The 57,671-nt window shown below is 47.0% G+C and carries 52 protein-coding genes (2 of these 52 only partly in view); 40 read left to right on the top strand and 12 right to left on the bottom strand.

The genetic code is table 11. The annotated features are described in order from the left end of the window. The 3 genes from NYE36_RS20110 to NYE36_RS20100 all read right to left on the bottom strand — a co-directional run. Window positions 1–516: the start of a sugar porter family MFS transporter gene (locus tag NYE36_RS20110; protein WP_265450985.1), read on the bottom strand. The gene continues 873 nt to the left of window position 1, outside the view; only the first 516 of its 1,389 coding nucleotides appear in the window; it begins with the start codon at window positions 514–516; the stop codon falls past the left edge of the window. 120 nt (window positions 517–636) lie between these two features. After that, window positions 637–1,569 carry an aldo/keto reductase gene (locus tag NYE36_RS20105; RefSeq protein ID WP_007407843.1) on the bottom strand — a complete coding sequence of 311 codons (933 nt, stop codon included), beginning with the start codon at window positions 1,567–1,569 and terminating at the stop codon, window positions 637–639. Window positions 1,570–1,646: 77 nt separating this feature from the next. Continuing rightward, entirely contained in the window at window positions 1,647–2,402 is a 756-nt protein-coding gene (locus NYE36_RS20100; protein ID WP_007614879.1) for a DeoR/GlpR family DNA-binding transcription regulator, read from the bottom strand. Between the two features lie 444 nt (window positions 2,403–2,846). Here NYE36_RS20100 and iolA point away from each other — a divergent pair, with 444 nt between their 5' ends. The 15 genes from iolA to NYE36_RS20025 all read left to right on the top strand — a co-directional run bounded on the left by iolA (window position 2,847) and on the right by NYE36_RS20025 (window position 19,017). Further along, a complete protein-coding gene (gene iolA / locus NYE36_RS20095; protein WP_265450984.1) occupies window positions 2,847–4,310 on the top strand; it encodes a methylmalonate-semialdehyde dehydrogenase in 1,464 nt (487 codons plus the stop codon). A gap of 73 nt (window positions 4,311–4,383) precedes the next feature. Next, entirely contained in the window at window positions 4,384–5,199 is an 816-nt protein-coding gene (gene iolB, locus NYE36_RS20090) for a 5-deoxy-glucuronate isomerase (protein ID WP_015240909.1), read from the top strand. Window positions 5,200–5,222: 23 nt separating this feature from the next. Continuing rightward, window positions 5,223–6,215 carry a 5-dehydro-2-deoxygluconokinase gene (iolC, locus tag NYE36_RS20085; protein WP_265450983.1) on the top strand — a complete coding sequence of 331 codons (993 nt, stop codon included), beginning with the start codon at window positions 5,223–5,225 and terminating at the stop codon, window positions 6,213–6,215. Window positions 6,216–6,239: 24 nt separating this feature from the next. Further along, window positions 6,240–8,153: a 3D-(3,5/4)-trihydroxycyclohexane-1,2-dione acylhydrolase (decyclizing) gene (gene iolD, locus NYE36_RS20080; RefSeq protein WP_095352506.1), complete on the top strand. Its 1,914-nt coding sequence runs from the start codon at window positions 6,240–6,242 to the stop codon at window positions 8,151–8,153. 15 nt (window positions 8,154–8,168) lie between these two features. Continuing rightward, the gene (iolE, locus tag NYE36_RS20075; protein WP_015240906.1) at window positions 8,169–9,065 is read left to right on the top strand and encodes a myo-inosose-2 dehydratase; all 897 of its coding nucleotides are present in this window, start codon (window positions 8,169–8,171) and stop codon (window positions 9,063–9,065) included. Between the two features lie 12 nt (window positions 9,066–9,077). Continuing rightward, window positions 9,078–10,373, top strand: a complete 1,296-nt coding sequence (locus NYE36_RS20070) for an MFS transporter (RefSeq protein WP_265450982.1) — start codon at window positions 9,078–9,080, stop codon at window positions 10,371–10,373. 22 nt (window positions 10,374–10,395) lie between these two features. Then, entirely contained in the window at window positions 10,396–11,430 is a 1,035-nt protein-coding gene (locus tag NYE36_RS20065) for a Gfo/Idh/MocA family oxidoreductase (RefSeq protein ID WP_015418570.1), read from the top strand. Between the two features lie 19 nt (window positions 11,431–11,449). Next, window positions 11,450–12,319 (top strand): sugar phosphate isomerase/epimerase, encoded by an 870-nt coding sequence (locus NYE36_RS20060; protein ID WP_032867913.1) that lies wholly within the window; start codon window positions 11,450–11,452, stop codon window positions 12,317–12,319. A gap of 88 nt (window positions 12,320–12,407) precedes the next feature. Beyond that, window positions 12,408–13,250, top strand: a complete 843-nt coding sequence (iolI, locus tag NYE36_RS20055; protein WP_007407832.1) for a 2-keto-myo-inositol isomerase — start codon at window positions 12,408–12,410, stop codon at window positions 13,248–13,250. A 2-nt stretch (window positions 13,251–13,252) separates the two neighbouring features. After that, complete coding sequence (gene iolJ / locus NYE36_RS20050) at window positions 13,253–14,125, top strand: 6-phospho-5-dehydro-2-deoxy-D-gluconate aldolase (protein WP_265450981.1); 873 nt, start codon at window positions 13,253–13,255, stop codon at window positions 14,123–14,125. A gap of 106 nt (window positions 14,126–14,231) precedes the next feature. Next, entirely contained in the window at window positions 14,232–14,921 is a 690-nt protein-coding gene (gene yxdJ, locus NYE36_RS20045) for a two-component system response regulator YxdJ (protein WP_044802357.1), read from the top strand. Next, window positions 14,918–15,895 carry a two-component system sensor histidine kinase YxdK gene (yxdK, locus tag NYE36_RS20040; RefSeq protein ID WP_144664761.1) on the top strand — a complete coding sequence of 326 codons (978 nt, stop codon included), beginning with the start codon at window positions 14,918–14,920 and terminating at the stop codon, window positions 15,893–15,895. The genes yxdJ and yxdK overlap by 4 nt, the downstream gene beginning before the upstream one ends. A gap of 144 nt (window positions 15,896–16,039) precedes the next feature. Next, complete coding sequence (gene yxdL / locus NYE36_RS20035) at window positions 16,040–16,813, top strand: ABC transporter ATP-binding protein YxdL (RefSeq protein WP_007614823.1); 774 nt, start codon at window positions 16,040–16,042, stop codon at window positions 16,811–16,813. Continuing rightward, window positions 16,788–18,656, top strand: coding sequence for an ABC transporter permease YxdM (yxdM, locus tag NYE36_RS20030; protein WP_265450979.1), 1,869 nt, complete (start codon window positions 16,788–16,790; stop codon window positions 18,654–18,656). The genes yxdL and yxdM overlap by 26 nt, the downstream gene beginning before the upstream one ends. Before the next feature lie 13 nt (window positions 18,657–18,669). Then, window positions 18,670–19,017, top strand: coding sequence for a YxeA family protein (locus tag NYE36_RS20025; protein WP_094032042.1), 348 nt, complete (start codon window positions 18,670–18,672; stop codon window positions 19,015–19,017). A gap of 40 nt (window positions 19,018–19,057) precedes the next feature. On the opposite strand, the gene NYE36_RS20020 is transcribed toward NYE36_RS20025, so the two are convergent. Continuing rightward, window positions 19,058–20,020: an iron-hydroxamate ABC transporter substrate-binding protein gene (locus tag NYE36_RS20020; protein WP_253600609.1), complete on the bottom strand. Its 963-nt coding sequence runs from the start codon at window positions 20,018–20,020 to the stop codon at window positions 19,058–19,060. Window positions 20,021–20,149: 129 nt separating this feature from the next. Here NYE36_RS20020 and NYE36_RS20015 point away from each other — a divergent pair, with 129 nt between their 5' ends. After that, window positions 20,150–20,542 (top strand): hypothetical protein, encoded by a 393-nt coding sequence (locus tag NYE36_RS20015; RefSeq protein WP_007407824.1) that lies wholly within the window; start codon window positions 20,150–20,152, stop codon window positions 20,540–20,542. Window positions 20,543–20,592: 50 nt separating this feature from the next. On the opposite strand, the gene NYE36_RS20010 is transcribed toward NYE36_RS20015, so the two are convergent. Continuing rightward, a complete protein-coding gene (locus NYE36_RS20010; RefSeq protein WP_265451009.1) occupies window positions 20,593–20,955 on the bottom strand; it encodes a hypothetical protein in 363 nt (120 codons plus the stop codon). A 160-nt stretch (window positions 20,956–21,115) separates the two neighbouring features. Beyond that, window positions 21,116–21,502 carry a hypothetical protein gene (locus NYE36_RS20005; RefSeq protein WP_007407822.1) on the bottom strand — a complete coding sequence of 129 codons (387 nt, stop codon included), beginning with the start codon at window positions 21,500–21,502 and terminating at the stop codon, window positions 21,116–21,118. A gap of 110 nt (window positions 21,503–21,612) precedes the next feature. On the opposite strand from NYE36_RS20005, the gene NYE36_RS20000 reads away from it, so the two are divergent. The 7 genes from NYE36_RS20000 to NYE36_RS19970 all read left to right on the top strand — a co-directional run bounded on the left by NYE36_RS20000 (window position 21,613) and on the right by NYE36_RS19970 (window position 27,801). After that, window positions 21,613–22,032, top strand: a complete 420-nt coding sequence (locus NYE36_RS20000; protein WP_007407821.1) for a DUF3255 family protein — start codon at window positions 21,613–21,615, stop codon at window positions 22,030–22,032. Beyond that, window positions 22,022–22,546, top strand: coding sequence for a hypothetical protein (locus NYE36_RS19995; protein ID WP_012118825.1), 525 nt, complete (start codon window positions 22,022–22,024; stop codon window positions 22,544–22,546). Before NYE36_RS20000 ends, NYE36_RS19995 begins: the two co-directional genes overlap by 11 nt. 68 nt (window positions 22,547–22,614) lie before the next feature. Beyond that, window positions 22,615–23,427, top strand: coding sequence for a sugar-phosphatase (yidA, locus tag NYE36_RS19990; RefSeq protein ID WP_015240895.1), 813 nt, complete (start codon window positions 22,615–22,617; stop codon window positions 23,425–23,427). Window positions 23,428–23,497: 70 nt separating this feature from the next. After that, the gene (locus tag NYE36_RS19985; RefSeq protein ID WP_007407818.1) at window positions 23,498–24,439 is read left to right on the top strand and encodes a sugar-binding transcriptional regulator; all 942 of its coding nucleotides are present in this window, start codon (window positions 23,498–23,500) and stop codon (window positions 24,437–24,439) included. 90 nt (window positions 24,440–24,529) lie between these two features. After that, window positions 24,530–25,198, top strand: coding sequence for a deoxyribose-phosphate aldolase (gene deoC, locus NYE36_RS19980; RefSeq protein ID WP_004393277.1), 669 nt, complete (start codon window positions 24,530–24,532; stop codon window positions 25,196–25,198). A 92-nt stretch (window positions 25,199–25,290) separates the two neighbouring features. Continuing rightward, window positions 25,291–26,472, top strand: a complete 1,182-nt coding sequence (locus NYE36_RS19975; protein WP_004393280.1) for a NupC/NupG family nucleoside CNT transporter — start codon at window positions 25,291–25,293, stop codon at window positions 26,470–26,472. A 27-nt stretch (window positions 26,473–26,499) separates the two neighbouring features. After that, window positions 26,500–27,801: a pyrimidine-nucleoside phosphorylase gene (locus tag NYE36_RS19970; protein ID WP_007407816.1), complete on the top strand. Its 1,302-nt coding sequence runs from the start codon at window positions 26,500–26,502 to the stop codon at window positions 27,799–27,801. A 39-nt stretch (window positions 27,802–27,840) separates the two neighbouring features. On the opposite strand, the gene NYE36_RS19965 is transcribed toward NYE36_RS19970, so the two are convergent. The 6 genes from NYE36_RS19965 to hutP all read right to left on the bottom strand — a co-directional run bounded on the left by NYE36_RS19965 (window position 27,841) and on the right by hutP (window position 35,298). Beyond that, window positions 27,841–29,259 (bottom strand): amino acid permease, encoded by a 1,419-nt coding sequence (locus NYE36_RS19965; RefSeq protein ID WP_265450977.1) that lies wholly within the window; start codon window positions 29,257–29,259, stop codon window positions 27,841–27,843. Window positions 29,260–29,329: 70 nt separating this feature from the next. Beyond that, window positions 29,330–30,280: a formimidoylglutamase gene (gene hutG / locus NYE36_RS19960; RefSeq protein WP_156240522.1), complete on the bottom strand. Its 951-nt coding sequence runs from the start codon at window positions 30,278–30,280 to the stop codon at window positions 29,330–29,332. Then, on the bottom strand, window positions 30,273–31,538 hold the full coding sequence (gene hutI / locus NYE36_RS19955) for an imidazolonepropionase (RefSeq protein WP_265450976.1): 1,266 nt from the start codon (window positions 31,536–31,538) through the stop codon (window positions 30,273–30,275). Before hutI ends, hutG begins: the two co-directional genes overlap by 8 nt. Window position 31,539: 1 nt before the next feature. Beyond that, window positions 31,540–33,204 (bottom strand): urocanate hydratase, encoded by a 1,665-nt coding sequence (hutU, locus tag NYE36_RS19950; protein ID WP_265450975.1) that lies wholly within the window; start codon window positions 33,202–33,204, stop codon window positions 31,540–31,542. Beyond that, window positions 33,201–34,739 (bottom strand): histidine ammonia-lyase, encoded by a 1,539-nt coding sequence (gene hutH, locus NYE36_RS19945; RefSeq protein ID WP_064108000.1) that lies wholly within the window; start codon window positions 34,737–34,739, stop codon window positions 33,201–33,203. The genes hutU and hutH overlap by 4 nt, the downstream gene beginning before the upstream one ends. A gap of 112 nt (window positions 34,740–34,851) precedes the next feature. Then, a complete protein-coding gene (hutP, locus tag NYE36_RS19940) occupies window positions 34,852–35,298 on the bottom strand; it encodes a hut operon transcriptional regulator HutP (RefSeq protein ID WP_004393292.1) in 447 nt (148 codons plus the stop codon). Window positions 35,299–35,539: 241 nt separating this feature from the next. Here hutP and NYE36_RS19935 point away from each other — a divergent pair, with 241 nt between their 5' ends. The 17 genes from NYE36_RS19935 to NYE36_RS19855 form a co-directional block, all read left to right on the top strand. After that, the gene (locus NYE36_RS19935) at window positions 35,540–36,946 is read left to right on the top strand and encodes a glycoside hydrolase family 43 protein (RefSeq protein ID WP_113766441.1); all 1,407 of its coding nucleotides are present in this window, start codon (window positions 35,540–35,542) and stop codon (window positions 36,944–36,946) included. A gap of 205 nt (window positions 36,947–37,151) precedes the next feature. Beyond that, window positions 37,152–37,901 (top strand): FRG domain-containing protein, encoded by a 750-nt coding sequence (locus tag NYE36_RS19930; RefSeq protein ID WP_015418548.1) that lies wholly within the window; start codon window positions 37,152–37,154, stop codon window positions 37,899–37,901. A gap of 1 nt (window position 37,902) precedes the next feature. Further along, a complete protein-coding gene (locus NYE36_RS19925; protein ID WP_015418547.1) occupies window positions 37,903–39,075 on the top strand; it encodes a DUF262 domain-containing protein in 1,173 nt (390 codons plus the stop codon). Between the two features lie 461 nt (window positions 39,076–39,536). Continuing rightward, window positions 39,537–41,372 carry a beta-glucoside-specific PTS transporter subunit IIABC gene (locus NYE36_RS19920; RefSeq protein ID WP_015418546.1) on the top strand — a complete coding sequence of 612 codons (1,836 nt, stop codon included), beginning with the start codon at window positions 39,537–39,539 and terminating at the stop codon, window positions 41,370–41,372. Window positions 41,373–41,390: 18 nt separating this feature from the next. Next, the gene (locus tag NYE36_RS19915; RefSeq protein ID WP_064115237.1) at window positions 41,391–42,788 is read left to right on the top strand and encodes a 6-phospho-beta-glucosidase; all 1,398 of its coding nucleotides are present in this window, start codon (window positions 41,391–41,393) and stop codon (window positions 42,786–42,788) included. Window positions 42,789–42,869: 81 nt separating this feature from the next. Continuing rightward, on the top strand, window positions 42,870–43,316 hold the full coding sequence (locus NYE36_RS19910; RefSeq protein WP_007407802.1) for a universal stress protein: 447 nt from the start codon (window positions 42,870–42,872) through the stop codon (window positions 43,314–43,316). A 147-nt stretch (window positions 43,317–43,463) separates the two neighbouring features. Then, complete coding sequence (locus NYE36_RS19905; protein WP_021494691.1) at window positions 43,464–44,375, top strand: DMT family transporter; 912 nt, start codon at window positions 43,464–43,466, stop codon at window positions 44,373–44,375. Window positions 44,376–44,516: 141 nt separating this feature from the next. Beyond that, on the top strand, window positions 44,517–45,581 hold the full coding sequence (locus NYE36_RS19900) for a pectin lyase (protein WP_020958055.1): 1,065 nt from the start codon (window positions 44,517–44,519) through the stop codon (window positions 45,579–45,581). 161 nt (window positions 45,582–45,742) lie between these two features. Then, the gene (locus NYE36_RS19895; protein ID WP_265450974.1) at window positions 45,743–52,780 is read left to right on the top strand and encodes a DNRLRE domain-containing protein; all 7,038 of its coding nucleotides are present in this window, start codon (window positions 45,743–45,745) and stop codon (window positions 52,778–52,780) included. 5 nt (window positions 52,781–52,785) lie between these two features. Next, window positions 52,786–53,478 (top strand): hypothetical protein, encoded by a 693-nt coding sequence (locus tag NYE36_RS19890; protein ID WP_052941795.1) that lies wholly within the window; start codon window positions 52,786–52,788, stop codon window positions 53,476–53,478. A gap of 103 nt (window positions 53,479–53,581) precedes the next feature. Next, complete coding sequence (locus NYE36_RS19885; RefSeq protein WP_094032031.1) at window positions 53,582–54,256, top strand: hypothetical protein; 675 nt, start codon at window positions 53,582–53,584, stop codon at window positions 54,254–54,256. A 102-nt stretch (window positions 54,257–54,358) separates the two neighbouring features. Continuing rightward, a complete protein-coding gene (locus tag NYE36_RS19880; protein ID WP_108725236.1) occupies window positions 54,359–55,117 on the top strand; it encodes an Imm26 family immunity protein in 759 nt (252 codons plus the stop codon). A gap of 98 nt (window positions 55,118–55,215) precedes the next feature. Then, a complete protein-coding gene (locus NYE36_RS19875) occupies window positions 55,216–55,662 on the top strand; it encodes a hypothetical protein (RefSeq protein WP_047936315.1) in 447 nt (148 codons plus the stop codon). 226 nt (window positions 55,663–55,888) lie between these two features. Further along, window positions 55,889–56,335, top strand: coding sequence for a hypothetical protein (locus NYE36_RS19870; RefSeq protein WP_032869333.1), 447 nt, complete (start codon window positions 55,889–55,891; stop codon window positions 56,333–56,335). 207 nt (window positions 56,336–56,542) lie between these two features. Then, the gene (locus NYE36_RS19865) at window positions 56,543–56,953 is read left to right on the top strand and encodes a hypothetical protein (protein ID WP_032869335.1); all 411 of its coding nucleotides are present in this window, start codon (window positions 56,543–56,545) and stop codon (window positions 56,951–56,953) included. Window positions 56,954–56,956: 3 nt separating this feature from the next. Further along, the gene (locus NYE36_RS19860) at window positions 56,957–57,364 is read left to right on the top strand and encodes a hypothetical protein (RefSeq protein WP_032869337.1); all 408 of its coding nucleotides are present in this window, start codon (window positions 56,957–56,959) and stop codon (window positions 57,362–57,364) included. 67 nt (window positions 57,365–57,431) lie between these two features. Further along, a protein-coding gene (locus tag NYE36_RS19855) for a hypothetical protein (protein WP_063093836.1) crosses the window boundary here: on the top strand, window positions 57,432–57,671 show its start. 240 nt of this gene lie beyond the right edge of the window; the window shows 240 of its 480 coding nt (coding positions 1–240); the start codon lies at window positions 57,432–57,434; its stop codon lies beyond the right edge, outside the window.

Genomic DNA, 57,671 nt, shown 5'->3' with positions numbered 1-57,671 from the left:
CGGTACTGCGGCGAGACCGACCATCCAGCGCCAAGCTTCAAACGGGGTGAATATGTAATTCACGATATATGCGAGTAAGATTCCGGTTACAATCATTAAGTTATTCAATGTGCCGAGCGTTCCGCGTATTTTCGTCGGCGCCATCTCAGATAGATAAACGGGAACCAGCGCCGTTGAGCCGCCGACGGCTAACCCGAGAATGACACGGGAGATAATCAGCATGGTGACGGTTTGCGAAGCCGCACAGGCAAGCGCACCGATAATAAAAATGAGTGAAAGGACGAAAACCACTTTTCTCCGGCCCCATCGGTCAGAGCATGTCCCGCTTAATGCGGACCCGAAAATCGCACCGAGCAGCAGCATGCTGACGACCAATCCCTCGGTCAGCGTGTTTAAAGGAATATCATTGTTAATAAATAACAAAGCCCCTGAAATCACACCGGTGTCATAGCCGTAAAGCAGCCCGCCTAATGCTCCGAAAAAGTAAATCAGGTATTTTTTGGTGTTTTTCTTCACAGATGATCCTCCTCATCTTTTGGAACGCATAATAGTTTATTTAGATAACTATTTCATTCCCCGAAGAGAAAAATATAAACATAAAAAAAACACGCCCCTTTTAAGAGGCGTGTTTTTTTCTTAGGAAAACAGCTTGTCGATAAACGCGATTTCTTCAGCAGATAGCGTAATGGAGGCTGCTTTCATGTTGTCTTTTAATTGATCCGCGCGTTTGGCGCCCGGAATCAGGATATCGATTTCAGGTCTCGCCAAGTACCAGGCAAGCACGATATGCGCCGTATCAGCATTGTGCTTTTCGGCAATCGGTTTGAGCTGGTTGACTTTTTTGATGTTTTCTTTAAACTGCTCCCCTTGGAAATGCGCCTGATCATTGCGCAGGTCGCCTTCAGGGAAGGTGGTGTTCTCGTCGTATTTGCCGGCCAGCAGTCCGGATACGAGCGGGAAGTACGGAATGAATGAGATGCCGTGTTCTGTCGTATAAGGGAAGAAAGTCTTTTCCGCCTCACGGTTCAGCAGGTTGTATTCTCCTTGAATCACGTCGACTAAGCCGTCTTTATTGGCTTCTTTCAGCTGTTCCAAAGAGAAATTGGATACGCCGATGGAACGGATTTTTCCTTCTTTTTTCAGCTCATTCAATGCTTGAACGGCTTCGTCCTTCGGCGTGTGCTCATCCGGGAAATGGATGTAGAATAAATCGATGTAATCAGTCTGCAGGCGTTTCAGGCTGTCTTCGACCGATTGTTTCAAAAAGGCCGGTGAATTGTCGAAAACAAAGTCATCGCCTTCTTTTCTGTGAGCGGCTTTTGTGGCGATGAAGACATCCTCGCGGTTACATTCTTTCAGCACCTCGCCGATTAATTCTTCAGAACGTCCCACACCGTAAATATAGGCGGTATCTAACATGGTAACGCCGCTTTTAATCGCTTCCCGAACCAATTCTTTTCCCGTTTCTTCATTCAGATTCGGATAGAGATTGTGTCCGCCGACCGCATTTGTTCCCAAACCGATCGGAAATACCTTTAGGTCAGTTTTGCCGATTGTTACTTTGCTCATGTTTTCGCCCCCTGAAAAAATTGGATATCATAGCGGCTGCCGGAAAAATACGGCAGCGTTCTCTATTAACTATAACGCTATGCCAAGTGAATGTCGATTTGATGCTCTTGGCAATACTTCGTATATTCCTCATCGAGCTGCTGAGAAGTGACAATGCTGTGAAGCCGGTCGAAAGGCGCGTATGTCAAAAGCGTGGATTTGCCGAATTTGGAATGATCCGCGAGCAGATACACTTCGTTCGCCTTTTCGGAAATTCTCTTTTTCACCTCGTATTCCAGTAAGTCGGAATTCGTCAGGCCGTGGGTGATCGTTGTCCCGGTAGCGGACATGAACGCCTTGTTAATGTTGTATTTATTGAGTGTGCTCGGATCATCAATGCCGACAAACGACCTTGTCTTCCGTTTGTAGTTATTGCCGATGATGATCAGGTCGATATTTTTCATGGATGAAGCGGCGTTAATAATATCAAGGCTGTTCGTCAAAACCGTTACATTCTTATCAGGATCAAGCGTCTCCAGCATCGATTTGGTCGTCGTGCCGGAATCAATAAATACAAGATCGTGATCCTCGATAAACCGTGACGCATAGCGGGCGATTTTGATTTTTTCATCCTGATGTTGAATGGTGCGGTTTTCAAAAGGGACGAGCACAGATTTTTCGGCTGACGTCACGCCGCCGTATACCTTTTTGATAACCCCTTTTTCCGCAAGCTTATTAATATCGCGTCTGACCGTGTTTTTAGAGACGTTGAATACCTCGCACAGCTCATCCAGCGAAGTGGCTCCGTGTTTGAGAATGTATTCTTCCATCTCCTGAATCCGCATCAGTTTCATAAAAAAACTCCTTCTAGAATTCTTAAAGTAATTAAAATATATAATAAACACCAGAAGTTAATCAATAGTTACTTAACAAATGATAAAAAAGAGGGATCATCCCCTCCGATTCGACACGGTTCTCCAAGTTCCTGTTTTCCCGATCAAAAAAAGTACGATAAAAATAATGAAAAAATTTTGATTTTTTAGATTGACTTGAAGATGTGTTGGGCTTACAATGTAACCAAGAAATGACCAAAACATAACCTGCAAAATCAAAATTGAAGGATGTAACCGTTTGCTTTTTCCGGTACATGACCAACTTTTATATGGAAAGATTGGGAGTCACCATCATTTTAGCATTTGTAAGCGTTTAATTCATGTCTTTTATATGTAAAAGATGAATATATTCATCCGTTATTATCCAGCTGAACAGGATGTTTACTATTTAAGGAGGCAATGAGAATGGCAGAGATCAGAAAACTGAAAAACTACATCAATGGTGAATGGGTTGAAAGTAAGACAGATCAATATGAAGACGTTGTCAATCCGGCTACAAAAGAAGTGATGTGCCAGGTTCCGATTTCTACGCGGGAGGATGTGGAATACGCCGTCCGCTCAGCGTCAGAGGCATTTCAAACATGGTCAAAGACGGCAGTGCCGCGCCGTGCGAGAATTCTATTTAACTATCAGCAGCTTCTCCAGCAGAACAAAGAAGAGCTTGCCCGTCTGATTACTTTGGAAAACGGTAAAAACACGACGGAGGCACTCGGTGAAGTGGGACGCGGAATTGAAAACGTCGAATTCGCAGCGGGCGCGCCGTCACTCATGATGGGCGATTCACTTGCCTCTATTGCGACGGATGTAGAGGCGGCGAACTACCGCTATCCGATCGGGGTGGTCGGAGGTATCGCACCGTTCAACTTCCCGATGATGGTCCCGTGCTGGATGTTCCCGATGGCGATTTCGTTAGGAAATACGTTCATTCTGAAGCCGTCTGAGCGCACGCCGCTGTTAACGGAAAAACTGGCAGAGCTGTTTGAACAGGCCGGTCTGCCGAAGGGCGTCTTCAATGTCGTGCACGGCGCGCATGACGTCGTAAACGGCGTTCTTGAACATCCGGAGATTAAAGCCATCTCATTCGTCGGTTCAAAACCTGTCGGCGAGTATGTTTTCAAAAAAGGCAGCGAACATTTGAAACGCGTGCAAGCGTTAACGGGCGCGAAAAACCATACGATCGTGTTAAATGACGCCCACCTTGAAGATACGGTGACAAACATTATCGGTGCGGCATTCGGTTCGGCAGGAGAGCGCTGCATGGCATGCGCGGTTGTGACGGTTGAAGAGGGAATCGCCGATGAGTTTATGGCGAAATTACAGGAAAAAGCAGCGGACATCAAGATCGGAAACGGACTGGATGACGGCGTGTTCTTAGGCCCGGTCATCCGCGAGGACAACAAAAAACGCACGCACAGCTATATTGAAAAAGGCATCGAAGAAGGAGCGAGACTTCTTTGTGACGGGCGTGAAAACGCAACGGAAGACGGCTATTTCGTCGGACCGACGATTTTTGACAACGTGACGTCGGATATGACGATCTGGAAAGATGAAATCTTTGCGCCCGTTCTGTCGGTCATCCGCGTGAAAAACTTAAAAGAAGCGGTGGACATCGCCAACCAGTCTGAATTTGCGAACGGCGCGTGTCTGTTCACTTCAAATGCGAACGCGATCCGCTACTTCCGTGAGAATATTGACGCGGGAATGCTCGGCATCAACCTTGGCGTCCCGGCGCCGATGGCATTCTTCCCGTTCTCTGGCTGGAAGTCTTCTTTCTTCGGCACATTGCACGCAAACGGAAAAGACAGCGTCGACTTCTATACACGTAAAAAAGTCGTGACGGCACGATACCCGTCTCCTGACTTCAATTGATCTGACAGCCGGCCCGGACGGCTTTGTGATTCCGTCCGGGTTTTCTTTTACCATCCATTAAGGAGGAATAAACATGAGTCATTTGCTGCGCAAACCGCAGGCCGATGAGATTTCTCAAGGCGTGAACATCATACATGACGTCACTTCAGCCAATTCAGACCTCAAATACGTCGGATTTAAAGTCGTTGACCTCACTCCCGGTTCCACATATACAGAGGATTTGAAAAAGACGGAGTGCTGCATCGTTGCGGTAACGGGAAAAATCACCGTCACTGATTATGATCAGACATTTGAAAGCATCGGCACCCGTGAAAGCGTATTTGAAAGAAAACCGACGGACAGCGTTTATGTGTCCAATGACCGCTCTTTTGAAATCACAGCGGTCAGCGGGGCGAGGGTCGCGCTGTGCTATTCTCCGTCCGAACACCAGCTTCCGACAAAGCTGATTAAAGCGGAAGACAACGGTGTGGAACATCGCGGCAAGCTGGCAAACAAACGAACCGTTCATAATATTCTCCCCGATTCAGATCCATCGGCAAACAGCCTTCTCGTTGTTGAAGTATACACGGACAGCGGCAACTGGTCGAGCTATCCGCCTCATAAACATGACCAAGACAATCTGCCGGCTGAATCCTTTTTAGAAGAAACCTATTACCATGAAACAGACCCGCCGCAGGGTTTTGTCTTCCAGCGTGTGTACACGGACGACCGCTCGATTGACGAGACGATGACCGCAGAAAATGAAAACGTTGTCATCGTGCCGGCGGGCTATCACCCGGTTGGTGTTCCGGACGGGTATACCTCTTACTACCTGAATGTAATGGCGGGACCGACACGAAAATGGAAGTTTCATAATGATCCGGCCCATGAATGGATCCTGGAACGCTAACAAGTGAGGAGTGGCAGATAACGATGAAATATACATTTAATGAAGAAAAAGAGTTTGATATTGTCGCGATCGGACGCGCGTGTATTGATTTGAACGCTGCGGAATACAACCGGCCGATGGAAGAAACGATGACGTTTTCTAAATATGTCGGCGGCTCCCCGGCAAATATTGCGATCGGCAGCGCCAAGCTCGGATTAAAAGCCGGTTTTATCGGCAAAATCCCGGACGATCAGCACGGCAGATTCATCGTTTCTTATATGCAGGGAAAGGGCGTTGATACGTCACAAATGACCGTTGACAGAGAAGGGCGCAAAGCCGGGCTCGCTTTTACCGAAATTCTCAGTCCCGAAGAGTGCAGCATTCTGATGTACCGGGATGACGTGGCGGATTTGTATCTTGAGCCGTCCGAAGTCAATGAAGGCTACATCGCAAACGCGAAAATGCTGCTCGTATCAGGCACGGCGCTTGCGAAAAGCCCGTCGCGCGAAGCCGTCTTAAAAGCGGTGCATATCGCAAAAAAACATGACGTAAAAGTCGTGTTTGAGCTCGACTACCGTCCGTATACATGGCAATCGGCAGAAGAAACAGCCGTGTACTACACGCTGGTGGCGGAACAATCCGATATCATCATCGGTACGCGTGACGAATTTGACGTAATGGAAAACCGCAGCGGCGGAAATAACGATGAAACGGTCCGCCATTTGTTTGCGCATTCCGCCGATCTTGTCGTCATTAAGCACGGCGTTGACGGATCATACGCATACAGCAGATCGGGAGAAGTTTTCCGGGCGCATGCCTATAAAACAAAGGTGCTGAAGACCTTCGGAGCGGGTGATTCCTATGCGTCAGCCTTCATCTACGGACTTGTCAGCGGCCGGGATATTGAAACGGCTTTAAAATACGGGAGCGCTTCCGCTTCCATCGTCGTCAGCAAACACAGCTCCTCAGAAGCAATGCCGGCTGCCGGTGAAATCATCGAACTGATTGAAGCGCAGCACAGTCTTAACGGTAAATAGAACGTATAAAAGGTGGGATCGTTTGTGGGTAAGACAATTCGCTTAACGACAGCACAAGCGCTGATTCAATTCTTGAACCGGCAGTACATTCATGTTGACGGAAAAGAAGAGCCGTTCGTTGAGGGCATCTTCACGATTTTCGGTCACGGAAATGTGTTGGGGATCGGGCAGGCGCTTGAGCAGGACGCCGGGCACCTGAAAGTCTATCAAGGCAAAAACGAACAAGGCATGGCGCATGCCGCGATGGCATACAGCAAGCAGATGCTGAGAAGAAAAATTTACGCGGTATCGACATCGGTTGGTCCGGGTGCCGCTAACTTGACGGCTGCCGCGGGTACGGCGCTGGCCAATAATATCCCGGTGCTGCTGCTTCCGGCCGATACCTTTGCGACGAGGCAGCCTGACCCGGTGCTTCAGCAGGTGGAGCAGGAATACAGTGCCGCCGTCACGACAAACGATGCGTTAAAGCCCGTGTCCCGCTATTGGGACCGCATTACCCGACCCGAGCAGCTGATGAGCAGCTTAATCCGGGCATTTGAAGTGATGACAGATCCGGCAAAAGCGGGTCCGGCGACAATCTGCATATCTCAGGATGTAGAGGGAGAAGCATTTGATTTTGATGAAAGCTTCTTTGAAAAACGCGTTCATTACATTGACCGGATGCAGCCGAGCGAGCGTGAACTGAAAGGCGCCGCGGAAAGAATTAAGGAGAGCAGCCGTCCCGTCATTTTAGTGGGCGGCGGCGCGAAGTACTCCGGCGCGCGTGAGGAATTAATCGCGCTTTCTGAAACATACGGCATTCCGCTTGTCGAAACGCAGGCCGGCAAGTCAACGGTTGAAGCCGATTTCGCCAACAATCTGGGCGGCATGGGCATCACGGGCACCCTCGCCGCAAACAAAGCCGCCCGCCAGGCTGATCTGATCATCGGTGTCGGCACACGGTACACGGACTTTGCGACATCCTCGAAAACGGCGTTTGATTTTGACAAAGCAAAATTTTTGAATATCAATGTCAGCCGCATGCAGGCTTACAAGCTTGACGCGTTTCAGGTCGTAGCCGATGCGAAAGTGACGCTCGGCAGGCTGCACGGCTTATTAGATGGATATAAAAGTGCATTCGGCACGGCGATTAAAGACTGGAAAGATGAATGGCTTGCTGAACGGGACCGGCTCGGCAAGGTCACTTTTACACGTGACGCGTTCAAACCGGAAATTAAAAACCATTTCTCACAGGATGTGTTAAACGAGTATGCCGACGCGCTCGGGACTGAGCTGCCGCAGACAACGGCGCTGTTGACCATCAATGACACGATTCCTGAAGACAGCGTCGTCATCAGTTCGGCGGGATCTCTTCCGGGGGATCTGCAGCGGCTGTGGCATTCCAATGTCCCGAATACGTACCACCTCGAGTACGGCTATTCCTGCATGGGGTATGAAGTATCAGGCACGCTCGGCCTCAAGCTGGCCCATCCCGACAAAGAAGTCTATTCACTCGTCGGCGACGGAAGCTTTCTGATGCTGCACTCAGAGCTGATTACCGCGCTTCAATATAACAAAAAAATCAATGTCCTGCTCTTTGACAACTCCGGATTCGGCTGTATTAACAACCTGCAGATGGATCACGGGAGCGGCAGTTATTTTTGCGAGTTCCGCACAGAGGACAATCAGATTTTAAACGTTGATTACGCGAAGGTGGCAGAGGGCTACGGCGCTAAAACATACAGAGCCAATACGGTTGAAGAACTGAAAGCGGCGCTTGAAGATGCGAAAACGCAAGACGTATCCACTTTAATTGAAATGAAGGTTCTGCCGAAAACGATGACGGACGGCTATGACAGCTGGTGGCATGTCGGCGTGGCGGAAGTGTCGGAGCAGGAAAGCGTTCAGCGGGCATACGAAGCGAAAGAGACGAAGCTGAAGTCTGCAAAGCAGTACTAGAGGGGAGGCATCACGATGGGCAAACAAGATATTCTGTGGGGCATCGCTCCCATTGGGTGGCGCAATGACGATATGCCGGAAATCGGAGCCGGGAATACGCTGCAGCATTTGTTAAGCGATATTGTTGTCGCCGGCTTTCAAGGTACGGAAGTGGGAGGGTTTTTCCCTGAACCCTCCGTCCTCAATAAAGAGCTGGCTCTCCGAAACTTGCGGATTGCGGGGAAATGGTTCAGCAGCTTTATCATACAAGACGGTATTGAAAAAACGGCTGAACAATTTACAGAACACTGTGATTATTTGCAGAAAGTCGGAGCGGATGTCGCCATCGTTTCTGAACAGACGTACAGCGTTCAGGGCTTGGACATTGATGTATTTAAGGAAAAACCGCACTTCTCAGATGAAGAATGGGATACGCTGTGCCAAGGCTTGAACCGTCTCGGGAAAATCGCTGGCGAATACGGGCTGGACCTCACGTTTCATCATCATCTCGGCACAGGCGTCCAGACGGCGGAAGAAGTTGACCGGCTGATGGATGGAACGGACCCGCGGTATGTCCATTTACTTTATGATACCGGCCATGCCTATATCTCGGACGGAGACTATATGACGATTCTCAACAAGCATATGGATCGGATCAGACACGTTCATTTCAAGGACGCCCGGTTTGACATTATGGAGCGGTGCAGACAGGAAGGCAAGTCATTCAGGCAGTCGTTTTTACAGGGCATTTTTACGGTTCCCGGAGACGGATGCATCGATTTTACCGAAGTATACCGAACGCTCGTCCGTCATGATTATTCAGGCTGGATCGTCATCGAAGCCGAACAAGACCCGGCAGTCGCCAATCCGCTTGAGTACGCGCTGATTGCGAGAAAGTACATCGACAGTGAACTGCTTGATCCTGCAAATTAGAGGGGGACTTATATGAATAGTGCCAAGGCGGAATCAGCTTTCAGCAAAAGGACCATCGCCGCAGCATTAGCAAATTACATTGATGCGGGTTCCATTGTGGCAGGATCAGCGGGTTTATCTATGTGGGTCAGCTATTTGAAGCTGTCCGACAGCCAGATCGGATTGCTCGGCGCCTTCAGCGCAAACGCGATATCAGCGGCCATCGGAGCGCTGCTCGGCGGGTATTTTGCTGATAAGGTCGGCCGAAAAGCTGTATACACAAACAGTATGCTCGTCTACGCCTTAGGAATTTGTTTGGTTTTGTTTGGATTTAACTTTCCCATGCTGTTATGCGGATACATGATTATCGGGATTTCTGTAGGCGCGGATATTACAGCTTCATGGACCATTATCGCGGAAAACGCCCCTGAGAAAAACCGGGCGAGGCATTGCGGAGTGGCGCAGGTGGCGTGGGCCGCAGGAGCCGTTGTGGTTCTGCTGTTATCCGTTTTGGTCGGTGACCTCGGGCTTTTAGGAAATAAAATTGTCTTTGCGCATCTATTGGTGATTGCCCTGATCACATATGTGATAAGAAAGCGTTTACCTGAGTCGGATGCCTGGAAAAACAGTGAAGAGCGGCCTGCCGCCGTGAAAAAAACATCTTATTTTGACCTGCTTCAGCCGAAATTTTTCAAGAACATTTTGTTTTTAATGGGTGTGTTTCTCGTATGGAATCTCGCAGCGGGCGTCATGGGATTCTTCATGCCGTACATCTACCAGCAGGTCGGCGGCGTATCCGCAAATACGGCCAACATTCTGCAGATGGCCCTGTTTATCTTCACCGGGCTCGGCGTCGCCTGTATCTTCATGCCTTTTGCAGATAAATATCGGAAAACGGTGTTCGGAATCTGCGCATGTATGGCCGTTGTCGGCTGGTCGCTGTTTTTACTGCCGTTTCAGGGGCTCCCGATGCTGCTTTTGTTTGTCTTAGCGATCGGCATCAATAACGGAGCCGGCCAGCAGGCGAACTACCAGCTGTGGTCAAGCGAGCTGTTCCCGACAGAACACAGAGCGTCAGCACAAGGGCTCATGTTCTTTCTCGTCCGTATTTCAATCGGAATTTGGAGTTTATTTGTGCCGGTCATCATGTCACAATTCGGCATCGGTTTTATGGCCGGTATTCTGCTCATATGTGTGACGGCCAGTATGATCATCGGGCTTGTCTTCGCGCCGAATACGTCCGGCAAGTCGCTTGAACAGATACAGGAGGAACTGTACGGCGCTCCTCAGGACGGCAGCGGGAAAAGAAAGACGAGAACCATTATTTGATTATCAGAAGGAGTGGCGATCAATGAATTTACGTATAGGTGTTATCGGAACCGGTGCTATCGGAAAAGAGCACATCAACCGCATCACAAATAAGCTGTCCGGAGCGGAAATTACCGCTGTCACAGATGTGAATCAGGAGGCCGCGCAGCAGACCGTTCAGGATTTCAATTTGAACGCCTCCGTTTATCCTGATGACGACAGCCTCCTCGCTGCTGAAAATGTGGATGCCGTCTTAGTGACAAGCTGGGGCCCGGCTCACGAGTCCAGCGTTTTGAAAGCGATTCAGCACGGCAAGCACGTGTTTTGTGAAAAGCCGCTTGCGACAACGGCAGAAGGCTGTATGCGCATTGTCGAGGAAGAAATGAAGACGGGAAAACGATTGGTGCAGGTAGGTTTCATGCGCAGGTATGACAGCGGTTACGTTCAGCTGAAAGAAGCGATTGACAACCGCGTGGTCGGCGAGCCGCTGATGATTCACTGTGCGCACCGCAACCCGACAGTCGCATCCAATTATTCAACGGACATGGCCGTCGTCGATACGCTCGTTCATGAAATTGATGTCCTCCACTGGCTCGTCAATGACGACTATGAATCCGTACAGGTGATCTATCCGAAGAAATCAAAAAATGCGCTGCCGCATCTGAAAGATCCGCAGATGGTCATCATCGAAACAAAAGGCGGCATCGTCATCAATGCCGAAATCTACGTGAACTGTAAATACGGCTACGACATTCAATGTGAAATCGTCGGGGAAGACGGCATTATCAAGCTTCCGGAACCGTCAAGCATCAGCTTGAGAAAAGAAGGGAAATTCAGCACCGATATCCTGATGGACTGGCAGCGCCGATTTGTGGCTGCGTATGATGTGGAAATTCAAGACTTCATTGATTCGATCCGGAATAAAGGCGAAGTCAGCGGTCCGACGGCATGGGACGGTTATATTGCCGCGGTGACAACTGACGCGTGCGTAAAAGCTCAGGAATCCGGACAGAAAGAGCCTGTGGCGCTGCAAGAGAAACCGGCATTCTACCAATCATTTACGACTGTGAACAAATAATAGATCGGGAGTGAAAGAAATGAAACTGGCCTTAGATCCATCCATGTACCGCGATGATTTAACGTTAGAAGAAATGGTCTATAAAACGGCGGAACTCGGATACGAATATATCGAACTGTCTCCGCGCGAGGATTTTTGTCCTTTCTATAAATATCCGAAAGTCGATTCAGCAAAAATCAAACAATTGAAGCGCCTTTTAAAAGATACAGGTGTGAAGCTGTCTTCTCTTCTTCCGCTTTACCACTGGGCGGGTCCTGATGAAGACCGTCGTCAGGCCGCCGTGCGCAACTGGAAACGGGCGATCGAAATTGCGGTTGAACTTGAAGTGGATTTGATGAACAGTGAATTCAGCGGTTCAAAATATGATCCGTTGACAAGTGAAGAAAAATTTATCAAATCCATGGATGAACTGCTGCCCGTCTTTGAAAGAGAAGGCGTTAAACTCAATCTGCAGGCTCATCCATACGATTTTATCGAAACGCACAAAGGGGCGATGGATATGATCCGCGCGCTTGACAAGGATTGGATCAATCTTGTCTACTCGACTGCGCATACGTTCTTCTATGATGACGGAAAAGGCGATATTGCGACCATGTTTGATGAAGCCGGCGACCGCCTCACACATGTTTTATTTGCAGATACTTTTAATCATAAAGCGGCGCATGGCCTGCGCTACATCGTCAACCCGCCTGACGCGAAAGTAACGGTTCACCAGCATTTGGACATCGGGCAAGGCGAGGTTGATTTTGAGACGATTTTCAGAAAGATGAGAGAGATGAAATTCGACGGAATTGCGACGAACGCCGTTTTTGCTTGGGTCGGCGAAAGAGCGGATGAATCAAGCCGGACCACGCTTAAGAAATTAAAGGAAGAATTAGGCATGGCATAAGCTGAGTACGGAGTTCGGCGGAGCGGGGCAAACAAGCCCTCCTGCCGGACTCCCTTCATATCGAAAACGTTAGATGGGAGAGGCTGACATGAAACTTTGCTTTAATGAAGCGACTACGCTGGAGAATTCAAACCTGAAACAGGATTTAGAACTGTGCGAAAAGCACGGCTATGATTATATTGAAATCCGCACAATGGATAAGCTGCCGGAATACTTAAAAGACCATTCACTGGCCGATCTGGCGGAATATTTTCGAACCCATCACATTAAACCGCTTGCCCTGAACGCACTGGTTTTCTTCAACAACCGTGATGAGAAGGGCTATAGGGAGATCATTTCGGAATTCAAAAGCATGATGGAAACCTGCAGGACGCTCGGCGTGAAATATGTGGTGGCCGTGCCGCTTGTGACAGAGCGGAAAATCTTGAAAGAAGAGATCAAAAAGAGCAGCATAGAGGTGCTGACTGAGCTTTCGGACATCGCGGAGCCGTACGGCGTAAACATTGCCCTTGAATTTGTCGGCCACCCGCAATGTACGGTCAATACATTTGAACAGGCGTATGACATCGTGAACGCTGTCGGCCGCGATAATGTCGGACTGGTGTTTGACAGCTTCCATTTCCACGCGATGGGCTCCAATATTGAGAGCTTGAAGCAGGCGGACGGAAAGAAAATTTTCATCTATCATATCGACGATACAGAAGACTTTCCGATCGGCTTTTTAACAGATGAAGACCGCGTCTGGCCTGGACAGGGTGCGATTGACTTAGACGCCCATCTGTCAGCGTTAAAAGAAATCGGATTCAATGATGTTGTCTCCGTAGAGCTGTTCAGACCTGAATATTATAAGCTGACTGCGGAGGAAACGATCAAAACGGCAAAGGAAACAACGGAAGCCGTCGTATCAAAATACTTCATGAAGGAGGCGTGAACATGGCTTTTGTCACCATGAAACATCTTCTTGCAGAAGCGAAACGGGAGCATTATGCAGTCGGCCAATTTAATATCAACGGCCTCCAATGGACAAAGGCGATTCTGCAAGCGGCACAAAAGGAGCAATCGCCGGTCATCGCCGCGGCTTCCGATCGTCTGGTCGACTATTTAGGCGGCTTTAAAACGATTTCCGCCATGGTCGGCGCGTTAATGGAAGAAATGGCGATTACCGTTCCCGTCGTGCTCCATCTTGATCACGGAAGCAGTGCGGAACGCTGCAGACAGGCCATTGACGCCGGATTCAGCTCAGTGATGATTGACGGCTCCCATCATCCGATTGATGAGAACATCGCGATGACAAAAGAAGTCGCCGATTATGCGGCTAAGCACGGCGCCTCAGTAGAAGCAGAAGTCGGCACGGTCGGCGGTATGGAAGACGGGCTGGTCGGCGGGGTCCGCTATGCCGATGTCGCCGAATGTGAGCGGATCGTCAAAGAAACCAATATCGACGCGCTGGCCGCCGCCCTCGGCTCCGTCCACGGCAAATATCAAGGTGAACCGAATCTCGGATTTAAAGAAATGGAGGCTATCTCCCGCATGACTGATATTCCCCTCGTTCTCCACGGAGCATCCGGGATTCCGCAGGATCAGATCAAAAAAGCCATCACGCTCGGCCACGCGAAGATCAATATCAACACGGAATGTATGGTAGCCTGGACAGACGAAACACGCCGCATGTTTCAGGAAAACGGCGATCTGTACGAACCGCGCGGCTACATGACACCCGGCATTGAAGCCGTGGAAGAGACGGTGCGAAGCAAAATGAGAGAGTTCGGATCAGCCGGTAAAGCCATAAAACAGCAGGTCGGCTGATGGGAACAGAACCGCCAAGATGGCGGTTTTTTTGTGCGGTGTTGCGCCCGTACGCCCGAAACGATTATGATGATGGCAGCAGTGTAAGAAACGGGAGTGGTTCAGTTTGAATAAAATCATGATTGTGGAAGATAGTGAAGACATTCGCGGACTATTGCAGAATTACCTTGAAAAATACGGATATCAAACAGTGGCCGCCGCGGATTTCACGGCTGTTCTTGATGTTTTTTTGCGGGAAAAGCCTGATGTGGTGCTGCTTGATATCAATCTGCCGTCTTATGACGGCTATTATTGGTGCCGCCAGATCCGCCAGCATTCTACAAGCCCGATCATTTTCATCTCAGCCAGAAGCGGGGAAATGGATCAAGTGATGGCGATTGAAAACGGCGGAGATGATTATATCGAAAAACCGTTTTCCTACGATATTGTGCTGGCGAAAATCAAAAGCCAGATCCGCAGGGCATACGGAGAGTACGCCGCAAAGCAGGGAGAGAAAGTGGTTGAATATGCCGGTGTGCAGCTCTTTGTAGAACGGTTTGAACTGCGCTTTCAGGACGAAAAAAGCGAGCTTTCTAAAAAAGAAAGCAAGCTTTTGGAAGTGCTGCTGGAGCGGGGAGAAAAGGTGACGGGAAGAGACCGGCTCATGGAAAAAACGTGGGACACAGACATTTTCGTCGATGATAATACACTTAACGTGTATATCACGCGGCTCAGAAAAAAACTGCGGGAGCTGAATGCGCCTATTTCGATTGAATCGGTGCGGGGCGAAGGCTACCAGCTGAGGGCGCTGTCATGAAGCTGTTTCTCCGGTCTCATGCCGTGCTGATTCTGCTTTTTCTCCTTCAAGGGCTGTTTGTCTTCTTTTATTACTGGTTTGCGGGTCTTCATTCTTTTTCCCACCTGTTTTACATATTGGGCGTGCAGCTTCTTATTTTGGCGGGGTATCTTGCCTATCGCTGGTACAAAGACCGCGGCGTGTATCATTGGCTCAGCTCGGAGCAGGAAGGGACGGACATCCCGTATCTCGGTTCTTCAGTGTTTTGTTCAGAGCTGTATGAAAAGCAGATGGAGCTGACCCGGCTGCAGCACCAGAAGCTCCATGAGACCGAAGCCAAACTCGACGCGCGGGTGACGTATATGAATCAATGGGTGCACCAAGTAAAGACGCCGCTGTCGGTCATTAATTTAATCATTCAAGAAGAGGATGAGCCCGTTTTTGAACAAATCAAAAAAGAAGTCCGGCAGATTGAATTCGGGCTGGAGACGCTTCTTTATTCTTCCAGGCTCGACCTGTTTGAAAGGGATTTTAAAATTGAAGCGGTTTCCTTATCAGAGCTTCTCCAATCGGTCATTCAAAGCTATAAACGATTCTTTATTCAATACCGCGTCTATCCGAAAATGGACATTCGCGATGATCATCAGATTTACACCGATGCGAAATGGCTCAAATTTGCGATCGGCCAAGTGGTCACAAATGCGGTCAAGTATTCGGCAGGCAAGAGTGACAGACTTGAGCTGAATGTCTTCCGCGATGAAGACAGGACGGTGCTTGAAGTCAAAGATTACGGTGTCGGCATTCCCTCGCAAGATATCAAGCGGGTGTTTGACCCTTATTACACCGGCGAAAACGGACGGCGTTTCCAAGAATCTACGGGAATCGGCCTTCATCTCGTCAAAGAAATTACGGGCAAGCTCAATCATACGGTGGACATCAGCTCGTCCCCCGGTGAAGGGACATCGGTCCGATTTTCATTTCTTACAAAAATGTAAGGCTGCGTTAAGAAAACAACATAGCTCGTTCTGTTTCCCCTTGATAACATGGATTTATGTCAAGGGGATTTTTTATGCTGAACGCCCCGGCACTACATGAAAGCAGTCCAGATCAACAAGAATAAAACCATAAGGAGGATTTTCATGGCGAATATGCTTGAAGTCAAACATATAAATAAAACCTATAAAGGACAAGTGTCCTATCAAGCTTTGAAGCAAATTTCATTTTCAATAGAAGAAGGCGGGTTTACGGCGGTGATGGGGCCGTCCGGGTCCGGAAAAACAACGCTTTTGAATATCATTTCAACGATCGACCGTCCGGATTCAGGCGATATCCTGATTCACGGAGAAAACCCGCATCGCCTGAAGCGGACAAAGCTCGCTCATTTCCGCCGCAAGCAGCTCGGATTTGTGTTTCAGGATTTCAACCTTCTGGACACACTGACAATCGGTGAAAATATCATGCTGCCGTTAACGCTTGAAAAAGAAGCGCCGTCTGTCATGGAAGAAAAACTGCACGGCATCGCGGCAAAGCTCGGAATCGAAGACCTGCTCAACAAACGGACGTTTGAAGTATCCGGCGGACAGCGCCAGCGGGCCGCCATCGCAAGAGCGGTCATTCATAAGCCGTCACTCATTCTGGCCGATGAACCGACGGGCAACCTTGATTCCAAAGCGTCAAAAGACGTCATGGAAACGATGCAGAGCCTGAACCAGGATGATCATATCACGGCTTTGATGGTGACCCACGATCCGGTTGCGGCAAGCTACTGCCGCCGCGTCATCTTTATAAAAGACGGCGAACTGTTTAATGAGATTTACCGCGGGGAAAACCGCCAAGTCTTTTATGAGCAGATTCTCGATGTGCTGTCTATGCTGGGGGGAAACGCAAATGACCTTTCTTCAGTTCGCTTATAAAAACGTCACGAGAAACAAAAGGGCCTATCTTGCCTTCTTTTTAAGCAGCGCTTTTTCCGTTTTGATTTTCTTTACCTTTGCGATGTTCCTGTTTCATCCGGCTTTAAAGGAAGGCTACCTGAATAACATCGCCAGAAAAGGCTTAACCGCCGCGGAATGGATGATCTTTGTTTTTTCTTTCTTATTTGTTCTGTATTCGGTTAATGCATTTTTGAAATCGAGAAATAAAGAATTCGGTATTCTGCTGATGCAGGGTATTACGCCGGTGCAGCTGAGAAAGCTCATTACGGCGGAAAACATGATCATCGGCGTCATGTCGATCGCAGCCGGGATTATCGGAGGCTTCATTTTTTCGAAAACGTTCTTTACGGTCGGCGCTTATATTTTAGAAATGGACGCGCTGCCTCTGTACATGCCTTGGAAAGCGCTCGGCATTACGGCCGGCGGATTTCTGCTCTTATTTTTCCTTTTATCGCAGTTCACGATCCTTTTTGTCAGATCAAATACGGTGATCAAATTAATAAAGGGCACTGACAAGATTAAGCCGGAGCCGAAGCCGTCCGTGCTTCTGTCTATATTCGGCATCGCCTGCCTGTGCGGCGGGTACGGCATGGTTTTAAAAGGCAATGTCCACGGGACTCAACCGTTTATCATTTTACTGCTTACCGTCATCGGCACGTATTTCTTTTTCAGCCAAAGCAGCATCTGGATTCTGCGCGCGCTGAAGAAGTGGAAAACCTTTTATCTGCGCGGGAAAAATGTCATTTGGGTTTCTGATCTTGTTTATCGTTTAAAAGACAACGCCCGCCTGTTCTTTATCGTCAGCATTATTTCTGCGGTTGCGTTTACTGCGACAGGCGTGCTCGCAATGTACAAATCGACTGTCGGGGCGGAAGAGTCCGCCTATGAGATGGAGTATGTATCTTACAGCAATAATCCAAAAGAACAGACTCATTTGAAAGATATTGACCATGAACTGAAAACACACGGCTTTACGTATAAGAAAGACAAAATAAATGTTTCCTATATTCGCTATCAGGAAGGAGATACTGTTCCCCCTGTTTACATGATCAGCGAATCGGATGTGTCAACATACTTCCATGTCAAGCTGAACGGCCTGAAACATGATGAGGCTGTCTATTTTCCGGGTACGTATGACCGGAATTTCAAAAACAAAGCACCGGATCAGCTGAAGCTGCTGAACCAAAAAGGCAAGCCGTCTGACCAAAAACTGACGGTAAAAGAAGTCGAAAAACCGCTGATTTCATTAAATGCCATCATCGCGGTGAACGATCAAACCTTTGATCAGCTTAAATCACTCGGTGAAAAAGCGTCATTATACGGCTACAGCTATGATCATTGGAAAGACAGTCTTGGGATCAGCCAATCCTTGAAAAATGAGATTTACGGCAACTATATCGACGTGCATTCTGATTTTATGGCAAAAGCCGGGACGTACTATGATACGGTGCAGCTGCCGAGCCTGAGTTTATTTATCGGCCTGTTTATCGCAATTGTATTCTTTGTCGCGGCAGCAAGTTTCTTATATTTCAGGCTGTTCACTGATTTAGATGAGGACCGGGAGCGCTACCGATCATTGGCTAAAATCGGCCTGAGTGAGCGTGAAATGGCACAAAGCGTGACAATACAATTGGCGATTCTCTTTTTCTTTCCTTTCGTCATTGCCGTCATGCATACGCTGTTTGCCTTGAGAACATTGGCCGTGGAAGGCTATTCCGATGTAGCGGGGCCGCTCAGTCTGACCATCGGAGGGTTTTTCATCTTTCAGCTTCTGTTCTTCCTCACAGTGCGGTCAAGCTATTTGAAAAAAATGAACAAGTAAGGGGAGTGCACAGATGAAAAAAGCATTGGCAATCCTGGCCGTCTTGGCGGCCGCTGCCGTCATATACGGACTTCTCTTTTTTCATAATGATGTTACAGACAGATTTAATCCGTTTATTCACCAGCAAGACGTCTATGTACAGATTGATCGAGATGGCAAACATCTTAGCCCGGGCGGTACTGAGTATACATTAGACGGATATAACGCATCCGGGAAAAAAGAAGAAGTGACCTTTTTCGCCGGGAAAGACCTTCGGAAGAACGCGTATTTGAAAGTGAAGGCGAAAGGAAAATATGTCGAGACCTGGGAAGAAATCAGATTTGAAGATATGCCGGGCTCCGTACAGTCAAAATTAAAGTGAACAGGAAAAGCGGCACAGTGTCATGACTGTGCCGCTTTTTTTATTTTTTATTTTCTTCAGCCCGTTTGATCAGCATGTCGGTGATGATATCCATCTGTTTGCTGACGGCAATCGGGTCATAAGGATAGAAGGTGTTGAAATCGTTGATAAAGACACGATTGTTTTTTACGGCATCGAGATTTTTCCAAACGGATGAATCTTTCAGACGCTCAAATGTTTTGCTTTCTCCATTCGGATTGTAATCGGTAATGAACATATAATCAGCCGCATATTGAGGGATGACCTCTTGGGAAACCTGTTTCATGGCGCCTGTTTTCATGATGTCTTTTTCAATTTTGGCCGGCGCTTTCAATCCAAGCGCGTTATAAACGGCTTGGCCGCCGCGGCCGGAATTGTCATTGAAAATCCAGATTTCGCCTTTATCCGTCGTTTCATAAAGGCCGACTGTCTCGCCTTTGCCGATCACGTTTTTGAGGCGCTTTTGATTGGCTTCGGCTTTTTTGTTGAAGTCTGCCATAAAGCTTTTGGCTTTATCCTTCGCCCCGGCAATGTCGCCGAATAGGCTGACCGTATCTTTCGTATTCTTTGCGGTGTTAAAAGGAATGACAATCGTCGGCGCGATTTTCGATAGTTTCTCGTATTGGTCTTCCTTCATCAGCACGATTAAATCAGGCTTCAGCTGCATCACTTTTTCCACATTGACGGGATTGCCGATGTCAGTAATGTTTTTCAGCTGTTTTTTGATAAACGGATTTTTGAAAGTCCATGAGCCCGCCCCCACGACATTTGCGTCAACGGACAGCAGCTCACCTGCATAAAAGTCAGTGACGATCCGTTTCGGATGTGCGGGTATGTCAATATTTCCTTTTGTTGATTCATATGTACGCATGTCTGTCTTTCCTTTGCCTGATGCCGATCCGTTGTTTTCCTTCGCGCCGCTGCAAGCGCTTAATGCGAAAACAAGCAGAAGTGCCAGGCCGATCAGCCATGATTGTTTCTTCATAATGATCCCCCTATTTCAGTGATAATGATTATCATTATTAATATAGCAGGAAGACGTCATTCCGTCTATGTTTTTTATAGAAAACCTTCCTTGATTATCCATGTTATAGTAGTAAAGGAGGAGGAATGAATGTTGATTACGAAAAGAGGGACTTGGTGGGAAGTGCTGCACAGCTGGTGGCTGCTGCTGACTTTCGCGCCGTTTGCGCTGACCGCTTTCTTGGCCTTTTTCTATATCGGCTACCGGGCTAAGAACAAAAAATGGCTGAAATACGGACTTATCTATTTTATTATTTTAGCAATTGCTTTTGTGCTGCCGAGCACGCCGGGCGTGTATATCGTGCTGCCTTTATGGGTCATCTCCATCATCCACGGGCTGAAAGTGCGGGCGGCTTATTTGATACAGCTTGATGTGTTTAAACAAAACGTCGAAGCAAGAGCGTTTGAAGCGGTAAGGCATGAGGCGGAAGCAAAATTCGGCGGAAAACCCGCTCATCGCATTGATCTGACAAAACAAAGATAAAAACAAATGACAAAGCCGGTATCTCGCGCTTTGTCATTTGCATGACCGGCCTATTGCTGGTATGAATGCTGCTGAAACGGTGTGTGATGCTGTGTTTGCGGGAATGAAGAAACATTAGCGTTTGCCACCGGTGCAGGCATGTGTCCGCTTACTTCCTGCTGAAGCTGATTGCACACATTCACGATTTGCTGGCATTTCTGAATGGCCGCTTCATGCCCCTGCAGCGCTTGCTGAATGGTATGAACGGCATGCTGTTCATGGTTAAGCATCTGCTGAAGCATTTGAATGTTTTGCTGTTCCTGCTGGAGCATTTGCTTGTACTGCTGACTGCTTTGCTGTGTCTGCTGAATAAGCTGCTGTGCTGTTTGGCGGCATTGCTGCAGCTGATTTCCGCTGTATTGGTTTTGATACATCATGAAGACCTCCTGGAGTGATTGATTTTACACATTTATCATGTGAAAGAATAGGAGAGGCATTCATGCAAGAAAAGGATTCAAATATTTACCTGTTATGTACAGAGCGGAATACAAGGCTCGGGATGGCCTGTCGAGCTTTGTATTCCGGCCCTTTTTCTCAGAAGCCGCCTTCTGTAGCGTGAAAAGGAATATTGAGTCTGTTTTCGACTGCGCGCAGGCGCTGATTCAAACGGTTCAAGCGGCGGGTATGGATTTCAATGGACTGGCTCAGCCGTCTGATCTGCTCATTCATACGCGTGATTTCCCGGTTTTGGCGCTGGTCTTCTTGTGAGAGGCGGGTGAGCTCTCTCGTTTGCTCGGCGTTTTGTCTTTCAAGCTGGGCAACTCTCCGTTCTAAACCTGTCGGCTGCCGTTCTTCGGACTGAGGGGGCGCATAATAATAGCTTTCCTGCTGCTGATACGGCTCATACTCAACGCGGTTCACTTCGTATTCCTGCTGCTGAGGGAAATAGGCAGGCGGGGTGTAGTACTGATATGGGTTCATTCATCATTCTCCTTATCTAGTGAAGTCTTTATACACTATGTAGTCAATTGCACAGTGCCACGGCATCCGCCTAAGTTACAGGCGTAAAAAAGCTTCAAAGGAAGGTGATCATGTTGCGGAACATACGGATTTTCATCATGACGGTTCTTGTTTTCGGATGCGTCATGATAACAGGCTGCTCGCAAAAGAAAGCAGACGATACCCCTTTTTATTACGGGACATGGGATGCGGGGCTGAAGCCGGGCCCGATGGACGGGGTCAGATCTGAAACCGTCACGTTTACGAAAGACAGCGTGCTGACAAAGCAGGTCATTCAAGGCCGCGGCGAGGTTGCCATGCCCTCAGATGTGTACAAGGTGATCTCACAAAACACGGACGGGACGATCGAGATTGAATACCTCGGCCATCCGCACCCCGTCAAAAGCACGTTGAAAAGAGGAAAAAACGGTACGCTCATTTGGAAGATATACGGAGAAACAAAAACAATGACAAGAATAAAAACCGGCGGGGAGGATGCACATGAGAAATAAGGCTGCCGACAGACTCGTTTTGACGGGTGTCATCGTACATATCATTCAATGGTTTTCACTGTTATGGTTATTTTTTATGCTTTTTGATCAGTTCGGGCGTTTTACCATTTACAATCCCAATGTCGTCAACGGCAGCATGCAGTCTTTTTCATTCTTTGATATGATGCGCGCTCTTCTGTTTTCCGGCACGCTGCGGAATACGCTCCTGCTGTTTCTGTTTGCGGCGCTACTTATTTACTTGTGGGTGAACGCTCTGTTTATCCTGCTGGAAATCGTTTCTTATATCATGATCAGGCGGAACAGCCGTTCATTATGGGCATACTTTCCCGCAGCGATGGGAATAAAGCTTGCCCTTCTGGACATAGCGGCCGTCCCTTTCTTTGCGGCGGGGCTGATGCTCTTGAAGCAGAAAACAGATGACGGCGGCGAACAAGCTGACAAGGGGAAAAGACGGCCCCGCATCCGGAGGCAGGCCCGGTTTACGAAGAGAAGGCGGAGAAACTTGTCCGTTTGATTTTTCATTGAAACGAAAAAACGATATGATGAAAGCATAAGAAGAAAAGGATACAAAGGAGATGCAGGATGTACAAGTTAATCGCAATAGATATGGACGGAACACTACTAAACGATCATCATGAAGTGACGGCTGAAGTCCGCGGGGCGCTTGATGCCGCCAAAGCGGAAGGGGTCAATATCGTCCTGTGCACGGGCCGGCCGATCGGCGGCGTGCGTCGGTATTTGGAAGAGCTGAACTTACAGGAAGAAGGCGACTTTGTGATTGCCTATAACGGCGCACTCGTCCAAAATACGTATACAAACGGTGTCGTGGCCGAGCAGTCATTAGGTTATGAGGATTTGAAGTCGCTTTACGAGCTGAGCTTACAGCTGGATACTCCGATGCATTACTTTGACACAGCCAATCTGTACACGCCGAACCGGGATATCAGTGAATACACGGTATACGAATCATACATTACGAAAGTGCCGCTTCATTTCCGCACGATCGATGAAGTGCCGAAGGATATTCTGATTCCGAAAGTCATGTTCATTGACGATCCGGACAAGCTGGAGAAAGCGATCGCTTCCATTCCGGAATCATTCAAGGAAACATACACAATGGTTAAAAGCGCGCCATTCTTCCATGAGATTCTTCACCCGAAAGTCAGTAAAGGAAACGCAGTCAAGCTGCTGGCCGAAAAACTCGGCATTGAACAGAAAGACGTCATGGCAATCGGCGATAACGGCAACGACATGTCCATGATTCAGTGGGCCGGCTGCGGTGTGGCAATGGCCAATGCCATCCCGGAAGTAAGGGAGATAGCTGATTTTGAAACGAAATCAAATAACGAACACGGCGTGGCGCATGCGATTCAGGAGCTTGTGCTGAAAAAATAGGCACCCCATCAGAGGGTGCTTTTTTACCGCGTGTTTTGGTGATATGATAAGCGGAGAGGGGAGGCGCGACATGGATCGTGAAAAACAGCAGCTCAGCATAGAAGCGGCAAAACTATATTATCAATCAGATTACAGCCAGCAGCAGATCGCCGAACGGCTTGATCTGTCACGCCCCACCGTTTCAAGGCTGCTGCAGTACGCAAAGGAAAAAGGGTATGTTCAAATTCGCGTCATGGACCCGTTTGAGGATCTGGACGAACTCGGCGCGAAGCTGGAAGAAAAATACGGGCTGCTTGAGGCGCACGTCGTCTTTTCTCCAAGCGACGATTACCAGGCCATTACACATTACTTAAGCCGCTATGGCGCAGACTATATGCATAAAACCGTAAAGGACGGCGATATACTCGGCGTAAGCTGGGGGACGACGATGTACCAGATCGCAAGCCGCATGGAGCCGAAGCAGGTAAAGAGCGTTGAAGTCGTGCAGCTGAAAGGCGGCATCAGTCATTCCAATGTCAATACGTACTCGTCAGAAACGATTCAGCTGTTCGCCGAAGCATTTCAGACGATGCCGAGGTATTTGCCGCTGCCGGTTATATTTGACAGCGCCGATGTGAAACAGATGGTCGAACGGGACAGACATATTAAGCGGATCATTGAAATGGGCAGACAAGCCAATATCGCCCTGTTTACGGTCGGAACCGTCCGGGATGAGGCGCTGCTTTTCAGACTCGGCTATTTCCGGGAAGAAGAGAAACAATTGCTGAAAGCACGCGGAGTCGGCGATATTTGTTCGCGCTTTTTTGACGAGGAAGGCAGGATTTGCAGCAGCAGCATTAACGGCAGGACGATCGGAGTCGAGCTCAGCGACTTGAAAATGAAAGAGCGTTCGATTCTGGTGGCGGGCGGCAGCAGAAAATGCAAGGCCATTCACGGTGCCCTGAAAGGAAAGTACGCCAACGTTTTGATTACCGATCAGCATACGGCCAAAAAACTCATTCAAGAATTGTGACAATTCATGAACATAATTTCAATTACCAATTTACATATGTTCAAAATTCGGTTATTCTAAACGTATCCTAGGAAAAAGGAAGTGCATACAATGTCAATTGCAAGTCAAATAGACCATACTGCTTTGAAACCGCATACACAAAAAGCGGATATTTTACAACTGATAAAAGAAGCAAAAGAATATAAATTCGCTTCCGTTTGTGTAAACCCGACTTGGGTCAAACTCGCAGCGGAGGAACTGAAAGGCACTGGAGTTGACGTTTGCACCGTTATCGGATTTCCTCTCGGCGCAACGACATCGGAAACAAAAGCATTTGAAACGAAGGATGCCATCTCAAAAGGAGCCACTGAGGTTGACATGGTCATCAATATCGGCGCATTAAAAGACGGCGATGATGAAGCGGTTGAAGCTGATATCCGCGCGGTAGTTGAAGCAGCTGATAAAAAAGCGCTCGTCAAAGTGATCATCGAAACATGCCTTTTGACAGATGAAGAAAAAGAGCGCGCGTGCCGCTTGGCGGTATCCGCAGGCGCAGATTTCGTCAAAACGTCTACCGGTTTTTCTACAGGCGGGGCAACGGCTGAAGATATCGCTCTCATGAGAAAAACAGTCGGACCGGACATCGGGGTCAAAGCATCAGGCGGCATCAGAACAAAAGCTGATGTTGACAGCATGATCGCTGCGGGCGCGAGCCGGATCGGCGCAAGTGCGGGCGTCTCTATCGTGAGCGGCGGAGACAGCGGCAGCAGCGACTATTAATCAGCAGTGCGGAAGCTGAAAGCTTCCGCCATCCTCTTTCTTTGTTGATGCATAAAAAATTGTAAGCGAATACAAATAAAAGGAGAACACATATGAAGTATCTCATCGGAATTATCGGAATCATTGTGTTTTTAGGTCTTGCCTGGCTTGCCAGCAACGGCAAAAAAAGAATCAGAATCCGGCCGATCGCCGTCATGCTCGTGCTGCAGCTGATTCTCGGTTATATTCTCCTCAACACCGGTATCGGGAATTTTCTTGTCGGCGGTTTTGCAAAAGGATTTAACTACTTGCTGGAATATGCATCAGAAGGGATTAACTTTGTATTCGGCGGGCTTGTGAATGCGAAACAGACGACGTTCTTCATGAGCGTGCTTCTGCCGATCGTCTTTATATCCGCTTTAATCGGAATTCTGCAGCATTGGAAGGTCCTCCCCTTCATCACGAAGTATATCGGTCTTGCGTTAAGCAAGGTGAACGGAATGGGGAAAATCGAATCTTACAACGCTGTCGCATCCGCGATTTTAGGGCAATCAGAAGTCTTTATCAGTTTGAAAAAACAGCTCGGCTATCTTACTGAACAGCGCTTATACACGCTTTGCGCGTCCGCAATGTCGACGGTCTCAATGTCGATCGTCGGTTCTTACATGATGATGCTGAAGCCCGAATACGTCGTGACGGCGCTTGTGCTGAACTTATTCGGCGGATTTATCATCGCTTCTATCATCAACCCGTACACCGTCAGCAAAGAAGAGGATTTGATCGTCGTTCCTGAAGAAGAAAAGCAATCCTTTTTTGAAGTGCTCGGTGAGTATATAATGGATGGATTCAGAGTCGCCGTCGTTGTAGCGGCGATGCTGATCGGATTTGTCGCACTCATTGCTCTGGTCAACGGCGTTTTCAACGCGGTCTTCGGCATTACATTCCAGGCGCTGCTCGGATATGTCTTCGCGCCGTTTGCGTTTTTAACCGGTATTCCGTGGAATGAAGCGGTGAGCGCCGGAAGCATTATGGCGACGAAAATGGTATCGAATGAATTTGTGGCGATGCAGACACTCTCATCCGGTGATTTCCATTTCAGTGCGCATACACAGGCAGTGGTATCTGTATTCCTTGTCTCATTCGCGAATTTCTCCTCTATCGGAATCATTACCGGTGCGGTGAAAGGGCTGCATGAAAAACAAGGAAACGTCGTCGCGCGGTTCGGGCTGAAGCTGCTGTACGGCGCAACGCTCGTCAGCTTCCTGACAGCGGCGATCGTCGGATTAATTCACTGAACATAAATGAAGGACAGGTGATAGATCATGAGAATGGTAGATCTTATTGTAAAAAAACAAAATGGAAAAGAACTTACAACAGAAGAAATTCAATTTTTCGTAAAAGGATACACGGACGGAAGCATCCCTGATTATCAGGCAAGCGCGCTGGCTATGGCGATTTACTTTCAGGATATGACGGATCAGGAGCGCGCCGATCTGACAATGGCGATGGTGAATTCAGGGGAAACGATTGATCTCTCCGCCATTGAAGGCATTAAGGTCGACAAGCACTCTACGGGCGGGGTCGGCGACACGACAACTCTCGTACTCGCACCGCTCGTCGCGGCGCTCGGCGTTCCCGTTGCTAAAATGTCCGGCCGCGGTCTCGGCCATACGGGGGGAACCATTGATAAGCTGGAAGCGATCGAAGGCTTCCACGTGGAATTGTCAAAAGATGAATTCATCAAGCTTGTGAACCGCGACAAGGTAGCCGTCATCGGACAAAGCGGCAATTTGACGCCTGCCGATAAAAAGCTGTATGCGCTGCGTGATGTAACGGGTACGGTGAACTCCATCCCGCTGATCGCAAGCTCAATTATGAGTAAAAAAATCGCCGCCGGAGCAGATGCCATCGTGCTTGACGTCAAAACGGGCGCCGGCGCGTTTATGAAAACGGATGAAGACGCCGTGAACCTCGCCAAAGCAATGGTCCGCATCGGAAACAACGTCGGCCGCCAGACGATGGCCGTGATTTCTGACATGTCGCAGCCGCTCGGTTTTGCGATCGGGAATGCCCTGGAAGTACAAGAAGCCATTGATACATTAAGAGGGGAAGGCCCTGAAGACTTAAACGAACTCGTCCTCACGCTCGGCAGCCAAATGGTCGTATTGGCGAAAAAAGCTGAGACATTGGAAGAAGCGAGAACGAAGCTGCAGGAAGTCATGAAAAACGGCAAAGCGCTTGAAAAGTTCAAAGAGTTCCTGAGCAATCAGGGAGGAGACGCTTCCGTTGTTGACGATCCGTCCAAACTTCCGCAGGCGGCGTACAAAATTGACGTTCCGGCAAAAGAAGCGGGTGTCGTTTCAGAAATCGTCGCTGACGAAATCGGCGTCGCAGCGATGCTGTTGGGCGCAGGACGTGCGACAAAAGAGGACGAAATCGATCTGGCCGTCGGCATTATGCTCCGCAAGAAAGTCGGTGACAACGTCGAAAAAGGCGAGCCGCTCGTCACCCTTTACGCCAACCGCGAAAACGTTGAAGACGTGACCGCCAAAGTCTATGACAACATCCGCATCTCAGAAAAAGCGGAAGCGCCGAAACTGATTCATACGCTGATTACGGAATAAGAGAAGAAAGGCACATACCTCATCAGTATGTGCCTTTTTTTATGGCATGGTTTTATCCAAATGAATGTCACGGACGGATTGTTTCGGCTGTTTCTTTCTCAAAAAACGAATGAGATAGCACAGGATCATACAAGGAATTCCGCAGAAGAGGGCGATTCTTTGATTGGGATCAAATGCAAGGCCTACGCATGAAGCGAAACATAAGATCACAGCGGCGATCGGAACGAGAGGGTAGAACGGTGTGCGGAAGGTCAGATCCGAGACGCGTCCGCCGTTTTTCAAATAATGTTTTCGAAATAACAGCTGAGACAGGGCGATGCTCATCCACACCACGACGCCGGCAAATCCGGCTATTGCCACAAGCACCACGTAGACCGTGCCCGGGGCGGCGATGCTTGAGATCAAGGATATGCAGGAAACGGCCATGCTGGCGAGCAGAGCATTCAGCGGAATGCCTTTCGGCGTGACTTTTTTGAACCGGGCGCTGATCATGTTTTCATTCGCAAGAGACCACAGCATCCGGGTGGAAGCATACAGTCCGGAGTTGGCGACCGAAAGCAAAGCCGTTAAAATCACGAAATTCATGATATCTGCGGCGTATGGGATACCGATTTGGGAAAAGACTGCGACAAACGGACTTTCAATCACACCGGCTTCCTTCCAGGAGATCAGTCCGGACAGCACAAAAATGGCGCCGATAAAAAAGATGACCGTTCTCCAGGCGACATTTCGGATCGAACGCGGAATATCTTTTGCCGGATTGGCGGTTTCACCCGCTGTAATTCCGATCAGCTCCGTCCCTGAAAAGGCGAAGCTTACGGAAATCATTGCGATGAAAACCGCAAGAAAGCCGTTCGGAAACAGTCCGCCGTGTGAGGTAAAATTCGACAGCATCGGAGCTTCACCCGAACCGTGCAATGAAATCAAACCGAACATCGCGGCGCCGCCTAAGATGATAAATAAAAGGATGGTAACGATTTTGACGCTTGAAAACCAAAACTCTGTTTCTGCAAACAATTTAACGGAGAATGCATTGGCGGCAAAAAGGAGAGCCGCGAAAATCGCGCTCCACATCCAGACGCTGCTGTGGGGAAACCAGCGCTGCATGAGGATACCGGAAGCTGTAAACTCCGATCCTACCGTCACCACCCAATTCACCCAATACATGATACCGACCATAAAACCCGTGGACGGCCCGATAAACGTTGTCGCATACGTTTGAAATGAACCGGTCACAGGCATGGCTACTGACAATTCTCCGAGACACTGCATGACAAGATACATCATCAAGCCGCCGATCAGGTAAGCGGCGATCGTCCCGCCCGGCCCGGCCTGGCTTAATGTATACCCTGTGCTCAAAAACAGCCCCGTGCCGATGACCCCTCCCAATGAAATCATAAATAAGTGCCTGCTTTTCATCGTGCGCTTTAGTTGATTGCCGCCTTGATCAACATCCATCGTGATCTCCCCCTTTTTGCGTGGCGTGAGAATCTTCCGGCAGCCGAGAGCACGCGTGCCGGATTTGACTTTAACGTGACAATTTAAATCCCTTTAATGCATGTAAAATGACGTGTGCGGCTGCCCGGCTTGTCATATCGCGAAAATCAAGTGTCGGATCAACCTCAACGATCTCAATACCCGAGATGTCAGCCTCCTGGGCTAAAAACCGGACCGCCTGAAGCAGTTCTTCGGTATACAGGCCTCCTGGGCCGATCGCGGGGCAGCCGGGCGCATGAGCTTGATCCAGCACATCCATATCAACCGAAATAAAAATGGCGTCGGCTCTTTTTTGAACGGTTGGCAAGACCTCTTGTATCGTTCGGAGGAGCCCTTTCTCCCGGATCATCTCCATTGTATGCACGTCTGCCTGCCGTTCTTTTAGATATTGTTCGTATGCCAAGCTGTTGCTGAACTCCCTGATTCCAAGCTGAATCAGGTTTTGTCCGCTTATGATATTTTCATCTAACAGCCGGCGGAATGGCGTGCCGTTTGTCGGTCCTCCGTCTTCTGTGTTGCGGACGTCGTGGTGGGCGTCGAATTGAAAGACGGCCGTTGTTCCTTTCGTTTCCGCAATGGCTTTAATGGTGGAATAACTAATGGAGTTGTCGCCGCCGAGAATGACGGGCACCCAGTCAGGCTGGTCCGTCAGAATGTCATGAATGGTCCGGTAAATGTGTTCGTGAGATGTGACGACATCCGTGACGTGAATCTGAATATCACCGATATCGTAAAGATGGTCAATGACATGCTCCCGCAGCTCCGCGGAATAAGCGGAAATCCCGCCGAGCGCCCGGCGGATCGCACCGGGTGCAAAGCAGGCGCCGGAATGGCTGATTGACGACTTAGAAAGCGGAACGCCGATCAAAGCCGGCCCTTTGATCGGTTGTCCCGCCCACGCTTCCGTCACATCGCCGATCCTTGTCACATGGCGGTCGTTGAAGAGGGAGCCGGCTTTTTGCAGAAACGGATACTTATCCAAGAGCGGCTCCCTCCCTTGAGACAACCGTCTTTCCATTCTTGATGACACGGTGTACATGATTGACGCCGTAATGATACGGGATATACATGTAATTCGGCGCTTCCCAAATGACAATGTCAGCCGCCCGTCCGGCTTTAATTTGTCCGGCCTCTTCGCCTTTTCCGATCGCATACGCGGCATTAACGGTGACAGCGTGCCAGATTTCTTCTGCGGTCATTTTTAAATGAAGCGCGGCAATTGACATGATGAGCTGGAGGTTTTCTGTCGGTGAGCTGCCCGGGTTGAAGTCAGTCGCCAAACTGACCCGTACGCCCGCATCAATCATCTCCCGGGCTCTCGCATAAGTGTGTTTGCCGAGATAGAAAGTCGTGCCCGGCAGCAGGACGGCGATCGTTCCGGACGCCGCTAGCTTTTCGATGCCTTCGTCAGACGCCCCCACCAAATGATCGGCAGAAACAGCATGCAGCTCTGCCGCCAATTCCGCGCCGCCGAGCGGGTCAATCTCATCAGCATGGATTTTCAGGCCGAAACCAGCTTCAGACGCCTTTTTCAGGTAGTCCCGCGACTGGCTGACGGTAAAGACGCCTGTTTCTGTGAAAATATCGGCAAATTGCGCGAGGCCTTTTTCTTTTATTTCAGGCAAAAGCTGCAGCATGCGATCCAGAAATTCGTCAGGGCTGTTCCGGTACTCAGGCGGAATGGCGTGTGCCCCCATAAAAGTTGTGACAAGGTCGACCGGCTGGCGTTCGCCCAGTTTTTTCGCCGCGGTCAGCTGTTTCAGCTCCGTGTCTTTGTCGAGTCCGTACCCGCTTTTTACTTCTGCCGTCGTGATGCCGTATGACAGCATGCGTCCGAGGTGAAAAAGCCCTTTTTCAATCAGTTCTTCTTCGGAAGCGGCTTTCGTGTCTTTGACCGTTGACAAAATACCGCCGCCTTGCGCCAGAATATCCAAATAGGACATGCCCTGAATTTTTAAATTCAGTTCTTTTTCCCGGGACCCTCCGAATACAAGATGGGTATGGGGATCGACGAGGCCGGGGGTGACGAGCCGTCCCCCGCAGTCGATGATGTCTCTTGCCTCGTATCCTTCCTCCGCTCCTTGATGTCCGGCAAAAACAATGCGCCCGTCGGAAATGCCGATGACGGCATCTTCCGTGACACGAAGATCCTGCATGCTTCCGCCTGATCGGGGGCCGCCGGATTCCATCGTCAGCAGCTGGCCGATGTTGGTGAGTAGGGTATCTATTTGTTTCGGCATGTTACCGCTCCTTTTTCATCGGTATCATAATGTCTTGTTCCTCGGCGACTTGAGCCGCTTTTTCATAACCTGCGTCCGCATGGCGGATGATGCCCATTCCCGGATCGCTTGTCAGAACGCGGGAAAGCCGTTGTTCCGCAAGGATGCTGCCGTCAGCGACCGCGACCATTCCCGCGTGAAGGGAATACCCCATGCCGACGCCCCCGCCGTGGTGAAAAGAAACCCAGCTTGCGCCTGAGGCCGTGTTGATCAGCGCGTTCAGCACCGCCCAATCGCCGACCGCGTCGCTTCCGTCTTTCATCGCTTCTGTTTCCCGATTCGGAGAGGCGACAGATCCGCAGTCTAAATGGTCTCTTCCGATGACGATCGGGGCTTTCAGCTCGCCGTTTCTGACCAATTCATTAATGGCGAGCCCCATCTTTTCCCGTTCACCGTAGCCGAGCCAGCAAATACGGGACGGCAGGCCTTGGAATGTGACTTTTTTCTGTGCCATGTCAATCCAGCGGTGAAGGGCTTGATTTTCTGGAAACAGCTCTTTTAATAAAGCGTCAGTGCGGTATATATCTTCAGGGTCTCCCGACAGCGCGGCCCAGCGGAACGGCCCTTTTCCTTCACAAAATAAAGGCCGGATGTAGGCGGGAACGAATCCCGGAAAATCAAAAGCATCGGCGAGACCCTCATCTTTGGCAGCCTGGCGGATATTGTTGCCGTAATCAAAGACGACGGCACCTTTTTTCTTGAAGGCGAGCATGGCTTCCACATGCTTTTTCATACTCTGCTTGGAAAGCCTTACGTACAATTCAGGCTGCTCCCGGCGCAGGCAGTCGGCCTCTTCAAGTGAGTATCCTGCCGGAATATAGCCGATCAGCGGGTCGTGAGCGGAAGTCTGATCGGTCACGATGTCAATATGGACGCCGCGGTTCAAAAGCTCATGATGCACCTCAGCCGCATTACCGAGAAGGCCGATCGATAAAGGCTCTCCGGCTTGTCTGGCTGCTTCGGCCCAGCGCAGCGCTTCGTCAATTGATGCTGTTTTACGGTCGCAATAGTTTGTTTCAATGCGTTTATCAATCCGTGTTTCATCCGCTTCAACGGCGATGACGACGCCATCATTCATCGTGACGGACAGCGGCTGAGCGCCTCCCATTCCGCCAAGTCCGGCCGTCAGCGTAAGGGTTCCTTTCAGACTGCCGCCAAAATGCTGTCTCGCAAGCTCAGCAAAGGTTTCATAGGTGCCTTGCAAAATACCTTGTGAGCCGATATAAATCCAGCTGCCGGCCGTCATCTGCCCGTACATCATCAGCCCTTTTTTCTCAAGGTCATGGAAATGCTCCCAATCCGCCCATTTCGGCACGAGAACCGAATTAGCCAGCAGGACGCGGGGCGCGCGGCTGTGCGTGCGGAACAGTCCGACCGGTTTTCCGGATTGGATCAGCAGTGTTTCATCATCTTTTAACGTTTTGAGGGAACGCTCAATCGCGTGAAAAGCATCCCAGTTTCGCGCGGCCTTGCCTATGCCGCCGTATACGATCAGATCCTCCGGCTTTTCGGCAACCTCCGGGTCAAGGTTGTTTCGGAGCATGCGGAGCACGGCTTCCTGCTCCCATCCTAAGCATTCAAGTTCGGTGCCGCGGCCGGCGCGGATTGATTTCTTTACATCAGTCATCTTGTAAGTCCCCCTTCATTGGTCATCAGTTTTTGGTGATGCTCATTCGGCAGAAAAGACTCCTTCTTCAGCCAGTCACTCAGATGCTCGATGTCATAAGAAAACACGCGGTCTTCTTGTATGGACGGGACGATGTTTCTCATTTCGTGATAGAGCTGTTTTGTGTACGAGGCGCAATGTTCCGCACCCCGGTACTCCACGGCCTGCAGCGCGCAAATGGCTTCAACGGCAAGCACCCGTCTCGTATTCGCAATGATCTGGTAGGCGTGCCTTGAGGCGATGGTTCCCATGCTGACGTGATCCTCCTGGTTTGCCGATGAAGGAATGGAATCGACACTGGCGGGATGGGCCAGGGTTTTATTTTCTGACACGAGGGAGGCCGCCGCATATTGCATGATCATCGCTCCGGATTGTAAGCCGGGCTGAGGGCTCAGAAAGGGCGGCAGGTCATTCAGCTGCGGATTCACAAGCCGTTCGATCCGGCGTTCAGAAATGTTTGCAAGCTCGGCCGCCGCCACTTTGAGAAAATCCATGGCAAAGGCGATCGGCTGTCCGTGAAAGTTTCCGCCTGAGATGATTTTGGCGCCGTCTTCGAAAATGAGCGGGTTATCTGTCGCGGCATTCATCTCAATTTCTAATTTTTCTTTTACATACGCTAATGTCTGCCATGATGCACCGTGGACTTGAGGAATACAGCGGATCGAATAGGCGTCCTGGACACGCAGCTCCCCTTGGACGGTCGTCAGCTTGCTGTCTGACAAGTAATAGCGGATTCGCTCTGCGACATCCATCTGTTCCTGATAACCGCGGGCGGCATGAATGTCCTCGTCAAACGCATCGATAATGCCCTGAAGGCCTTCGATCGTTAAGCTCGCGATCCGTTCCGACTGATAGGCCAGCTTTTCGGCCTCGAGGTAAGCGATCAGTCCCATCGCGGTCATGGCCTGCGTTCCGTTGATCAGCGCGAGCCCTTCCTTAGAGGTCAGGACGGCCGGCTGAAGGTTTGTCTGTTCTAAAGCATGAGCTGTCGGCATCCGGGCCCCTTCGTAAAAGACTTCGCCTTGACCGATAAGCGCCAGTGCGAGATGAGAAAGCGGCGCCAAATCCCCGCTCGCCCCCAGTGACCCTTGCTGCGGGATGACCGGGTGAATGCGATGATTGAGATACGCGAGCAGTTGATCAATCAGCTCAGTCCGCACGCCGGAAAAGCCTTTCAGCAGGGCATTGGCGCGCAAAAGCAGCATGGCCCGCGATACAGATTCCGGAAACGGATCACCGACGCCGCACGCGTGAGAAAGAATCAGATTCAGCTGCAGATCCGCGGCGTCTTCTTTTTGAATCAGCACATCGCTGAACTTGCCGAATCCCGTCGTAATCCCGTAAATGGTCTTCTCTTCTTGAACGATCCGTTCAACCGCCGCCCTGCTTTTTTTCACACGTTCCATGCTATCGGCAGATGCTTGAACCTCTTCAAAATCAAACAGCACACGCTGGGCATCTGCGGTTGTCAGTGAGGAACCGTCTAACGTCACCATCATTTCAACCCCTTTTCCTTTACTTTGGTAAAGCGCCCATACAAAAAGGAGCTATGCCATGAAAATGATATTTCATGCATAGCCCCCTATCATCTGAAATCTATGGGCTGATTCATATGTGATTAATTCCGACTCCGAATGTTTCGTGCTCAAGCCCCTTAATCGGAGCTCCGATCGTGCCGTAAAGTGAAACGGCGATCCAATCGCCTTCCGCCTCGCTTTCATACGGATTTCCCCGCAAGACGGCAAACTTCAGGCCCACGGTACGAAGCAGCGAGCCAAGCAGCATTTCGCCCCGCGTCACTCCGTGCAAAGCTTCCATTGTGGCATGATACAGCGCATGTGATTCGCGATAACCCTCAGATTGAATGACACCGCTCTTTTTGGAAGCGGTTTCAATTGCAGCTACCACCTTATGCGCATCCATTGAACCCACCCTGCCGAGACAGACTTTCCAGCCGTCCCGTTCCAGCCGGCTGATCTGCTGGTTTTCTTCAGTCTCATGAAGCAGAAGAAGGACGGACAATCGCCCGATGCGGCGGTCTTTGTGTAAGGTCATATATGCTTCACTCAATTCTTAAATATTCTGATAACTAGTAACTGTTTTTTATATTAAGTGTTTGCGAATCAGAAGTCAAAACTTTTTTTCCAGTCTTTCACAAATCAGATTGTTATCGAAGTAAAGCGGTACATCGCGAAGCCGGCGCTGTTAATCACATATTTCCGCCATCCGCGTCATAAAATGGAGCGTTGTCTTGAAAGCGTTTTAAGAAAAGAAGAGAGCGAGGAGATTATAGAAAATGAAAACCAGTTTCTTTCGTGTGTGCCTGGTCTCAGCAGCGGTCATCGGGTTCACTCTGCCGCAGGCAAAAGCCCAGCATCCGGTTTTTTCAGAGGTCAGCGTGCATGATCCGTCCGTCATCAAAACAGGCGATACATATTATGTATTCGGCTCGCATTTGGCTTCCGCCAAGTCGAAAAACCTGATGCAGTGGCAGCAGATGTCTTCAAGCGTCAATCCCAATAATCCCCTGATCCCGAACGTCTACACCGAATTAAAAGAGACATTCGACTGGGCCCAGTCTGATACGCTGTGGGCGCCGGACGTCACCCAGCTGTCTGACGGGAAATATTACATGTACTATAACGCCTGTAAAGGAGACTCGCCGCGATCAGCTCTCGGTGTCGCCGTGAGTGACAAAATCGAAGGGCCCTACAAAAACAAAGGCATCTTTTTGAAATCGGGCATGGAAGGAAAAAGCGAAGACGGCACGACGTATAATGCAAACGTTCACCCGAACGTCGTAGATCCGCAAACGTTTTTTGATCACAAAGGCAAGCTCTGGATGGTGTACGGCTCTTACTCCGGCGGGATTTTTATACTGGAAATGAATCCGAAAACCGGTTTCCCGCTCCCGAACCAAGGCTACGGAAAAAAACTGCTCGGCGGAAATCACAGCAGAATCGAAGGCCCGTACATCAGCTACAATCCGGAAACGAAATATTACTATCTGTATCTGTCACTCGGCGGACTTGACGCAGCCGGCGGTTATCATATGCGTGTGGCGCGTTCCAAAAATCCGGACGGTCCGTACTATGACGCCGCAGGCCATAACATGCTTGATGCCAAAGGAAAAGACGGCAGTTTCTTCGACGACAAAGCAATTGAACCGTACGGGGTCAAACTCATGGGCGGCTACAGCTTCGCCTCACAATCTGAAAAAGGCACGGGCTACGTATCGCCGGGACACAACTCCGTGTTTTACGACGGGAAAACGAAACGATCATACCTCATTTTCCACACCCGTTTCCCGAACAGAGGCGAAGAGCACGAAGTCAGAGTACATCGGCTGTACATGAACAAAGACGGATGGCCCGTTGCAGCGCCATACCGCTACGCGGGAGAACCGGATACACAGATATCGGCATCCGCCGCATCCGGAGCCTACAAACTCATCCAGCACGGAAAAGACATTACAGCTACGATCAAAACCCCAAAAACCATCCGGCTTAACAACGACGGCACCATTTCCGGGGAAATGACGGGAACCTGGACAAAAACGGACAGCAGCAAAGCCCGAATCAACCTGAACGGCACAAATTATGACGGCGTCTTCCTGAAAGAATGGGACTCAGCGAGAGAGAAAGAAGTTGTGACGTTTAGTGTGCTGAGCGGTGATGGGGAGGCTGTTTGGGGAGTGAAGTAAACCAATTAAAGTTTAATATATGATATAAATCTCTAAGGAATGAATCTCTTCTTTATTATTATCTGAAGAAGAGATTCGTTTTTTATATAGTTAAACCTTTACAGATACGTAATATTCAACTAAATAAAAAAGAAAGTTAGCCGATAAATTTATTAGACTACAACATAAAATAAATGACACGTTAAAAAATAGGAGGAAATTTATATTGTTAGATGAACCTATTGAAAGGCTAAGTCAATTTACTGAATTTGTAGAAGCGCTACCTAAAGAGTTTATTTTATCAAGAGGACAGGAAAAAGAATACGAATTGTTACCTGGTGCCCTTAGATTGGATAATAACAAAAAGAGGAAATATTCGAGAGGATCAATTCAATATTTTTTAAATGAGTTTAAAGTGAATTGTCACAATTATGTGAAGCAACCTATAGATATCAGAGATGACTATGAGTGGATGGTTTATGCACAACATTACGGTATCCCAACTAAATTGTTAGATTTTACTCATTCGCATGTAGTTTCTTTAATGTTTGCTGTTGAAAACTCCTTCCATGAAAATGAAGAATGTGATGCAGAAGTATGGTTTCTAAATCCTTTAGAATTGAATTATAAGTTTGCATCACGTTCAGATATAATTAATATTTCTAATGGTGAAAGAATAAATTTAGACAATTTTGATGGGCCGATAGCATTCAAAGCTAGAAAGTTAAATGAAAGAATTAACGCACAAAATGGGCTTTTTGTATATTTTCAAGATAACTGCCAACCTTTATCAGATTTGAAAGATGAAAATATAATTAGAAGATTAGTGATCAAAGGAGAGTGCAAAAAAGATATACTGTCCTCTCTTTATTCTATGGGAATAGGTTATACAACACTTTATCCAGAATTGGAATCTGTTACAAAAGATATAATAATGAAAAAGAGTATTTTAGAATATGTAAGGGATGGTGAGTAACTTGCTAGCTAAAATAAATTATAAACCTCAGGATATCGCTATAAAAGATATTATATCTATGATTACAAATGGATATAAACTTCAAAAACTAGATAAAGAGGAAGAGCTAGATGATGAACTCAAACTTGATTATACTGATTCAATTATAATTGCCCCTGACTATCAGAGAGATTACAGAGCATCAGTTGCTGACGAAAGTTCTTTAATTGAGTCAATTCTTCTTGGTATACCAATACCACCTGTTTTTTTAGCTAATGATCGTTATGAGGGAGTTAAAGTTTTAAACGTAGTAGATGGACAACATCGACTGAGAGCATTTCATAGGTTTAAAGAAAATCAATTTAAACTTTCAGGACTAAATATAATGGTGGAGTTAAATGGAAAAAAATTTAGTGATTGCGAATTTGAAATTAAAGAGAAAATTTTATCGCACAAACTTGCCTCTATCGTTTTTACTGATTTCCCTGGTCTCGAATTAGAATTGGAGATTTTCAGTAGATATAATAAAGGTACTAAGCCATTAACACCGCAGGATATACGGCATGCTGTTTATAATTCTAAATTGAATAGTTTTGTAAATAAATTTGCTCAAAAAATGAATGATAAAAAGGTTTCTAGTAAGATTCAAAGGGCTTACAATGCAACAACAGATAGGGTGAAAAAGAAGAAAATACAAGAAAATATTTTTGTGATAATGAGTATACTTGAAAATGGACTCAATACAGGATACGCGAAATCATCAGTTTATGCTGAAGAGTATATGAAACATAAATCTAAACTAGAAGTACGTAATCCACAACAATCACAAAAGGAATATGATGAGATCATAAATAGATTTAATACATTTAATGAAATAATTGAAGTAATTGGAGAAAGGATTGAGCACCCCTTTTCTAAAGAAATTTATGGTGTCTCAAGCAAAGGTTATAGGTTTCAGATAACTATAGCAATGATACTTTCTGGTGTTATTCACAAAATGATTAAAGAAGGTATCTCACTATCTAGATTAAAACAAAAAGCTGGAATAGATAACTTTCTCACTTATATATCTGATGCTTTAAAAAATTCGTATTTAGAAGATCCTAAGTTTAACGCTTCTTCTACAAATGCTCGAGCTATGAACGAATTGATTAACGAAATGAACTTTGAATTCTTACAAGTTGTTGAAGACTAAAAGTTTAAATTGCTATAAGTCCGTAGTGATTAGAACAGCTACGGACTATTGTTATAAATTATACTTTCTTTACTCCACGCTGATTTATGGACAAACTTAATGTTAAATTGTTCTATAAGGATATGGAATAGATTTTTGATTATAATAGAAATAAACAAATTATTTTATAAATAAAGCATTAAATGGTAGTTGGAGCAATATTTAAATGTAAGCGTTGACACCCAATAAATCCAGTGCTAAAGTATACATATCAACCCAATATCATTCACCCAGGATTGTTACTGCAAACCGCAGGCAAAACCTAAATTGCGTCAGACAGGGGAAGACCCCCGTGTGCTGTGCAGTTTGGGTTTTTTTTATACCCTTTTTTCGGAGGTGATGCTGATTTCATAACAAAAAAAGCCGGAGAAAGGCGGGCACCTTTCGTCCGGCGGTTCCCCCATTTTTAAGGAGGTATACTCATGGACTATCATAAAATATCAAAAGAGATTTTACAACTTGTCGGCGGCGAGGAGAATGTTCAGAGTGTCATCCATTGCATGACGCGGCTTCGTTTTAATCTGTATGACAATGCGAAAGCAGATCGGAGCGGGCTGGAACAGACGGAAGGCGTGATGGGGACAAATATCAGTGGCGGGCAATTTCAGATCATTATCGGCAATCATGTGCCGAAGGTGTATCAGGCTTTAATGGAGAACAGCGGGCTCAACGATGAAAGCGCAAACAAAACTTCGAAGCAGAAGAAAAATGTGCTGAGCGCCATGTTTGACGTGATTTCCGGTGTGTTTACACCGATTCTGCCGGCCATTGCCGGAGCCGGCATGATAAAAGGGCTTGTCGCGCTAGCGGTGACATTCGGCTGGTTGTCGGAGAAGAGCCAGACTCACAGCATTCTCACGGCTGTCGGTGACGGTGCGTTTTATTTTCTGCCGCTTTTGCTTGCGGTAAGCGCGGCGAGAAAATTCAGATGTAATCCGTACGTGGCGGCCGCTGTGGCGGGTGCGATTCTGCATCCGGATTTAACGGCCCTGCTTGGGGCAGGAAAAAGCATCTCCTTTATCGGTCTTCCTGTAACCGCTGCCACGTATTCATCGACAGTTATCCCGATTTTGCTGGCGATATGGCTGATGTCCTATGTAGAGAAAGGGATTGACCGAATCACGCCTTCATCTTTGAAATTGATTGCCGTTCCGATGCTTACGCTTGTGATCGTCGTCCCTGTCACCTTGATCACAGTCGGCCCGCTCGGCGCGATTCTCGGGAATTACCTGTCTGTCGGCGTCAATGATTTGTTCAATCATGCGGGTATTGCCGCGATGATTCTGCTTGCCGGCACATTTTCGCTCATTATTATGACGGGGATGCATTATGCCCTTGTGCCGATCATGATCAATAACATCGCTCAAAACGGACATGATTACATTCTGCCTGCGATGTTTTTGGCGAATATGGGGCAGGCCGGCGCGTCATTTGCGGTTTTCTTAAAATCAAAAAACAAAACCTTCAAATCGCTGGCGTTTACAACGGGCATTACGGCATTGATGGGCATTACCGAACCCGCGATGTACGGCGTCAACATGAGATTGAAAAAACCGTTCGCGGCTGCTTTAATCGGCGGCGCGGCAGGCGGAGCTTTTTACGGTGTAACGGGCGTCGCTTCCTACATTGTCGGCGGAAACGCCGGTCTGCCGAGCATTCCGGTCTTTATCGGGCCGACATTTCTATACGCGCTGATCGGGCTTTTTATCTCGTTTGCGGCCGGTATTGCGGCGGCATTGCTGATCGGGTTTGAGGATGTACAGTCCGAACGGGGCAAAGCGTCTGAAGCGCCGGGGGTGACGGCAGGCGGAGAAATCATTCACAGCCCGATTAAAGGCGAAGTGAAAGCATTAAGCGAAGTGAACGACAGCGTCTTTTCCGGCGGAATGATGGGAAAAGGTTTTGCGATTCTGCCTGAAGAGGGCGCGGCGGTTTCTCCCGTAGAAGGGAGGGTGACAGCCGTATTTAAAACAAAGCACGCCATCGGCATTACGAGCACCCGGGGAGCCGAGGTTCTCATTCATATCGGGCTTGATACCGTCCGGCTGGATGGCAGGCATTTTGAGATGCACGTCAAAGAAGGCGATACTGTCGCGCCGGGAGATCTGCTGATTACTTTTGATATCGACGAGATAAAGGCTGCCGGTTTTGACGTAATCACGCCGGTCATCATTACGAATACGGATCAATATTCATTTACAGACGTGAAAAAAAGCGGAATGGTCAAACCGAACGAAGCGCTTCTGGCGTTATCCTGAAAAAAAGGTGGAGAAAACATGAAGAGATTTCCGGAAGGTTTTTTATGGGGCGGCGCAACGGCTGCCAATCAGATTGAAGGAGCTTATAAAGAAGGAGGCAAAGGACTTTCTACGGCGGATGTCTCCCCGGATGGCATTATGTCTCCGTTTCATGAGACAGACGATGCGCTGAATCTGTATCACGACGCGATTGATTTTTATCACCGCTATCAAGAGGATATCGCCCTGTTTGCGGAGATGGGCTTTAAAGCGTTCCGCACCTCCATTGCGTGGACGAGAATCTTTCCAAACGGTGATGAAACAGAACCGAACGAAGAAGGGCTGCAATTTTACGACCGTTTGTTTGACGAATTGAGAAAACATCAGATCGAACCGGTTGTCACGATTTCTCACTATGAGATGCCGCTCGGTCTTGTGAAAAACTACGGCGGCTGGAGAAACCGCCGGATGGTCGATTTCTATGAGCGGTACGCCGGCACGGTTTTCACCCGTTATAAAGACAAGGTGAAATATTGGATGACCTTCAATGAGATCAACGTCGTTCTTCACGCTCCGTTTACTGGCGGCGGTCTTATATTCCGGGAAGGCGAAAATAAACAAAACACGATGTACCAAGCGGCCCACCATCAATTTGTGGCGAGCGCGCTGGCGGTAAAAGCCGGTCATGAGATCATCCCGGATTCACAGATCGGCTGCATGATCGCCGCGACGACGACGTATCCGATGACGCCGAAGCCGGAGGATGTATATGCGGCTTTGCAAAAAGAGCGGAGCACGCTGTTCTTTTCTGATGTACAGGCGAGGGGCAGCTATCCGGGCTACATGAAACGCTTCTTTAAAGAAAACGGAATTACGATCGAGATGAAGGAAGGAGACGAGGCGCTTCTGAAAGAACATACGGTGGATTACATCGGCTTCAGCTACTACATGTCGATGACGGCCAGCACGGCGCCTGAGGATCTGGCGCAATCTAAGGGAAATCTTCTCGGCGGCGTGAAAAACCCGTACCTGAAATCTTCCGAATGGGGCTGGCAGATTGATCCGAAGGGCTTGCGCATCACCTTAAACACGCTGTACGACCGTTATCAGAAACCGCTCTTCATCGTCGAAAACGGACTCGGCGCGGTTGATCAGCCGGAGGAGGACGGAACCATTCAGGATGACTACCGCATCAATTATCTGCGTGATCATTTAATAGAGGCAAGAGAGGCGATTGAAGACGGCGTCGACCTGATCGGCTACACGTCGTGGGGGCCGATTGACCTCGTCAGCGCCTCAACGGCAGAAATGAAAAAACGCTACGGCTATATCTATGTCGACCGCGGCAATGACGGAAAAGGCACGTTTGAAAGAAAGAAAAAGAAAAGTTTTTATTGGTATAAAGACGTCATCGCCACAAACGGAGAAAGTCTGTAAGCGCAATGTTCCGGAGAAAGCCGGCAAAATTGACATTCAGCAAAGAGAGGAGGACAATAAAAGCAGAAAGGCGGGATTCATATGTTTAAAAAAATTCTTGCAGCAGTAGACGGTTCAGACATGAGCAATAAAGCCCTGGACGCAGCGATCCATCTGGCGAAAGAACAGCAGGCTGAACTCACCATTCTCTATGCGGGACGTGAAGCCGTTGTCTCCACATCAGCCTTAACAGGGATTGTCTATGTTCCGGAAAACTTCATTGAAGACATCAAACATGAAGTCGAGCAAAAAGGAGCGGCCATTCTGGAAGATGCCAAGCAGAAAGCGGCAGAAAGCGGAGTAAACGCGGAAAGCCTGTACGTCCAAGGCGAACCTGCGCATCAAATTTTAAACATAGCGAAAGAACAGCATTTCAATCTGATTGTCGTCGGAAGCCGCGGAATCAGCGGATTTAAAGAAATGATGCTCGGAAGCGTGAGCCATAAGGTCTCACAATTGTCTCCTTGTCCTGTACTGATCGTTCATTAAACAGAAGACCCTGCTGATGCGGGGTTTTTTTTATGAGAAAAGAACGCCGGCTTTCGAAGAATAGGGTGAAATCTTCCTCTGAATCAAGTAAAATGGCTGTTAGTATTTGTCTGAATAAACAGTCAATGATATGGGGGAAGCGAATCAATGCAAGCTGAACAAACATCAAATGCCGTCATCAAAATGGTCATTTCCATGGTCATTTTCGGATCAATCGGCTTTTTCTCAGAACATACGAATGTGCCTTCAATTGAACTGGTCTTTGTGAGATGTCTGTGCGCCTCATTGTTTCTGGGCGTTTGCTGGTTTGGTTCCGGACGATACCGCACCGAACAATGGAACCGGCGTGAGGTGCTGCAGACACTGGCCTGCGGATTTTTTCTCGTGCTGAACTGGGTGTTTTTATTTAAATCATTTGAGGAGACATCAGTGACGATAGCGATTTCCGTTTATCATCTGGCTCCGGTTCTCGTCCTTCTCCTGGGGAGCCTTATATACCGGGAGAAACTGCATATTGTGTCCGTCACTTCCATCGTGATTTGTTTTCTGGGCACCGCCCTGATTTCCGGCATTAACGGGAGTACATCATTTTCTCAGCTGATGGGATCGGGTATTATTTGGGCCGTGCTGGCCGCCCTTTTTTATGCTTTTACGACACTGGCCGGGAAAGGCATCAACAGCCTCAGCCCATACGCCGTCACCTGCTTGCAGACCGGATTGGGCGTTATCATTCTTCTTCCGTTCGTCCGTTTCGGCGCTTTTTCTGATTTGTCGCATGTGAACTGGATCATGATTGTGTCGACCGGTATCATTCATACGGGAATTGTGTATTTGCTCTTTTTTGACAGCTTGCGGTTTTTATCCACCCGGTTTATTTCAATCATCGTATTTCTTGATCCGGCGGTGGCGATTGTGCTTGACACCGTATTTACGGGATTTCGCCCCGACCTTTATCAATCTTTGGGGATTGTATTGATTTTTGCGGGAATGGCGCTGTCTCTGATTCGAAAGCAAAAAGCCGTGCCGGCGGAAACTCAGGCAGACAGCACCCGTATATAGGCGGCCGTACCGGCTGCTTTTTTTATTTTGGGGCTTTTCAGCCATAACGAAAAAGCAGACAAACAGATCATGGAAAAAGAGGATGGTAATTGTATAATACTTCTTGTGTTTACAATTTAGGAAATTAAAGGAGTGAAGGGCATGATAAAAAAGACGCGTCATCTCGCTTTCTTGGCTGCACTCGGATTTGCGCTTTGTCTGGCCATCGTATGTTCCGCATCAAAGCAGGCAGAAGCGGCAGCGGCTTATCCGGATGTGATGCAGGGACTTACCGGATTCGCGGGCAATGCGAAGGATCATAACGGAAAAGCAAAATCCGCCGTATCGGGAGGCCAGGGCGGCCCCGTCGTCTACGTCAGTAATCTTAATGATCTGAAAAACAATGCGGGCGGAACGGACCGCAAAACCATCGTCATCACAAGTGATATTTCTTCCCCGGGTAAAGCCGTTGTGACAGTCGGTGCCAATAAAACCATCGTCGGCTCTTATACCAGCCACAGGCTGACCAACATCTATCTGACCACCGGATCCGGCTCAAACAATGTGATTTTCAAAAATCTCATTATCAGCCATAGTGCCGCCATTACAGGCAACAACGACATTCCGATGTACATAGCGAACGGACAGAATTACTGGATTGACCACGTGTGGTTTGAAGGACACAGCTACAATCCGAACAGCCACAGTGATTTGGGAAAGCTTCTGTATGTCGGCGCCAAAGCGGATTTTGTGACGCTGTCTAACTCTAAATTCACAGACCATCTGTACGGCCTGATTCTCGGTTATCCGAATGATGATAACGAAGGACGCAATTATATCGGCTATCCGCATATGACGATCACCAACAACTATTTTAATAACGTCTATGTGCGTTCACCGGGCCTGATGAGATACGGCTATTTTCACGCGAAAAACAACTATGTGACCAATTTCAATTTAGGATTCACCATTCATACAAACGCGACTGTCTTCTCAGAAGCCAACTATTTCGGTAACGGAAATGAAAAAGGCGGAATGATAGACGACTACGGGACGGCCCAATTCACCGACACCGGTTCATTCCCGTCGCTCAAAGCCCCGAAATCACCGCGCACCGGCTGGAATCCGAGATCAAATTACAGCTATGGAACCCTTTCAGCCCAGGACGCCAAAAACTTCGCCCAATCTTACGCGGGAGCGCAAAATACAAATCTCCGCTATCCATAATACGAAAAACCGCCGGCAGCCGGCGGTTTTTTTATATGAATAAAAGGTTCAAAATCCCTATAATCCTTAAAATAACCTTAAATACCTAGGAAAATATTGATAAACAATTTCAATAATATTACTATTGTTAAGCCTATATTACAAAAGAAGGAGGAGAACCTATGAAAATAGGAAAAAAGAACAAGTGGAAAAAATGGCTGGCCGGCACTCTTGCGGCAACGCTGATGATTTCCATTGCGCCTGCCGATGTGTTTGCGGCAGAAACGCGTGAAAAACAAGATCAAGCGAAAACCGCCGCCATTCCGGCCGTAGACCCGGAAAAAGATCTTCCGGCGGAAAAAGCATCTGAGCAGATGCCTTTTGATCAAAAAGATATCAATCAAGACGGTGAGATCACGTCAGAAAGAACTGAGAATTCAAAGCTTTACTATGAAGGCGAGGGTGTGTACAAACAGGAAATCTACACAGACCCCATACATACGAAAGAAACCGCCAATGCGGACTGGGAAGACGTTTCTCCTGAATTGAAAACCGGCTCAAAGGAAGTCGGAACGGAAAATACAGTGCTGAATTGCGATTTTCTGAAGCAAATGAAAAACGGATTATACGCTACATTTGAACATGATGATCATAAGCTCACATACTCATTAACCGGCGCAAAAGGCCCCGATCAGGCTGCAATCACTCCGACAGATGCCTCAGCAAAAGTCAAGGAAGACAGCAACGAGCTTACGTATCAGCAAGTGTTTCCTGCTATTGATTTACAAACCTACACATTTAACGAAAACATAAAAGAAGACCTTGTGCTTCACAAATATGAAGGCTACAATTCCTTCACCTTTCAAATCAAAACCGACCTTCAGGCTAAAGAACAGGAAGACGGCTCGATCGCGTTTTCTGATGATAAAGACAATGTCGTCTACACCGTGCCGAAGCCCTTTATGACCGACTCAGATCTCGACGAAAAGTCAGGTGAAGTCAGCAGGTCAGAAGATGTCAGCTTCAAGCTTGAAAAAAACAGTGAAGGCTACTTGCTCCATGTAACGGCCGATGAAAAATGGCTGAAAGATCCCAAGCGGGTTTATCCGGTATCTATTGACCCTTCAACATCAGTATCTGTGTCATCCGATACCTTTGTCATGAGCGCGTACCCGACGACAAACTACTCTGCCGCATCGCAGAAATGGGACGCCGGATTGAAAGCGTACGTGCTGAAAACTGGATATTATGACGGCACAACCGGAACGAACTACGCTTTTATGAAGTTTGATAATCTAAAGCCGATCAAAAACATGACGGTGACGAAAGCGACGCTTAAAGCGTACACAGCCCACTCCTATTACGGATCAAAAGCGACGGGGCTTTGGCTCGACACCGTTAACAGCAATTACGACAATGCCAAGATTACGTGGAAGAACAAGCCGGGCTCCAAAAACATCGGCAAAGCCGAGGTCTATAAAGGCCAATGGGCAAGCTTCGATGTCACCTCCGCAGTCAAGTCGTGGAACAGCGACGGCGCCAATTACGGCTTTAAGCTTCACGCAAACGGCAACGGAAAAGAATATTGGAAGAAGCTGATGTCATCAGCAAACTCTGCTAAAAAACCATACATTGAAGTGACATACACAATTCCGAAGGCGGACACGCCGTCTGTCAAAGCGTATCATAACGGAGATTCGACAGGATTTTTCAATATCAGCTGGAAAAAAGCTGAAGGCGCCAAAAGCTATAAAGTCTGGCTCTATAACGGGAAAGAATACCAGGCCATTCCGGTCGGCAATGCAACCTCTTGGAGCACAAAAGGAAAAAACATCTGGCCGACAAAAGCGGAAATCGACTCCGGCAAATATAAGCTGCATACAGACGGAAAAGGCGGAACTGAATTAGCGCTTAATCCTTCGCCGGTCTATAAAAACGCCGGCGGCAGCTATCAGGCAAGTAAAAATTACTGGGTCGCGGTCAGCGCGGTGTTTGACCAGGGAGAAGGCGCCATGTCTGCGGCCGCCAAACCCGTCATTCCGAATATCGGAAGAGTTCAGAAACCAAGCACGAAAGGCTTTAATAACAACAACGCCACAGGCTGGTTTGATCTTTCCTGGAAAGCCGTATCAGGCGCAGCCGGGTATAAAATGCAAGTCTTTAACGGCAAAAGCTTTGAAACGCTTGACCTCGGAAATAAAACATCCTGGTCCACAAAAGATCAAAACATCTGGCCGACAAAGGCGGAAATCAGCGCCGGAAAATATGCGCTTCACCTGAAAGACAAAAAAGGCGCGGAATTGCCGATCAACCCGGGCCCCGTTTATAAAAACGCCGGCGGAGATGCGAACCGGAAAACCTACGGATTTAAAGTCATTGCTTATAACAAAGACGGAGAAGCGATCGCCTCACCGGAAGCGAGTCCGGCGCTGCCTGATATCGCAAAGCCGAAAAACCTGACAGGCTATGTCTATACGAACACGAAATCGAGCCAAACGGGTTATGTCAATCTCATATGGGATAAAGTCAAAAACGCCAAAGGCTACAAAATCAACATCTACAACGGAGCAGACTATCAATCATTCGATGTCGGGGATACCGATCATTGGACGACCCAAAACAAACGCATCTGGCCGTCAGCCGATGAAGTGAAAGCGGGAAGATTCCAGCTTCACACGGACGGAAAGGGCGGCGAACTGGCGCTTGACCCTTCACCTGTTTACGAAAACGCAAACGGCAATTACAAAGGGAAGAAGAACTATTCCTTCACGCTGACCGCCTATGACGCAAACGGTGACAGCATACCGACGGCACCTTTTAACCCTGTTTTCCATGAAGGGGCGGAATTCCTCGGAACGGAAGAATTCTGGTCTATTATCGACATTCCGGACGGACAGCTGAACGGCGCGACGGGAAATGTCATCGTCAATGAGGAAGATATGTCAATCGACGGACGCGGACCGGGGCTCGGACTCTCCCGGACCTTCAACAGCCTTGACAGCTCTGACCATATGTTCGGCCAAGGCTGGTATGCCGATGCGGAAACGTCGATCCTTTCTGAAGACGGCAGAGCCGTTTATATTGATGAGGACGCGACAACACATGTCTTCACGAAAAAATCTGACGGCACGTATCAGCCGCCGACGGGCGTTTATCTCGAACTGACGGAAACAAGCGATCAATTTGTATTAAAAACAAAAGATCAGACGAACGCTTATTTCAGCAAAAAAGGCGGCAAGCTCCAAAAAATCGTCGACGGACACAACAACACAACCGTATACGAATATAACGACAGTAATCAGCTGACCGCCATAACAGACGCATCAGGGCGCAAGCTGACATTTACCTATGATGAAAACGGCCATGTCACATCTCTTACAGGGCCGAAAAACAAAAAGATTTCATATTCATATGACAAAGACCTTCTCAAAAAGGTGACGGATACTGACGGCAGCGTCACAAGCTACGACTATGATGCCGAAGGGCGCCTCGTCAAGCAGTATTCCGCAAACAGCACGGATGACAAACCGCTGTTCACTGAATACCAATACAGCGGCCACCGTTTGGCCAAAGCCGTCAATGCGAAAAAAGAAACGTACGACTACAGCTATGACGCGGACAAAAAAACGCTGCTCATGACGCAGCCGAACGGCCGCAAAGTGCAGTACGGCTATAACGAGGCGGGCAACCCGATTCAGATGATCGATGATGCCGAAGGGCTGAAAATCACGACCAACACTGTATACGAAGGCAACAACGTCATTCAGGACACCGACCCGAACGACGCGGATGCGGGCAAAGCGACAGAAAGCTATCAATATGATAAAGACGGCAACGTCACAGCCGTAAAAGACAACTACGGCACCGAAACGTATCAGTACAACAAAAACAATGACGTAACGAAAATGAAGGATACCGAGGGGAACATCACTGATATTGCGTACGACGGACTTGATGCCGTTTCTGAGACGGATCAAAGCGGAAAATCCTCATCCGCCGCCGTGTATGACAAGTACGGAAATCTCATTCAATCAAGCAAAGAGCTGGCAGCTTCGGCGAGCCTGCTGAAAGACGGCAGCTTTGAAGGAACAAAGCTTGGCTGGAATCTCACTGCTACGAGAGACAGCGGAAGCATCGCGTCTGTCAAAGGAAGAAGCGGCGCGCTGTCCGGACAAAAAGCATTGGAGATCTCGTCACAATCCGCTTCAGCCGGAACAGAGCACGGCCATGCGTCCGCAACGCAGGAAGTGCAGCTGGAGCCGAATACGACGTATACACTCAGCGGCCAGATCAAAACGGATCTGACGAAGGCGAGAGCGTATTTCAACATTGATCTGCGTGACAAAGACCAAAAACGCATTCAATGGATTCACAATGAATCAGGCGCATTAGCCGGAAAGAATGACTGGACGAAACGGCAGATCACCTTTACAACACCGGCCAATGCAGGAAAAGCCATCGTCTATATGGAAGTGGATCATAACGACAAGGACGGCAAAGGAAAAGCGTGGTTTGATCAGGTTCAGCTGGAAAAAGGCGAAGTCTCTTCAAGCTATAACCCGGTGCAAAACAGCAGTTTCACGGCCAAAACAGATGGCTGGAGCACAAGCGGAGCCGCCGCTGACCTTGATGAAGGCTTCGATGATGACAGCTCATTAAAAGCGTCCCGCACAAATGCATCACAAGCCAATGCGGCCGCAAAACAAACCGTTACGCTAGGCCAAAGCGCGGACGATAAGCCGGTATATATCACGCTGACAGGGATGTCCAAGGCTGACGGCGTAAAATTAACGAACGACAATGATTACGCTCTTCAGGCTGACGTCACTTATGCGGACGGCACGACGGGCGTATACACCGCCAAATTCCCGCAGGGGACACAGGAATGGAACCGGGCGGCGGCAGTCATTCCGAAAACAAAGCCGATCAATAAAATCGAACTCAGCATTCTGTTCCAAAAAAGCGCCACAGGAACGGCGTGGTTTGATGATATCCGTTTAATCGAAGGAAGCATCCTGACGAAAAACACCTATGACGAAAAAGGAAACTACGTCACAAAAGAAGAAGACGAACTAGGGTATGCAAGCACTGCTTCATATGACGAGACTGGAAAGAAAATGTCTGAAACCGACGCGAAAGGCGAAACAACCGCCTACGAATACGATCAGGCCGACCAGCTGACAAAGCTGACCCTGTCAAACGGCACATCCATCCTTCACAGCTATGACAAGGAAGGAAATGAGCTGACAAAAACGATTCGGGCCGGCGCGGACCAGACCTATCAATATGAATATGACGTCATAGGCAAGCTCGTCAAAACAACCGACCCGCTCGGCAATGTACTGAAGAGTGAATATGACGCCAACAGCAACTTGACGAAAACCGTTTCCGCCAACGGCAATGAAGTGTCGCTGACCTATGACGGCACCGACCGGGTTAAGTCAAAAGCGTATAACGGCACTGAAAAATACAACTTTACCTATGACAAAAACGGCAATGAAACGTCGGTCACAAACAAAGAACAAAATACAACGAAAAAACGCACCTTTGACAACAAAAACCGCCTGACCGAATTAACCGACCGCGGCGGCAGCCAAAGCTGGACGTATCCGGCTGATTCGGATAAGCTGAAAACTTTCTCATGGAGCCACGGCGGCCAAAAAGGAACAAACAGCTTTACGTACAACAAACTTGATCAAATGATTGAAATGAAAGACGGCACTTCAGCCTATACATTTGATTACGATGAAAACGGCAATGTCCAGACATTCATCAGCGGCAATGAAGTCGGCACGAGTTTTTCATATGATGAGCGGAATCTCGTCAGCTCTCTTCATATCGGAGCGAAAAACGGCGGCAGCATCTTCCGGGAAAGCTATGAATACGACGCCAACGGCAACCGCACGGTCATCGACAGCTCAGCGGGCGGAAAGGTGCAGTACGAATACGGCAAGCTCAACCAGCTCGTCAAAGAAACTCATGAAGACGGCACCGTCATTCAATATACGTACGACGGCTTCGGCAACCGGACAAATGTTACCACCACAAAGGACGGCGCAAGCAAATCAGTCAACGCATCCTTCAACATCATGAACCAGCTGACGAAGGTGAATGACGAAGACCTGTCCTACGATAAAAACGGCAACCGCACATCCGACGGCAAATACACATATACGTGGGACGCGGAAGACAACCTGACCGCCGTCACGAAAAAAGGCGAAGACAAGCCGTTCGCAACATACAAATACGATGAAAAAGGAAACAGAATCCAAAAAACCGTCAACGGAAACGTCACGAACTACTTCTACGACGGAGACAGCTTGAATGTCCTGTATGAAACAGACGCAGACAACAACGTCACAAAATCATACACGTACGGTGACAGCGGCCAGCTGTTATCCTATACAAAGAACGGCAAGAAATATTTCTATCACTACAACGCACACGGCGACGTCATCGCCATCTCAGACAGCACCGGAAAAACCGTTGCCAAATATCAATACGATGCATGGGGAAATCCGACAAAAACCGAAGCGAGCGACGAAGTAAAAGACAACCGCTACCGCTACGCAGGCTACCAATACGACGAAGAAACCGGCCTGTACTATCTCATGGCCCGCTACTACGAACCAAGAAACGGCGTGTTCTTATCACTAGACCCAGACCCGGGCAGTGACGGCGATTCGCTGGATCAGAATGGGTATGCATACGGAAACAACAACCCAGTCATGAACGTCGATCCGGATGGGCATTGGGTGTGGCTTGTAGTAAATGCCGGATTTGCAGCCTATGATGGATATAAGGCCTATAAATCAGGTAAAGGATGGAGAGGTGCAGCCTGGGCAGCGGCTTCGAACTTTGGGCCCGGGAAAGTGTTTAAAGGTGCTAAGAAGGCTTTGGGATTTGCGAAGGCCGCCAAGAAGTATTTAAAACCTGGTAAATACGCTAGAAGGTCAATTCCTGCAAGAAGTACAAGTAGCAGGTTAAATAAAAAGGAAAGAAGAGTATTAAACAAAATTGGGAATAAATATGGCTGTCATACTTGTGGTAGAAGGCACCCTGGAACTAAAAGCAGAAATTGGATTGCGGATCACCAACCAGTATCAAAATTAAGGAAGAAAGGCCAGCGACAAAGGCTATATCCTCATTGTCAAACTTGTTCACGAAAACAAGGAGGATATACTAGTGCTATTCTGAGAAAAAGACATCAACGGAGGTGAGGATGTTGGGTGGAAAAAAAGAAGCCATTCTCGCATTGCTTAACGATTCATTCAATAAGGAAGAGTTTCCGTTTCTTGATAATGAGAATTTTGACTTCGCAAAAGGGAAGCTTTCGATTTTTATTGAAAGAGATAACTGGCTTTTAACGTTCCAGCTGTTTGGATTGTCGAGATTGGGACCAGCTATTGATTTTTATGCGGTGGGTAATCAATTAACAAATAATGAAGTAAGTTTTTTAGATGATGAACCGTTTTTATTTGCAGATGAAAAAGGAAATTTGCTGGAATTGGAAGATATAGAATCGGGTTTTACAAGTAAACAAATCAATGTGTCTCTTAGAGAGAAAACATTTCAATTTTTTATTGAGCAGGAAATAAAAGATAAGATTTCCCCAAAGAATGAATGGATTACATGTTTGAGGCATATGACCAAAAATAGATTATTTCTTGACACACTTTGGCTGACGAAACAAGAACAACTGGAAATAGCGGGTCTCTCTTCGGAGTATGAACAATTGTATTCAACAGAATTATGGATGCATCCAGAAGGAGAAAAAGATTTGCCTAGTTTGTCTCCTTTCTTTCAATCAATTGCCGAAGCAATTTCCCGTCAAGAGATAGCATATATTCAAAAACATGATGATGGTAACACAGAGTGGCCAAAATGGGCACACACAGATTCTGTTCAATACTTTTGAAGATATTATAGACATGCAGTAATTGGAAATAATCCGTTATATATTAAATAAATTATTATGTGGAAGATAAAATATAAAAATAATTTAATAAGGAGAATGAATTTTGATTAAAAGTAAAGAAATTCTTAGCCTATTAGATGATGAATTTAGTGAATTAAACCGACCAATTTTTGAATGGCGTGAATCTAATTATGTTGGGAGTAAATGTACCTTATTAAGATTAAATGATGACAATTGGTTACTGGCAATTCATTGCTTCGAAGTAGATTCTAAAGGACCTTTTCTGGCTATTCATACCTATAGTAACTGTTTTTCAGACAACTACAAATCGATAATAATTGATGACTTCGCCTTAAAGACTGAAGCAGGTGAGAAAATAACATATAGTGAAAGTGATTTTCAACAATTAAGCGAAGTAATGGAAATTGAAATTAAAGAGTCTCGTTATTGCGTAAATATTCACCAAAGAAATGAATTCCAAAAGAGTACAAAAGAAAGGGCTTGGAAAACTTATTTCAGGAATTTGTTTGAGGATGCTTCTTTTAGAGAGGCGCTTTGGATAAAGCCAAAAAAACTATTAAATATACTGGATCTAAAAAGCGAAGCAGAAGGAGTATTCGAAACAGAGGATTGGGAATATCCTGATTACCTAACAGATCCAAGCCAATTAATTTCTTTTCAATCATTTGCGCAATATCTTGAAAAAGGCGCAGGTTCAGTTGATGTAGGTGATGTAAATAATAACTGGAGGGAGTGGGAGGATTACGATATTGAGTAGTTGATGAAGGAAACCTTTTTAACCTCTGGGCGTACAGAATTCAGACACGATATTATTCAGGGAATGAGCGGTATGAAATAGAAAAGAAAGAAGGCCGTTCTATTGGGATATTGGGAAGAAGAATATAAAAACAAGAAAGTTTTACTTAGTGATGAAGGCTTAGATATATGTTTTGATGCTGTAGAGAAATTTTGTGAATTATATAAGAGGGAGCTGGATAGAGAACCGATATTAGAAGAATTCTTAGCAACTTTAGTTACCGTAATGAATACAAATGGAGATTCTTCTTTCACAGAGTTAGTTGATAAGCGAATAGTAGAAATAAAGCCAACGACCAGGAAAGTGAAACCAATAGCTAAAGTAACACCGGGAGCTGTTATTCAAATACCTTTGGATAAGATCGGGAAGTATACTTATGCTTGGGTCATTGAAGGTGATCTATCAAAAAATAAAGACGATGACATTCTTATTCAGTATTATAATATTTTCACTGAAAATACACTTAGCAGAGAAGAAATCATTCGTCTAATGAAAGAAGAAAATAAGAAAATATTTGCGGCTAATACCGGGCACACAGGTTTTCTGCAAGGAGATTGGAAAGTAATATCCAAGATGCCTCAAGAGATAATAGAGAAAAACAGTCATTCTCAATTGAAATTTGTTTTATATGAAGACGGTAAATATCTCATAAGTGAAGGCGATTCATTTGCATCAGAAGATGAATTAGCAGAGGCAGATGAGAAAACAGGCAAGGACATCCCTAACCCATTAGGTATATTTGGACATTCATCTGTAGAATCTATTCTCTATAAATATTTTGCAGGAATGTCAATGGAAGAAATCATAAAGAATGAATTGTAAAAGACTGATTCCTTACATTCTTGCAATTAATGTTAAAGGATACTTACTGTACAGATACTGACAGTAGTAAATGTTTTGAATGCTGAACGAGACATAATATGAAAAAAATCAATCTCAACTCTATTACACAAAAAGAAATCTTACAAATAGAAAAACAATTTGAACGAATCGCATTAAACAAAATAGAAAACAATCAAGAAAAGTTTAGAAAAATGGGATTGAAAATTGAAGCTGCTTTTGGAAGAGTCGGAGACGAAAAAGTAATAGGAAACGAAGTACAGCCCTCAGATTGTTTTGAGAATAGTTATAACTCATTAATATTTTTTTCTGTAGCTTATTTGGATGGTACCGACTTTCATGATAATGAAGATGGCTATTGTATAGACCATTTAGATATATGGATTTGTGAAAGAAGGTTGTTTTCGGGGAAAGTGGGATATTTAACAGATTTAGAAAGTGAAGAGGAAATAGCAAAAGAAATCCAAGATAAGATAAATCAATTGTTTTTAGAAGCTACAGATATAATAAAAATATTAAAAGAGTAATTTATGGCTTCTTTTAGTTATTTTTAGAGAAGAGATTTAGAGAGGTTACCAACCTCTCTTATCTTATATGATAAAAACCAAACTACACACGGAACACGTGGGAATAACATATCGCTGAGACGAAGTAAAAGACAAGCGCTACCGCTAACAGGCTACCAATACGACGAAGGAACTTATTCTATCTCATACGATTTACAGTGTATAAAAGATAGAAGGAGAGAATTAAATGTACTATTTTTATGAAATATCAACTCTCAATGACTATGATTCGGTTGAAAAAGAGTATAAAACAATAGAGGATTTAATATTTGTTATATTAAAAAATATGGAAAATAAACAATACGCAATGTATTCTTACTCTGTTTCAAATAAAGATAGTGATACTTGTATATTCTCAGCGAGCTTAAAAACAAATACTTTGTTTAATAAAAAAATCTCATTTATAAAAACCTCAGCAGAAGAGTACAAAAATACAATAATTGCGCATGAAAATATAATCTTATTGGAAAAAGATGTTGAGTTAAAAGATATATTAAATGGAGCCCCTTTAGCAGAGAAAACAATTATTAAAGATTTACTGGATTATGTTCTTTATCATATAGAAATAACAGATTCCGAGACAATCAGAATAGGATCTAGACATAAGGAAAATATTATAAACATTATTAAATAATGGCATTAAATAAAAAATAGATGAGCCTGTTGATCATCTTTTGGTTAACAGGCTTTTTAAAAAAAATTATAGATAATAAGTGGGTAGGTGATTAGAACTGAGACAGTAAAAGGTGACAATCGATTTAAACTTAGCTTGAATTCCAGAGCGTCATTCAAATCATTTACTACTAAATTAAAGCTATTAAGTAGAGAACGAGGAGACAGCATGGCCAAAATCGGAGACGGTTGTCTGGAACTTGAAATAACACCGAGAAGGTATCATGAGGCGAAGGATGATCCATTTATCTCAACAACGTTTGAACTGTTGGAACATAATAAAGCAATCGCCCGCGATTACTCTGCCGTTTTATTAGAAAGTGAATATAAAATGCTGATATCAGATATTGAAGCATTATCAGCAGGCAATCAAGACAGGATACGTTTAGAAACAATTGAACCATTTTTTATCCTAAGTATTGATAAAGAAAACGAACATTACAGATTTATCATTAGATTTATGGAAAATCATTCAAATACAACCTTCTATAAATTGAACTGTAATGAAGAAAAGCTAGAAATTTTCGTGAAGACTTTAAAATCAGATCTCAAAGACTCCAAAACTTTATTAGGGAGATAAACGGTGTACAAGACAATTAATGAATGGGTAGATTATATAGACGGAGGGTGCGCTGTCCTTCATTTTGACTTTCATGTGTTTAAAAAAGAGCTTTCACTGAAGATTCAGGTCGTTGAAAATAAAGCCGAATGTACGCATAACATTCTTTTTCAAAATGCAGCATCTGTTTATTTTAGTGCAGATATTGGTGATATGAGATTAGAAAAAATAGATCCGGAAGAATACAATTGGCAAGTATTTGAGATGAGTTACCACCCGGAAGGAATCGGTAATCTATCAAATGCTGTAATTCCGGAGTATCAATCAAATGCTAATTTTCTCATTGGCATGAACAGCATGCTGATTGCTGTAGAAGCTGAAACAGTTCGCTTTGACGACCAATCATTTTATGCGTATCATCCGAAATCATAAATAAACAAATAAGAGAGGTTCCCAGCCTCTCTTTTCTTACATAACGAAACCGTTTACGGAGGTAAACATGAACACTCCTTTAAATTTACAAAAAGAATCATTGAGGGCTATAGGGAATCTGAATGTGATTAATCCGCTTAAATACAATTCGATTTATTCATGTGATCTAGTGAGTAAAGATACTTTTTCTCAATTAATGAATGACTTAGAGTTCGAAACAGCTCTAATAGAAGTAATGGCATTCCCTTCTTTTATTGAAGAATGGAAGAAGAAGGTTGAAAAGAAAATGATACATATGAATACTGTT

This window comes from Bacillus sp. FSL R5-0593, assembly GCF_038603755.1.
GTDB classification, from domain to species: Bacteria; Bacillota; Bacilli; order Bacillales; family Bacillaceae; genus Bacillus; species Bacillus velezensis.
This window is presented reverse-complemented; position numbering and strand designations above follow the sequence as displayed.

What these genes read in the sequence shown, in the direction of transcription:
- iolB (WP_015240909.1), top strand. Translation starts at nt 4,384, where the DNA reads ATGAGTCATTTGCTGCGCAAACCGCAGGCCGATGAGATTTCTCAAGGC.
- yxdL (WP_007614823.1), top strand. Translation starts at nt 16,040, where the DNA reads ATGGCGAATATGCTTGAAGTCAAACATATAAATAAAACCTATAAAGGA.
- NYE36_RS20070 (WP_265450982.1), top strand. Translation starts at nt 9,078, where the DNA reads ATGAATAGTGCCAAGGCGGAATCAGCTTTCAGCAAAAGGACCATCGCC.
- NYE36_RS19965 (WP_265450977.1), bottom strand. Translation starts at nt 29,259, where the DNA reads ATGGATGTTGATCAAGGCGGCAATCAACTAAAGCGCACGATGAAAAGC.
- NYE36_RS20060 (WP_032867913.1), top strand. Translation starts at nt 11,450, where the DNA reads ATGAAACTGGCCTTAGATCCATCCATGTACCGCGATGATTTAACGTTA.
- NYE36_RS19975 (WP_004393280.1), top strand. Translation starts at nt 25,291, where the DNA reads ATGAAGTATCTCATCGGAATTATCGGAATCATTGTGTTTTTAGGTCTT.
- hutP (WP_004393292.1), bottom strand. Translation starts at nt 35,298, where the DNA reads ATGACCTTACACAAAGACCGCCGCATCGGGCGATTGTCCGTCCTTCTT.
- NYE36_RS19915 (WP_064115237.1), top strand. Translation starts at nt 41,391, where the DNA reads ATGAAGAGATTTCCGGAAGGTTTTTTATGGGGCGGCGCAACGGCTGCC.
- NYE36_RS19865 (WP_032869335.1), top strand. Translation starts at nt 56,543, where the DNA reads ATGGCCAAAATCGGAGACGGTTGTCTGGAACTTGAAATAACACCGAGA.
- NYE36_RS19985 (WP_007407818.1), top strand. Translation starts at nt 23,498, where the DNA reads ATGGATCGTGAAAAACAGCAGCTCAGCATAGAAGCGGCAAAACTATAT.
- NYE36_RS20000 (WP_007407821.1), top strand. Translation starts at nt 21,613, where the DNA reads ATGTTGCGGAACATACGGATTTTCATCATGACGGTTCTTGTTTTCGGA.
- iolA (WP_265450984.1), top strand. Translation starts at nt 2,847, where the DNA reads ATGGCAGAGATCAGAAAACTGAAAAACTACATCAATGGTGAATGGGTT.
- NYE36_RS19920 (WP_015418546.1), top strand. Translation starts at nt 39,537, where the DNA reads ATGGACTATCATAAAATATCAAAAGAGATTTTACAACTTGTCGGCGGC.
- deoC (WP_004393277.1), top strand. Translation starts at nt 24,530, where the DNA reads ATGTCAATTGCAAGTCAAATAGACCATACTGCTTTGAAACCGCATACA.
- NYE36_RS19935 (WP_113766441.1), top strand. Translation starts at nt 35,540, where the DNA reads ATGAAAACCAGTTTCTTTCGTGTGTGCCTGGTCTCAGCAGCGGTCATC.
- NYE36_RS19900 (WP_020958055.1), top strand. Translation starts at nt 44,517, where the DNA reads ATGATAAAAAAGACGCGTCATCTCGCTTTCTTGGCTGCACTCGGATTT.
- hutU (WP_265450975.1), bottom strand. Translation starts at nt 33,204, where the DNA reads ATGACTGATGTAAAGAAATCAATCCGCGCCGGCCGCGGCACCGAACTT.
- NYE36_RS20025 (WP_094032042.1), top strand. Translation starts at nt 18,670, where the DNA reads ATGAAAAAAGCATTGGCAATCCTGGCCGTCTTGGCGGCCGCTGCCGTC.
- NYE36_RS19910 (WP_007407802.1), top strand. Translation starts at nt 42,870, where the DNA reads ATGTTTAAAAAAATTCTTGCAGCAGTAGACGGTTCAGACATGAGCAAT.
- yxdK (WP_144664761.1), top strand. Translation starts at nt 14,918, where the DNA reads ATGAAGCTGTTTCTCCGGTCTCATGCCGTGCTGATTCTGCTTTTTCTC.
- NYE36_RS19870 (WP_032869333.1), top strand. Translation starts at nt 55,889, where the DNA reads ATGTACTATTTTTATGAAATATCAACTCTCAATGACTATGATTCGGTT.
- hutI (WP_265450976.1), bottom strand. Translation starts at nt 31,538, where the DNA reads ATGCCGAAACAAATAGATACCCTACTCACCAACATCGGCCAGCTGCTG.
- NYE36_RS20020 (WP_253600609.1), bottom strand. Translation starts at nt 20,020, where the DNA reads ATGAAGAAACAATCATGGCTGATCGGCCTGGCACTTCTGCTTGTTTTC.
- iolI (WP_007407832.1), top strand. Translation starts at nt 12,408, where the DNA reads ATGAAACTTTGCTTTAATGAAGCGACTACGCTGGAGAATTCAAACCTG.
- hutH (WP_064108000.1), bottom strand. Translation starts at nt 34,739, where the DNA reads ATGGTGACGTTAGACGGTTCCTCACTGACAACCGCAGATGCCCAGCGT.
- NYE36_RS20015 (WP_007407824.1), top strand. Translation starts at nt 20,150, where the DNA reads ATGTTGATTACGAAAAGAGGGACTTGGTGGGAAGTGCTGCACAGCTGG.
- yidA (WP_015240895.1), top strand. Translation starts at nt 22,615, where the DNA reads ATGTACAAGTTAATCGCAATAGATATGGACGGAACACTACTAAACGAT.
- iolC (WP_265450983.1), top strand. Translation starts at nt 5,223, where the DNA reads ATGAAATATACATTTAATGAAGAAAAAGAGTTTGATATTGTCGCGATC.
- NYE36_RS20005 (WP_007407822.1), bottom strand. Translation starts at nt 21,502, where the DNA reads ATGAACCCATATCAGTACTACACCCCGCCTGCCTATTTCCCTCAGCAG.
- iolJ (WP_265450981.1), top strand. Translation starts at nt 13,253, where the DNA reads ATGGCTTTTGTCACCATGAAACATCTTCTTGCAGAAGCGAAACGGGAG.
- NYE36_RS20010 (WP_265451009.1), bottom strand. Translation starts at nt 20,955, where the DNA reads ATGTATCAAAACCAATACAGCGGAAATCAGCTGCAGCAATGCCGCCAA.
- NYE36_RS19970 (WP_007407816.1), top strand. Translation starts at nt 26,500, where the DNA reads ATGAGAATGGTAGATCTTATTGTAAAAAAACAAAATGGAAAAGAACTT.
- NYE36_RS19895 (WP_265450974.1), top strand. Translation starts at nt 45,743, where the DNA reads ATGAAAATAGGAAAAAAGAACAAGTGGAAAAAATGGCTGGCCGGCACT.
- NYE36_RS19875 (WP_047936315.1), top strand. Translation starts at nt 55,216, where the DNA reads ATGAAAAAAATCAATCTCAACTCTATTACACAAAAAGAAATCTTACAA.
- NYE36_RS20105 (WP_007407843.1), bottom strand. Translation starts at nt 1,569, where the DNA reads ATGAGCAAAGTAACAATCGGCAAAACTGACCTAAAGGTATTTCCGATC.
- yxdM (WP_265450979.1), top strand. Translation starts at nt 16,788, where the DNA reads ATGACCTTTCTTCAGTTCGCTTATAAAAACGTCACGAGAAACAAAAGG.
- NYE36_RS20100 (WP_007614879.1), bottom strand. Translation starts at nt 2,402, where the DNA reads ATGAAACTGATGCGGATTCAGGAGATGGAAGAATACATTCTCAAACAC.
- NYE36_RS19905 (WP_021494691.1), top strand. Translation starts at nt 43,464, where the DNA reads ATGCAAGCTGAACAAACATCAAATGCCGTCATCAAAATGGTCATTTCC.
- NYE36_RS19995 (WP_012118825.1), top strand. Translation starts at nt 22,022, where the DNA reads ATGAGAAATAAGGCTGCCGACAGACTCGTTTTGACGGGTGTCATCGTA.
- NYE36_RS20065 (WP_015418570.1), top strand. Translation starts at nt 10,396, where the DNA reads ATGAATTTACGTATAGGTGTTATCGGAACCGGTGCTATCGGAAAAGAG.
- iolE (WP_015240906.1), top strand. Translation starts at nt 8,169, where the DNA reads ATGGGCAAACAAGATATTCTGTGGGGCATCGCTCCCATTGGGTGGCGC.